This is a genomic window from Virgibacillus ndiopensis, from assembly GCF_900187325.1.
In the GTDB taxonomy this organism is placed as follows: Bacteria; Bacillota; Bacilli; order Bacillales; family Amphibacillaceae; genus Virgibacillus_E; species Virgibacillus_E ndiopensis.
This window is the reverse complement of the sequence record NZ_FZMZ01000005.1, coordinates 115,344-173,014: the sequence shown is the minus strand read 5'-3', so window position 1 is coordinate 173,014 and position 57,671 is coordinate 115,344. Positions and strand designations below refer to the sequence as shown.

Genomic DNA, 57,671 nt, shown 5'->3' with positions numbered 1-57,671 from the left:
ATGGGGATGGTTAGCGGATACCCAACTGGTGCTAAAATTTCCTCACATTTACGTGAAGAACATCAGCTTACGCAAATTGAAGCAGAACGCCTTGTATCGTTTAGCAATGCGTCAAGTCCATTGTTTATTATCGGGGTAGTTGCAGGTGGTCTTTTCAATGATAAAAAACTTGGGCTACTGCTTATTACATGTCATTATGTTGGTAACGCATTAGTAGGATTTTGTATGCGATTTTATGGAAGAACCAAGGAAAAAGGAAAAAAAACGGAAAAACAAAAAGTATCTCTAATCAGGGCCTTTAAAGAGATGCACCGAACAAGGTTAAACGACCCACGTCCATTTGGACAGGTCATGGGTGATGCCGTCCTGAACTCTGTAAAAACATTAGTTATGGTTGGAGGATTCATCATACTTTTTTCTGTCTTTACGAAATTATTATATATTCTCAATGTTTCTCCAGCAATTGCTAGTGTTGTTAAACATATATTTCAAATACTTTCACTTCCTGAAGACTTAACCCTTCCGTTTTTGTCAGGATTATTTGAAATAACTCTAGGATCTCAAATGCTATCAAATATCTCTATTGATAATTTATTGGCCCAAATGATTATTGTTAGCTTCATTCTTGGTTTTCATGGTTTCTCTGTTCAAGCACAGGTAGCTAGTATAATATCAAAATCAGATATCCGCTTTGCTCCATATTTTTTCGCGAGATTTTTACATGCAGTATTTGCAAGTATACTAACGGTTATCTTATTTAAACCACTTTATGTAAATCGACAAGTATTTGACATGGAAGATGTTCCAATTTCAACAGATGTAGAACAAAATATTTGGTTCACTATCACGGATTTAATAAATCATCTTGGACCAATCATAACAATAGTCTTTTTAGGAATTGCAGTGTTTCTTTTGTATCGAAGAAGAACTACAAATTAATTGAAAAAGAGGTATTCCAAAAAAATGTTGTTTCTTCAAATGCTGCATCTTATTTAATAGTTGACCTAAAAAGCGATGAAGATTTAAATGGTAGTTAGATTGCCGTTCCGGAAATACACTTCGCTTTCCGCGGGCAACACTTCAGCCTCCTCGGAAGAAATCCACTTCCTACGGGGTCTTCAGCTGTTGCTTTTCCCGCAGGAGTCTACGTGTGTTTCCTCCACTGGTATGACGCTGAATAATCCCATTTTATTTATGAGGAAATAGATTAAGCATGAAAATAAGATTATATTTTCTTATAAGCAGCCCGTATACATGGAGACTCCTGGGGGATTAGAGGCATCGGTGAGACCCCGGAGTGCGTAGCACGAGGAGACTCTCCAGCCGCCATGGATGCGTGAAGTGTATACGGTCTGCGGGATAGAAAGCAAAAAAGTACGAAATTACCTAAGCACTAATGTCGCATTTTCTACAAATAGCGACAAACTATGCAAAAAGGGCTATTAAAAAAGATGTTACCCCAGTTTTAGCAGGCAACATCTTTTATATTTTATTTGTATTTCTGTTTTAATGCTTTCTCCACTACCTCAGGAACTAGATCAGAAACATTTGCTTTATATTTAGCTACTTCTTTTACGATACTTGAGCTTAAGAAAGAATATTGATTATTTGTCATCATAAACAACGTTTCAATGTTTTCATCAAGCTTTTTGTTCATCGAAGTAATTTGCATTTCATATTCGAAATCACTCACTGCTCTTAGTCCACGTAATACAGCATGAGCATTTCGTTCTCTTGCATAGTCAATCAATAGCCCATTACTAGAATCTACTGAAACATTTGGAATATCTTTTGTTGTTTCTTGTAATAGAGCCATTCGTTCCTCAACCGTAAATAATGGAGCCTTTGATTGATTGTTGAAAACAGTAACAATTACCTGGTCAAATATTTTGGCACCCCTACGAATAATATCTAAATGCCCATATGTAACCGGGTCAAAGCTTCCCGGACAAATCGCTAGTCTGTTCAATGGAAAGCCCCCTTTCTAGTTCTTTTTATAGATGGTTATTCCAATTGTTCCACCATAGTTGTCCTGTTTAATTAACACAAAATTGTCATGCTCTTCCGGTAAATTTTCACTACTATCATGCTCACAATAAATAATCCCATTCGGGTGAAGCAATTTTAACGCTACAATTGAATCCAGAAATTTCATGTAGTCTACCTTACCATAAGGTGGATCAAGGAAAATCAGCTCAAATTGTAATCCACGTTTAGCAGCAGCATGAAGTGCACGGTGAGCATCAGCACGAAAAACCTCTGCCTTCTGTTCGATTTTGAATGATTTTAAATTCTGATGAATGGTATGTATAGCTTTAGGATGCTTATCAACAAATACGCATTTTTCCATTCCTCTACTTATCGCTTCAATTCCAAGTGAGCCACTTCCTGCAAATAAGTCTAAACATAATCCCTCTTGAAAAAAAGGACCAATTATTTGAAAAACCGCTTCTTTGACTTTGTCAGTAGTTGGTCTTGTTGATTTTCCCGGAACTGCTTTTAGTTGTCGACCTTTTAAATCTCCTGCAATCACTCGCATACTATGAACCACCTTAATTTGGCACTATTCGACATATATCCTAACATAAAACGAATATAATGGCGACTGGAAAAGCATTTACTTTTGTCAATCGAAAGAGATAAATACCTTGATATAAAAAGATAATTAAGCTAAAAATTTTATGTAAACGTATATAATTGTTCGCCGCGTACATACTAACATAATGAGACAGCTAACATTTTGCTTGGTTGTTTCAAAACACGGAGAAGACTTACATTTCCCCATAAGTTCTTCCTCCGGTTTCTCCTCTCCCTTTGCCTTTTTGTTTTCAATACATGAGAACAAAAAGACCTGCAGAAGTATTTCTGCAGGTTTTTCTTTTGGGGAAAAAATTTCTACTATAGAAGATACTATAGAAGCCTTTTTAAATTATGTACTAACCTACAAGGCTTTTAGATTCCCATTTTATAATCATATTGCTTCGCCTTATCGGGCTTGGCATTCTCAAAATCAGTTTGAATAAAAGGTTTGTACGATCTATCTATTTTAGACACAAAAGACAGTTTTAATAAACGCTTTTCAATGTCTTCAATATCAGCTTGGTCTACATAAAGTATCGCATACCTTAAACGCTTGGATGTGTAAACCAAGTGTCCATAGCGTTTAATTTGCTTCAAATTTTTCATATGCTGAAACCAAACAACAATCCCCTGACGATTTGTTCTCATTTTATTTCCTCACTAACTGACAACTTATTTTAAGATAGTGTATCAGAATAGAGCAATTACATCAACACACTTAAGAAGCTTGGCAACCACAGCCACCACCGCTTCCGCAACCACAACCACCATCACTTAAGGCAGCGCCATCCTTAGGTGCTTTAATTTGTTCACTAACACTTACAGCGACATATTGACTTATTTCATCTAGAAGCTTTTGTAAATTACGTTCTGCAATTTTGAACGCTGCCACTTTATCATTCATATCCATTTCACGTTTTGTGGAACGAACCTCTTTCATTATCTGATTATAATCAGGATGGTATCTACCGAAGCGTTGTACATCCTCATACTGATCTTTTATATCTATAAAAGCTTTAATTAGCTGTTGTGCTTTCTCGTCCTCATTAAGGGCCTTACGGGAATTTTCATAGGATTCCATTACCTCTGAATGTAAAATCATTCTTCCAAGTTCCTCCGAATGATCAAGAATATCTACATATTCCATTGAAGCTATCACATAAACCACCTCCACCTTTATCTTATCACGTTATTACGGTCATGAAAATGGTGAAGGTGGGAATTAATCTTTCATTTCATCTGCAAGCTGAATAAACATTCCTATCATTTGAGCCTGATTACTAATTTTCTCTAGCTGCTGCGGAAATGTTTTTCCATAAAACTTTTTAGCCTCACGGGGAAGCTCATGTATTTTATTCGGGTCCCGTGTAATGTAACGATACCAGATTGGATTATAACGGACAAAATTCGCCAATTCGGGATGAGACTGTAAATAGTGATAACTGGATGACTGCATACTTCCCCCCCTTAATCTCTAAACCAATTAAATCTTTGGTTTTGGTTCATTGATGCTTTGGGTAACCCCTTTGTATCTTTGAATTGCCCCAACACCTCTTGAACCGTTGATAATGTTGTACTTAATTGTTCTGCTTGCTTTTGTACTTTATTTAGGTCAATATTTTCCGTGAGCTTTAATAATTGACCAACTATTTCTGACTGTTTCTGACCACCTTTTTTCTTATTTTTTTCCGTGTTATTTTCTTCCTTATATGGTTCCCAGAATGGATCTTCTTCACCGAGTAAAACCCATTTTTCATAATAATCCTGCCATGATTGACCACTTTTCCTCACTTCTTCAATAAGCTTTGGATGTTTTTGCAAGAAAGCTTTGAACTCTCTCACAGTAGGATGTAAATTATCTTCGTTCATTTGTTTCACCTCGGGTATAATTTCTATTACCAATATTTTATGATGAACACCTATATACTGTGAGAGTATGCAAAGAAAAAAGACTCCTATTGAGCCTTTAATTATGGTTGCTGGATAAAATTTTGCGTGTAATATAGATGATATACCCCTATACCTATTTCCGTATAATCATTATTTAACAATGCCTTCCGGTGACCTTTACTATTTAACCAGCCTTCCATCGCAGCTGGTGCATCTGGATATTGTGCAGCGATATTTTCACCTGCAGAAAAGTAATACACATTTTTTTCCGCTAAACGTTCCTTTAAACCATCCCCATTTTGACTATAATGAGAAAAATAATTATGTTCCGCCATATCTTCACTGTGCAGGAATGCGACCTCACTTACATGGTCATTCCATTTCAGTATTGACTTATCAAATTGATTTCGAATTACATTTGTAATATTAAATATTTGTTGCTCCATTCCACTTTCAACCTTGTCCCATTGCTCAGCTGTAAGATCAGGCTGTTCTGGCAAGTCACCACGGTATTCAACTGCATATGGTCGATGCTGCAGTAGTACGTCTCCAGTTAATACACGTATTGAAGACAATTTATTAGTGAATGTATCAAAATAGCATTGTACAAAAACATTTTCTCCGACTTTTGTCAAAGGTCTCATCTTCATTTCGTCGTTATCTAAGCGGAATGTATAAGACGATAAATCTTTACTATACGTAACTGTATTTTTAAACTCAAAACGTTTATTTATTTCGTCATACGATTGTCCAATTTGAATAGGTTCGGTAGACAAATTAGATCCTGTTGCATAAACTGTTTGGATTGTATCGTCCTTAACACCAAATTGAATATACTGTTCATGTTTGTCAGTGTAAACCCACCACACATATCCATATGCACTCGTATCTTTCCGTATTGGTTCACCATAACTCTCGATTAGTTCAGCCGTTGAATTCCCTATCCATTGAAATAATTTCCCGTCCAAATCAACCTTATACAAACGATTCTTAGGAACAGTTTTCTGTGTTAGTTCATTTTTCTTCTGATTTAAAGCTTTACTTATACCTGTAATAGCTTCTTCAGGCGAAACATTATTTTTTTCCAATATAAACGACACGGCTAAAACTAGTAAAATTAGTATAACGATCACTCGAATATATCGCATAAATGCTATCCCCCTTTATTTTGTAGTAATATTATTATATATATATGTACATGAAGTCTATTCCATTCTATTTTCTCTATTATCCATTTTTATATTTTCAGAAACAACACGAAGCGTATTTCTCTCTACCTAATTTGATATAACTAGTATATATATCGATTTACAGTAATATGAATTAATTCTCTTTTCGATTGCAACTTAGGTTATTTAGTACTATTATAGTTATAGTGAGGATAATTTTGTGAGGTGGAAAAAATGAGATTAAAAAATACAGGAATAGAAGATGCAGTTGTCGACCTAAAACCTTTAGATCACTTAATGGGTAAACATGCTTTTATTCGTGCAGGTCAATGGGATTACGAACGAGTAACCTATGACTATAAAATTGGTTCAAAAGAAAAAAATATTACATACTATATTCGTATTCAAGGCTACGCACTTGAAGGTGATGTAGATCGCGGGAATGCAGTAATCAAACTATCAACACCACTTTTAGGGAAACATTATTACCCACATGGAGTTGAATATGGCGAAGAAGAAAACTTCCCCGAAAATCTAATCGAGCGAGCAAATAGTCTTGTAACAAAAATTCAAGAAGAAATTAAACAGTATAAAAAGTAATTTGAGAAAAAACAACTGCTAAGAAATTTAGCGGTTGTTTTTATATACAAATTTGTCTGTTCAAATCCTCTATAAAATGCTATATTTCTTATATAAGACAGTTTTATTGAAAGGAGTACTCCCATCAAATTGTTTCGAAATATTTCAAAGCGTCAATGGACACTTATTTTTTTATCTATTTTACTAATCGTAGCATTGTATTTTATTTTACCAATTTCTATCCCATTAATAGCAGCATTAATTACAGCACTTGTGCTTAATCCAGCGATTAGACTGATTCAGAACAAAACGAGAACAAGCAGAAAGACTTCTGTCATAATAGTATTTATGCTATTTTTGCTGTTAATAGGTGTTGCTGGAACATTTGTAGTTACAAAAGCAATAACAGAGGTAGTTAATTTTGTTGAAGATGTTCCCGAATATTTTAGCGAATTAAATCATGTCTATAAAGAATGGGAAAAAGATTTTACGCAGTACTCCAAAAGTTTACCTCCTGAGTTTGTAAATGAGGTATCAAAAAGCTTAGAGGAAAATTTAACGGCATTGACTACAACTGCAAAAGAAAAAATCACCATCGATAACATAACTAAAATATTTGCTAAAATACCACAATACTTAATAAGTTTTCTTGTTTATTTAATTGCGTTATTCTTATTTATGCTCGAATTACCACTTGTAAAGGCAAATACATATAAATTGATGAAAAAAGAAACTGCCGAAAAAGTCACTTTTATGAACAAACGATTATCAAGCGTAATATTAGGGTTTTTGAAAGCACAATTTCTAGTTAGTATCATTATCTTTATTGTTTCTTTAATTGGTTTGTTTGTCATTGTACCTGAAGTCGCAATTGTTATGTCTCTGATCATATGGATAATTGATTTCATTCCTATTATTGGATCGATAGTTATTCTTGGTCCATGGTCATTATTTATGTTTTTATACGGTGATATTGCGATGGGCGTAAAGCTTGCAATACTTGCAATTATCCTATTAGGAATTAGACGTACAGTAGAGCCTAAAGTGATGGGAAAACATATCGGGTTATCCCCACTAGCAACACTTATTGCTATGTTCTTAGGTCTTCAGCTTATGGGCATTATCGGGTTTATCCTAGGACCATTATTGTTAATCATGTTTAATTCCGCTACAGAAGCCGGAATTATAAAATTTAATGTTAAACTTTAAAATAAGAAAGGTGTGAAAGCAGAATGCTCTCACACCTTTCTTATTTTATATCGCTTTTAGTAAAATTAGTTGCCTTTTTATATTAGGATCCTAATATCGCTTTCAACATACTTGTCGTTTCGCCACCGTCATAAATGATGTATAAAAGTAAATAAACCATAACACCAGTTATTGCACTAAAAAACCATACAACACTCGTTATTGGCCCAATTTTTCTGTGGATTGTTATTTTACGCTTAAACGCTAAAGTCAAGGTAACAATTCCAAATATCGCACCTGTCGTAGCTAAAAATATGTGAAAGATTAAAAAAATCGTGTAATACATTTCAATACTCTCTGGACCACCGAAACTTGTGTTACCAATAAATGCAGTTCGTGAAGCATAAATTATAAAGAAAATAAGCGCGCTGATAGCAGCAAATATCATAGTTCGTTTATGCGCTTTCGCTCTTCCTTTTACAATTAGACGCCAGCCGATTGCTATTAAAATAGCACTTAAAACAATGAAAAATGTACTGATTGTCGGTAATAATGGCATATCAAACATTAATTCCTTTCATCAAAAAATTAGTTATGTATGTGATTGCTGTAATCCTTTGTATATAGTACAGAGGATTACAGCAATCGACAAATCACATATTATGATTTGCTTCTGGAATAGGGTCGACCTTGAGACTTTCTTTAGTGAACCAGGAAAAGAAGATTTTAGCTAAAATAACACCATAAGTTATTTCTTGCATTAACTTCATAATAATTCCACCAAGTTGCTGATCCTCCATCGTACCCATTGGTGAAAACATTTCTGGGCCAGATATGGTCACAGCTAAACCTTGTAGCACATCATTCGGAACGCATAAGGAAAGCGCTTGAAGCCATGCACCATCTTGACTGTACGCCGCATATAATGGCACGTCCGAAAAGATAATCAATACACATGCTGGGGTAATTAACACACCGTTAGCAAATATATAGGCAATCTTCAACAGTGGTGGAATCGTATCCTGTTCCTTAATTGGTGTTAAAATTGGGAACCACACAATAAACGCTGCAATTAAAACAATCGTTGATATTGTAGAATGAGCGATTGGTGATGCCTTTGTAAAATCAAAAACGGCCGGAATATGATAAATAGAAAATAATGAATTAAAAAGTAACAGTGAGATTAATGGCTTTGTTAACAATTTAAATACAGGTTTAATAAATGGTAAATTAATAACCTTTTTCCATATCCAGCTTGGAATCCCCTTTAACATTAAGATCGGAAATATCAAGAAATATATAGCTAACTGAATCATATGAGCCGTCAGCATAATATGTGATAATAAATCTATCGGAGATCCTTTAACAGTATAAAGTAAAAACATTCCCAGGAAGAAATAGAATTGTTGTTTTCCTGTTGGCTTTTCTTTAATACCAAACTTATGCCTGTACCGTATTGTTACCAAATAATAAGCAAGACACAGTCCCAATACAAATATCAAATAATATGGACTCCACAATGCTCGAAACCCAAAAATTTGTAGTTCTAACCACATCAGAATTCACTCCATAAAAACAGCTTATACATTATAGTATAACGTATTATATCTAGATGTACGCATGACATTGTGACAAAATTAGTAAAAAAACAAAAGACTAGGACAATATCCTAGCCTTTTGTTTTTATTTTACCACCAAACAATAGTGCTTAATCCTGCTACAGCTAATATCGCTGCCCAGATACCTCCGTAAATCATAGCCGAAGCCATTTCATGTCCTTCATGCTTCATATGCATAAAATAATAAAATTGGAAGGCAACTTGCACAATTGCTAGAACAAGCAATACAGGAATAACTAACATTTTATCCATCATTCCAGTTGCTACAACTACGAAAGCAAGGATAGTAAATACTATCATAAGCGCAAAACTAATTAATTGTTTTTGCATTTCTTCTTTGTTCTTTTTCTTGTGAAAAGAATCAATTTTGTTGGAACCGGTGTTTTCAGTCATGGATTAGCCCACCTTTCCCATTAGATATACTACTGTGAATATGAATACCCAAACAACGTCAATAAAGTGCCAATATAGACTCCAAATATAAAACTTCGGTGCGTTGTAAAGGTTTAAACCTCTTCTCGCATTGCGGATTAATAAAGCAATCATCCAGAATAAACCAAATGTTACGTGTCCACCATGAAATCCAAGAAGTGCATAAAAAGCAGATCCAAAGGCTGATGATCGGAATGTAAATCCGTATTCTGTAATATAATGATGGAACTCATAAAGTTCACATCCAACAAAACCAAATCCAAGAATGATCGTTATGATAAACCATAGTGTCATCTTACCAAAATCATTATTCTTCATGTGATAAATTGCATACACACTTGTTAAAGAACTTGTTAACAATAATATAGTCATAACAAACACAAGCTCTAAACCAAACAATTCATTACCTGCAGGTCCACCAGCAGTAGAATTATGAAGTGCAAGATATGTTCCAAATAAACTAGCAAAGAGAACTGTTTCGCCGCCTAAGAAGAACCAAAATCCAATAAATTTATTTTTACCTTCAAGGGTAGCCTTTTCTGGTTCGTGTGGCATTGTTTCTGGATTTAAGGAATGATCGTGACTCATATTAGTCAGCCTCCCTTTCTAGTTCTTCTTTTGAAATATGATAACCTAGGTCATCTTTCATTGATCTTACTACCATCGTGCCTAATGAGAATGCCATACCACCAATTAAGACAGCTAACCAAGCTTTATTGTCTGTTTGGTAAATAAAACCAAATCCAGCAACGAATAGTCCTAATGAAAATAAGAATGGCAAGAAAGAAGAGTTTGGCATGTGAATTTCACCTAATGGTTCTGCTGGTGTCATTTTGCCTTTTCCTTCTGATTTCTCAATCCATAATGGATCAAGTCCACGTACAAGTGGTGTTTGTTTAAAATTGTAATGTGCTGGTGGTGATGCTGTAGCCCATTCAAGGGTACGACCATCCCATGGATCAGCAGGTGCTTTTGCATCTCTAGCAGTGAGAATAGCATTAATAATAAACACAATAACCCCAAACGCCATAAAGAAAGCACCAATTGTACTAATTAAGTTACCTAAATCCAATCCATCGCCTGAATGGAATACCCAATAACGACGAGGCATACCCATTAACCCTAGAAAATGTTGGATAAAGAAAGTTAAATGGAATCCAATGAAAAATGTCCAAAAAGTAAGTTTACCCAATCCTTCACGTAAAATTCTACCAAACATTTTTGGCCACCAATAATGTAGTGCAGAAAAGATACCAAAAATAGTTCCTCCCACAATTACATAGTGGAAATGTGCAACAACAAAGTATGAATCATGATACTGATAGTCAGCAGCAACAGATGCAACCATTACACCAGTCATACCACCAATTGTAAACGTAGGTATAAATGCTAACGCCCACAGCATTGCAGAATTAATGGTAATATTACCACCCCACAGCGTTGCAAGCCAGTTAAATATTTTAATACCTGTAGGAACAGCAATCGCCATTGTTGCAATTGAGAAGATTGAGTTAGCTACAGGACCTAAACCAACTGTAAACATATGGTGAGCCCATACCATAAATCCTAAAAATGCAATTAACATTGTTGCAAATACCATTGCAGTATATCCAAATAGTCTCTTCTTAGCGAATGTAGAAAATACATCACTAAATACACCAAATAAAGGTAAAATCAAAATATAAACTTCCGGGTGCCCGAATATCCAGAAAATATGTTCCCAAATGATCGTATTACCACCCAATGATACATCAAAAAACGCTGTTCCGAACATGCGATCAAACATTAATAAGAATAAACCAACTGTTAAAGCTGGAAAAGCAAATAAAATTAATACACTTGCAATAAATGATGCCCATGTAAATAATGGCATACGCATGTAAGTCATGCCCGGCGCACGCATGTTTACAACTGTAACTAAAAAGTTAATACCACCGATTAACGTCCCGGCACCAGCTATCTGCAGACCCATAACGTAGAAGTCAACCCCATGTCCTGGTGAGGTCGTTGATAATGGTGCATAGGCAGTCCATCCTGCATCAGGTGCTCCACCTAAAAACCAACTACAGTTAAGTAAAATACCACCAAACATAAATAACCAAAAACCCAATGAATTTAAATACGGAAATGCAACGTCGCGCGCACCAATTTGCAGTGGTAGCACCGCATTCATTAATGCAAATATTAATGGCATAGCTGCTAAAAATATCATTGTAGTTCCATGCATTGTAATTACTTCGTTGTACAAACCAGCACTCAAGAAGTCGTTGTCTGGTTTGGCAAGTTGAATACGAATTAACATTGCTTCTAATCCGCCGATTAGGAAGAACAAACCGCCTGCAAACAAATACAAATGTGCAATTTTTTTATGATCGACAGTTGTCACATAATCCCATAATACAGCGCCGAAGCCTCTTTTCTGAGTAGCTGCAATACTCACTACTTTAACCTCCCTTATACATCTTCCATCCCAAAATAGTTATATATTTTATCTTTACTAAATTAATTTCCAGCGCTCTCAGGAGTTATCTCAGATGGCTGTAATTGTAATAAGTAGTCAGCAATTTTACTTGCCTCTTCTTCTGACAATGTCGGATAATTACCTGTCATTTTATTTCCTGGTTTAACTGATTCTGGATTCATAATCCACTTCATAACATTTTCCTTATTATGATCTAAAACCCCAGCCACTTTTGAACGATCACCAAAGTTAGTTAAATTTGGACCAACTTGAACTGGAGATGACCCGATTGCATGGCATCCCATACAATTATTTTCTTGGAATAATGCCTGACCTTCTTGTGCAGTTTCTCCTTCAGCTACAGCTTTAGGATCTACGTTTTGCATATCCGATACCCATTGTTCAAACTCTTCAGGACTAACAGCAATTACTTTAAAGTCCATTAATGAGTGTGAAGGACCGCATAATTCAGCACATTTACCCCAGTAAACGCCTTCTTCATATGCCTCAATATACATCGTATTTTCATTTTCCGGGTTTACGTCCATTTTACCTGAAATAGATGGTACCCAGAATGAGTGAATCACATCAGAAGACTTCATGTTGAGATATACTTTTTCTCCAGTTGGGATATATAAATCCTGACTAGTTTGAATTTCTTGACCATTATAGTTAAAGTGCCACCAATATTGGTTACCTGTAACATCTACATTCAATTCATCTTTAGCACCTTTTGTATCCGCTAAATCAAATGTAGCAATTACCGTTGGTACAGCAATAATAATCAATAAAATAATTGGAATGACTGTCCAAACTGTCTCCAGTGTTTTATTCCCTTCAACCTGTTTCGGAACGAAATCCTCTTTTCCTTTTTTCTTACGGAAACGGATTAACACTGTAACATATAAAATCATTACGATAACTAGGACAAACAACATAACAATTGCTGTTAAGATAATTAAATCTAGTGATGTTTCAGCACCATATCCTTTAGGTATTAAAGCAGATAAATTTTCTCTACCACACCCCGACAGAACGAGCGCAATCGAGCCTAACAAAGTTAAAACCCGAAGTTTTCCCATCCAACCTTTCATGTAATCATACCTCTCTTTCTCTTTTGTTTCTTCCTTATATTATAGTTATTAAGGACAATTACAAAACACATTTTTCTATAGGGGGAGCTCAAATGTTACGATAACCATCAATAAGCACATAATGGTTAAATAATTTAATGAATAAATAAACATTAGATTTGCCCATTTAAGATCATTTTTCATAAAAAATCCACCAATACCCAAAGCAAGCCATCCAACATTAAGTAGTGTTGCTATTACAACAAATGTTGTACCTAATGATACTAAATAAAAAGGTAATGGCAATAAACATGCCGTGTATACAACTATTTGGCGTTTCGTAAATGCAAAACCATGGACAACCGGAAGCATTGGGATACCAGCTGCTTTATATTCTTTGCACTTTTTCATAGCTAATGCGAGAAAATGTGGTGTTTGCCATATAAACATTATTAGAAAAAACACAATAGCTACTATGTGAAGATCGGGGTCAATAGCTGCCCAGCCAATTAATGGCGGTACTGCTCCAGAAAAACTTCCAACAACAGTATTTAAAGTATACTTACGTTTTGTCCACATTGTGTATAAAACAACATATGTAAACCAACCTAAAAAACCAAAGACAGCAGCTTCAATCGTTGTTAGAAGTAATAATATAAGACCAACTCCCGTTGAAGCTATACCTAATAAAAGTACTTGATTTAAGGGTATGGAACCTGTAACAGTTGGTCGTTTCATTGTACGCGTCATTACTGGGTCAATATCTGCATCATACCAGTTATTCATTATACAACCACCAGCAATTACCAGGCCACTTCCAGCCATCGTTAACAAAAAGGTGCTCCAGTTTGCTAAAAATGATGCATCTGTAAAATATAGCGCTAACCAAAAACCAGCAAATGTAGTAATTAAATTTGAATTAACTATACCAATTTTGACAAGAGCTTTTAGATCGCTAATTATTGTGGTGTTTATTTTCTCTGATGTTGCAACATTACCGATCACTTGCGTGGAAGTTGTTTCCACCTTATTCATTTCAATTATCCCCCCTTCAAATCCCCAACAAAAAGGCACACAATAAAAGAGCATACTAGAAAACAGTAACTTACTATTACTATTCCCAAAAGTATCCTGACTATAATCCTAATTGTATCATGGAATTGTATTACATTCTATTTAACCACATAGTGTTATTTTACTTTTTTTAGCATCATTAAAATGTGACAAATTTGTGAAATAGAGACTAAAAATAAAATAAAAGGCACTTTAGCCTTCCTAAGTAAAACAAATATATGTAGTTAAACCCATTAAACTGGGCACAATGGTGGAAAGCTTATCAAATATCCCCTACATTATTTCTAGCAAACAACGTACTACTTTGCAAGAGTTTTTTATTTTTTTATAGTGAAAATAGTAATAAATAGTGATAAGATGACAATTGTGTGATTTTAGAGCAGATTGTATTGCTCTCTTCTCTATAAAAGTATTACTATAAAGCTATTGTATATTTAATTGCATAAAAGTGAGGCCTTATTTATGATCAAAACATTAAAATGGCTATCAGTTGTAGCTACTATTGGTATGGTTTTTGTTTTAATTGGAGGTGCACTCGTTACTAAGACAGACTCTGGTGCAGGATGTGGAGCAAGCTGGCCCTTATGCCACGGAAAATTTGTGCCATTACCATCTGATATAACACCAGAGCTGGTTATTGAGCTTAGCCATAGACTTGTCTCTGGAATAATGGGTATTGTAGTATTAGCACTATCATTCTTATCTTGGAAGTACTTAGGACATATTCGTGAAATGAAATTCCTATCATTTTTATCTGCATTCTTTTTAATTTTACAAGCCTTAATTGGAGCTGCTGCAGTAAAATGGGGACAATCTGACTTTGTCCTTGCTTCTCATTTTGGTATTTCGCTAATATCTTTTGTAGCTGTTTTTCTATTAATGCTATTAATTTTTGAGATCGATAAGAAATTTGATGCTACTTCATTAACGATTCAAAAGAGACACCGAATAGAAATTTACGCCCTAACTATTTATACATTAATGGTTGTCTATACTGGTGCATTTGTACGCCACGCAAATGCAAGCATGGTTTGTGGCGATTGGCCGTTTTGTACAAATGAATCCCCATTATCATTTTCAACATTTAGGTTCGATCAGTGGATACAAATGGGTCACCGGCTGGCTGCAGGTATACTCTTTATATGGACTATTGTATTTTTTATAAAAGTTATGAAAAACTACAGAACAAACAGAGTCATGTATTGGGGATGGATAACAACACTATCGCTCATTGTTTTACAAGTTTTCTTCGGTGCCATGATTATTTTTTCTATGTTGAATTTAGGCATAGCATTATTACACGCTCTAGTAATATCCTGTTACTTTGCGATGTTAAGCTATTTCATTTTACTTTGTTCAAGAAGTGCAAAATATGAAAAAGAACTGGTTGATACAAATAAAAATGCTAATACAAAATAAAAAGCAGGTAGCTGGAAATGTCCACTACCTGCTTTTTATTTTATTCAAATTCAATAAGTAAATCGTTTACCGCTATTGCATCACTGTTGTTCACGAATATATCCTTTATAACACCTGCATATGGCGCTTGAACTGTTGTTTCCATTTTCATGGCTTCAGTGATTAGTAAATAATCACCCTTATTCACTTTATCCCCTTTGTCACATAAAACTTTTACCACAGTACCAGGCATTGTTGCACCAATATGTTTATCGTTACTTTGATCCACTTTAGGCCGAGTAACTATTTGTGATTTTACACTCTCGTCTCTAATTACTACTTCTCTTGATTGACCATTTAATTCAAAATAGATGACACGTGTTCCATCAGATCTAGCCTCTGAGATCGATACTAGTTTTACGATTAACGTTTTTCCCTGCTCGATTTCAACTTCAATTTCTTCTCCTAGCTTCATTCCATAGAAAAATGTTGGGGTATCTAGTACGGACATGTCTCCATATGTTTCATAAAATTTATGATAATCCATAAACACTTTTGGATACAAAGCATATGAAATCATATCAAAACTTGTAACCGGTCTGTCCAACGATTTATATAACGATTCCTTTAACTGAATAAAATCGATTGGGTCCAATAACTCCCCTGGTCTAACGCTTATTGGCTTTTTCCCTTTTAAGATAATCCGTTGTAATTCTTGCGGGAACCCTTGATATGGCTGCCCAATATAACCTTGGGCAAATTCTATTACCGAATCAGGAAAATCAATTGATTCCCCTTGTTCATAAATATCATCTTCCGTTAAATTATTTTGTACCATGAACAGTGTCATATCACCAACAACTTTGGATGATGGGGTAACTTTTACTAAATCGCCAAACATATCGTTTACTTGACGAAACATAGTTTTCACTTCATTCCATCGGTCTTCTAATCCAACTGCCTTTGCCTGTTGTTTTAAATTACTGTACTGTCCACCAGGCATTTCGTGGAAGTATATTTCTGTATGAGGTGATTTCATGCCACTTTCAAAATCCTGATAATAGTTGCGGACATCCTCCCAATAATAAGATAACTTCTCATAAGACCCCACATTAACTTTAGGCTGACGTTTTGTCCCCTCTAACGCATGATATAACGTCTGTGCACTTGGTTGAGATGTTAACCCTGACATCGGTCCGCAAGCAACATCTACTGCATCAACTCCGGCATCAATTGCACGTGCATACATATGAATCCCGTTACCACTAGTATCGTGTGTATGCAAATGGATTGGCAGGTCAATTGTTTCTTTTAACGTTGAAATTAACTGATATGCTGCTTCTGGTTTTAACAATCCTGCCATATCTTTAATCCCTAAAATATGAGCTCCTGACTGTTCAAGTTCTCGTGCTAAGTTTTTATAGTAGTCTAAATCATATTTAGTACGCCCAGTATCTAAAATATCACCTGTATAGCACATGGATGCTTCAGCTATTTTATTATTGTCTCTTACAGCCTGAATTGCAGGAGTCATACCTTCTAGCCAGTTTAAACTATCAAAAATTCGAAATACATCTATACCAGCTGTCGCACTCTTTTCAACAAATTCTTTTATAAGATTGTCCGGATAGTTTTTATATCCAACAGCATTACTTGCACGTAGCAACATTTGGAACAGAACATTCGGAATTTTTTCTCTGAGTTTTAACAATCGTTCCCATGGATCTTCCTTTAGGAAACGATAGGAGACGTCAAATGTCGCCCCTCCCCACATCTCAACGGAGAACAATTCTGGTAATAACCTAGCAGTAGGTTCTGCAATTTGTAATAAATCTTTCGTACGTACTCTCGTTGCAAGTAACGACTGATGAGCATCACGGAAAGTCGTATCCGTAAGTTTCACATCATCTTGTTCTTTAAGCCATTTCGCTAATCCTTCAGGTCCATGCTTTTCTAATATTTGTTTGGTACCGTCTGGATAGTCTTGTATCTGATTAATCTTTGGAATCTTTGGTGTTTGGAATATTGGCTTTGTCCCTTTAATCATTCCTTCAAATCCATTCACCGTTGTATTCCCAATATACGTTAGCATTTTTGTACCGCGATCTTTACGTTTTGGAAAAACAAATAATTCTGGTGATTTATCAATAAAGGTTGTGTTATATTCACCTGATAAAAATTGTTTGTGAAGAAAAACATTCTCCAAAAATGGAATATTTGTTTTAATTCCGCGAATACGGAACTCTTTTAAATTCCGGACCATCTTGTTTGCAGCACGTTCAAACGTTAATGCCCATGTCGATACTTTAACAAGTAACGAGTCATAATGCGGTGATATTATAGCACCCTGGAACCCATTTCCTGCATCAAGTCTTACACCAAAACCACCACCAGTACGGTACGCCATTATTTTGCCAGTATCTGGCATGAAGTTATTTAACGGATCTTCCGTAGTAACACGAGATTGAATAGCATAGCCATTAGTTGTTAAACTATCTTGTTCCGGAATCCCAATAGAATCAGCATGAATGGATTGACCCTCTGCCACTTTAAGTTGAGTTTGCACAATATCGATGCCAGTTACAAGTTCTGTGATTGTATGTTCAACTTGAACACGTGGATTAACCTCAATAAAATAAAATTCGTTACCAGTCACCAAAAACTCTACTGTACCAGCATTTACATATTTTACTTTTTGCATCAATTTAACTGCAGCATCACATATTTTTAACCTTAATGTATCCGGTAATGCTACACTTGGCGCAACTTCAACCACTTTCTGATGTCTACGTTGAACAGAACAATCCCGTTCAAATAAATGCACAATATTGCCATGCTTGTCACCGATTATTTGTACTTCGATATGTTTTGGGGTTTCGATTAGTTTTTCAACATAGATCTCATCACTTCCAAATGCAGCCTTTGCCTCTGATTTTGCCCGATCATACGCTTCTCTGAGACCATTCGCATTACGTACAATCCGCATTCCTCGTCCGCCACCACCAAGTGATGCTTTTATAATAATTGGAAAACCAAATTCCTCACCAAAAGCTTCTACATCTTCAATGGTTGATACAGGACCATCACTACCAGGAATTACAGGTAAGCCTGCATTAACTGCCTGTGTTCTTGCTTTAACCTTGTCACCAAACATGTTTAAATGTTCACTACTAGGTCCAATAAAGATAATGCCCTCTTCTTCACATCGTTTAGCAAAGCGAATATTTTCTGATAAAAATCCATAGCCCGGGTGAATTGCATCAACACCCACTTTTTTTGCTACTTCTATGATACCTTCAATATCTAAATAGGCATCAATTGGCTTTTTCCCCTCACCTATCAAATATGCTTCGTCCGCTTTATAACGGTGATAGGATCCTGTATCTTCCTTAGAATAAACGGCAACTGTACGGATGTTTAATTCCGTACATGCACGAAAAACCCGAATTGCAATTTCCCCGCGATTAGCAACTAAGACTTTTTGAATTTGATTTATACTAGCCATGATTTTCCTCCTCTATTATTAGAAGCCATTTTTTCTGGCATATCTTTTGCATTTACTGCTACCGGTTGTCGTTCTCGCTTTTTCACTGATTTTGCAATATTATTTAATATCCCCATGGAGATCATCATCACTAACAACGAAGATCCACCATAACTCACAAATGGAAGCGGCACACCTGTAATCGGTAATAAACCACTAATTGCTCCAAGGTTGATAAAAGCTTGTATCCCTACCATTGATGAAATACCTATGGCTAATAGAGCGCCGAAACTATCCTCACACTTTCTAGCAATAAAGATCCCCCGCAAAACAAGCATTGCCAGCATCCCTATAACAATGATTACTCCAACAAACCCTAATTCTTCTGCAATAACTGCCATTATAAAGTCAGTATGTGCTTCTTGAAGGTAGCCGAGTTTTTGTACACTATGACCTAATCCTTCACCAGTCAAACCTCCAACACCTATCGCCAAATAAGATTGAATCAAATGGTACCCATCTGAATCGGGTGTTTCAAACGGCTGGTATGCTCCTGTAAATCGCGCTATTCTTTCATCTGTAACCATACTTGGAATAGCAATCGCTACAACTACTAAGCCTATAAAAATAAGAATAGATAAATGTTTGAAGCGTATACCAGAACTAAAGATTACAGAACATGCTATCAGAAAGATAATAGCCGCGGAACCAATATCCGGTTGCATTACAATCAATCCTAAAACAATACCTGTTAACACTAACGGTGGCAAGACACCCCTGTTAAAATCATTTATATAGGATTGTTTTTTAGAGTAGATAGATGCTAGATACATGATTAATCCTAATTTAGCAAATTCAGCAGGTTGCAAGCTACCAAAACCAAAATTAAACCATGATTTGGCATTATTTACTTCATTACCAAATAATAGCACGCCCACCAATAATCCAATTACAATTAACATAACTAGTTTCATCAGTTTTTGATAGTATTTATAATTAAACAGACTACAAAAAGCAAAACCAATAAAACTAAGGGCAAACCATTGAACCTGCTTAACTAAATAATGTGTACTTTCGTATCCCTCCACAACAGCAACCACCATACTTGCGCTGTAGATCATGACAATTCCAAAACCTGCTAATAAGATAGGTGTAATCATTAGTGTAAAATCATAATCTTTTAATTTCTTTATCATCTTACTTCTCCCCAAAATATGTAGTAAACAGGTAAAGATGAAATAGAAATTTCAAATAGTATAACACAAACTATCAAGTGTAACCTATTCCGCACAACTAACCTGCGTTTCATCATCTACCAATATTATTTATATTTTATAATAGTACCATCAATCGTAAATAGAAAAAATAAGAATTTAAAATAAAAAAACCTTGCCATTTTATTTGTCGGCAAAGTTTTCACTCTAAGTTGCAGGTTTATACAGAATTCTGGGCTGCTTCATGCAGCACATTGAGTTGTCTTTCCAAATTCTCGAGAAGTGCTTTACCTTCATTCTCGCTGATTAAGTTCAAACGCACAGCAAAATCAATCTCTCTTGAAAGACCAAACATTTGTGTATCTAAAACCTCTTCATATAAAGGACATTGAGGCATCGTTAAGTTCTCAATTTGAACTTCTATTAGTTTCAATATTTTGTCAGCATCAGCCTTAAGAAGGGCATAAGCTTTTTCACGATGATTAACTGTCATCTCGGGTATCAAATATATCCCCTCCACTCTTAAAGACTTTCTTCTATATTATCTTATCGTTAGCAACAATAAATTGCAAATAAAATTACTATAAAATTATAGTAATTAAAGAATTTTTAGTTCTAATATCGTGAAATATATCCGCATGTCTGCTATTCTTGTAAAAGATGAATTTGAAAGGTGGCACAAAAATGATTGTACCAATTATAGGAAATGTTACATATAGTATTACACTTGATCCAACAGTATGGATCTTTGACGATCGCAAAATTTTACTTGAAGAGGCGTTTTCTGGTGTAACTGAGAAGAATGAAGAAGCTGATGAAGAATTAGAAAAGGCTTCACAGCGTTGGGATAGAGCCGTTTATCAACAAAAGATTAATCCGCCGGTAAACAGAAGTATTTCTCGTTTAGAAGGAGAAAAAATATTAACTAATTCATATGTTATGCCAATAAACGATTTTATTAACCACGCTGAAATTAACAAGGTTGCCCAAAAGGCTACGCTAGTGACTGAACATGGAGATGTGGACATTTCATTGGAAGAACTTAAAAATTCATATTTTCTGTTTGCAATCGAAGGTAAACCTATAAAAGATAATGGACCTGTACATGTATATTATAAAGACGGATCTAATAAAGATAATCCTATTACAGGGGTTCATAAGATAGTTATTGTATAATACTCATTTTCCTAGGAAAAGCTGATTGGAATTTTACTCCAATCAGCTTTTTGTATAATTTGACACTAAAAACGAAAAATAAAGAGCAAAAGTGAAAGTGCTAAGATTAGACGATTAGAATGGACTGTTTCATATGACACGAGGAGTGAAGCAAACCAATGTTGACTTATATATAGAAGAAGTCAGACAGTCCAATAGTCGCTGGGTACTGGATCTGGATGTGGCTGTTACTAATTTAAAAAGTATCCACTATCATATTTTTCTAAAGGAGGAGTGCCAAATGTATACACGATTAGCAATAGTACTTTTAGGTTGTTTACTATTTGCAGTTGGTTGCCAGCAGGAAAATCAAGATAATGCATTACCAGATGAAGGTACAAACAATCGATTTTTACAGGTAGAGAATTCTGATCCAACACAACAACAAAATTTAACGAATAGACAATTGGCAGACCATTTAGCAAAAATCGCTAGTGACGTACCAAACGTCCATGATTCTGCAGCAGTCGTTGCAGGACCATATGCTGTAGTTGCTATTGATGTAGATAAAGATTTAGATCGTTCCCGTGTAGGTACAATTAAATATTCTGTGCTAGAGGCATTACAACATGATCCCTATGGTAAAACTGCCGTAGTTGTCGCTGATGCAGATGTGATGGAAAGAATTCGTGGTATGAGTAATAAAATTAACCAGGGACACCCTGTTCAAGGAGTCGTCGATGAATTATCAGCAATAGTAGGTAGATACATGCCTGACTTTCCGATCAGTGAAGATCAACCTGACGAACCTGATCAAAATAAAGAAGTTATTCCGAAAAAAGATGAGAAGAAGCTAGACGACATTCAGGAAGATCAATCAAATCAGAAAAACCAGGAATAGCTGATGTTACGGCTCTCGGGATGAAACCCCTCCCCCATTTATAGGGGGGAGGGGTTTCATTATTAATTATTTTGTGCAGTGACTTCATTATAATAATTTACACCAAACTGCGAACCCTCTGATACCATTTTTGCATTTTCTAATTGTGCGAGATCTTTATTATCCGTTTGGTCTGGTCTTCCGGCATCTTCAAGAGTTGTACTTTTGTCTTTAAAACTTTTTACCTTTTGTGTTAAAAATTTTGTTTTATTTTTTAGTTTGTCCCTATTTTCCTTATCTTTTAATACGTATCCGGCAACACCTGCACCTACAGCCCCTATTGCGGAAAACACATAACGTTTTTTCATCAAATCGTCCTTTCAACTTTATTTTACAATTACTATTCCCCACCTATTTTTTTATAAAACATCAATAATATACTTCTTTAATGCGCTATCATCCTATGTTATAGTAATTGTAAATAGCCTAATTTGAGGTGAAACAATGCAAGTTAAATGTGTTATATGTGACAATGTAGAGGATATTAATGACGATTCATTACAAGCAAAACGGTTAAGAAATCGTCGAATCCATATGTATTTATGTGAATCATGTTACGAACGAATTGATGATAAAACAAAAGCACGACATGCGTCAGGAAATTTCCGCCTATACCGGGAAAAGAAAGAAAAAAACGATTTATTGTAAAACAAACTCCCTACTCTGTTACAGAGAGGGAGTTTTATTTATTGTGCACTATTTCGTTCATTACGCTGTTTATGTAAACGTAGTCTGTAGATACCTAAAACGATTGAAATAATAATTAAACTTTCCGTCATCGGCATTTTGAAAATGCTAAAAATAGTAATGATATAAGTTCCTATTGCCAGCATGAAATAAACAAAAATTGATTTTAACAATGGTAACTGCCGGGCAAATCCCAATTTAAATGCGATTGCTCCAAAAATCAGATTAAGTACGTATAGAATCAAAAAAATATTATCTGTTCCATAATTTTCAACAATATAATCAAAAATAAACATTACTCTCCCCCATATACATTAAAACTCTTTTACTATCATACTAAATCTTTCTATCTCATGCTAGTTCTAACTTACAAATTATTTATGATGAAGTCCTTCGTTTTTGAAAATGCTCCTATAATCCTTTATACTATTTCTTGTAGTTGAGGTGAAAATGATGAAAAATTTTAATATTCCCATGTTTTTGTTAGCTATGCTAGTAATTCTAATGTTTGTAGCGGTGGGGGTTGCCATTGCTTTTCGTAATATTTGGTTTGTTATATTATTTATTTTATTAGGATTTGCATTTATGGGATTTGGTTTATCTATCAAACGTAGGAAAAGTGACTCGAATTAACCCGAGTCACTTTTTACCTTTTTTAAGAAAATCGTTAATAATGCTTTTTTTAATTGCAGGATGACACGTTAGAATTGAATTCCTTTCAAGCATATTAACTTCTTCTCCCATTATATTCGATGTTACTCCACCGACTTCATTAACAATAATAATGCCGGCTGCTACATCCCACGGAGCTAAGCTCATTGTCAGATAACCATCCATTATCCCTTCTGCGACATAAGCAAACTCCAATGCTGCAGATCCGTATGTTCTAGTACCACGAACTTCTCTTACAAGCCTTTGCATCTGTTTTTCATCCACTAAGCGATTTTCACAAAGCCAAAAATGATTTAAACCGAGCAACGATTCGTCTAGTTTTACATTATCTTTAAGTCGAGGTAATTGAATGTCATTTTTAAAAGCACCCTCACCTCGTTTGGCACTATATAAAATATCATCCATTACGTTATATATAAAACCAATTTCCCCGATTCCGTGATGGTAAATACCAACTGAAATAGCGAAATTTCGTTTTTGTTGAACAAAATTCATTGTCCCATCAATTGGATCAACTATCCAAACCGTACCATCCAGTGATTGCAGATCATCGCCAAATCCTTCCTCACTCAACAATAAATGATCACGGTATGTTGATTTTATTTGCTTTACAAAAAACTGTTCTGTTTCTTTGTCCATATGCGTCACTAAATCTTTTGGATTTGATTTCGTGTCAATGGTTAAAGGGTCATCTATTTTTTCTCTAATTGTAGCGCCTGCTTCACGTATCCATTTTTTAGCTTGGTTAAAAATATCATTGCGAATTTCTAAGTCCATTTAAATGCCTCCAATATTCTCATTGCTACAATAGTATCAGATTGAAGCCAGCTAGTCATATGATTGGAACTATACTTAAAAAAATGACCGCCATATGTATCCACAATTCTCATCAGTTGTGATACTGGGGTCAGTTAAACTTTCCAATTATTCATTTTCTATTTTCATTAGTTGGATACGTAAGTGTTCTAACCGTTCTTTTGTCTTTATAATTTGAACAGTATCATTTGCTTGTAATGCGTCATAAAGGGTTACAAGTTCATAATCAATTTCCATGCGAATGACAGGTAATTTTTCTTGTGCTTCCTTTCTTCTAAGAGCTTCCATTACATACTTCATAACACCTACATCCTTTCAGATGACTTTTATTATATATATGAAAAAACGACAAGAACGGTTCATATTTTTTTAGTTCTGTTACAACATTTCCCATTTCTCATTATTTTTAAACGTTAGTATTGTGTAAATAGCTTGACTACATGCTGTTAATACTTAATAATAATTATTATAAATAAGCATCTATATAGAGAAAGGAAGATTTACATGCGTTTTAATGGATTTTCAAAAAATGATTTTGATACCTTTCAAATTGAAGGTTTAGATAATCGAATGGAAGCAATACAAAGCCGCATCCAACCTAAATTCCAACAGATAGGCATCGAACTTGTGGATCATTTATCTACGCAATTAGGTAATGAGATGTTTTTGCACATTGCTAGACATGCAAGAAGAACTGTTAACCCACCTAAGGATACCTGGCTTGCAATTGCAGACAACAAAAGAGGGTACAAGCAACATCCCCATTTTCAAGTAGGTTTATTTGATGATCATGTGTTTATCTGGTTTGCATTAATTTATGAATTACCTCATAAAACGGAAATTGCTAAAGCCTTCCTAAAAAACATGGATGATATAAAAAAATCAATTCCTTCTGACTATGTTGTTTCAATGGATCACACGAAAAAAGATGCTCAAAAAATAAAAGACTTAGATCTGAAAGCAGCACTTGAACGCTTTCGTGATGTTAAAAAAGCTGAGTTTCTAATTGGACGACATTTATATGCAGATGATATACGATTAAAAAATGGGCAGGAATTTATCAAAATCGCAAAAGAAACTTTTGACACCGTACTACCTTTATATTCTAAAGCTATGGAATCCAGATAAACTAAAAGGGCAGCTCACATTTATGAGTTGCCCTTTTGCATTGCTATAACACCATTCTTTTGTGCTTTCGCATGTTGAACCACATGATAGCTGGAATATCCAGATGCTTGCTGAAATTCAGCGAAAATTTGTTTTTCTTCACTTTTTGATGGAACAATTTGTTTAAAATTTCTATATGCAAGCATTACTTCTTCACATGTAGAATTTTTTTCATATACTTTTTCAATCGTACTGAAAAAATTGACTACATCAACTATTTCCTGCTTAGACCATGTCTCATCGATTGGATAATGATAGTTCATTTTGTTGTCACCTCACTTGGTCCATTTACTTCTAATAGATTCTGCTTCATTAAGCATTTTTGAAAATAACCCCTGAACCGTTGGGATATTGTGAATACGGGCAGCAGCTTGGCCCGCCCAACCAAATCCTTCATTTTCTTTTCCTTTGTGTATGTACTGCTTATTTGCTTCCCCACCAATAAACGGCTTTAAAGTATCAAAATTAGCTTGTGTTGATTCCAACTCCATTATTCTATCAGTCCATGTGTTTTTTAATGCACGAGCAGGTGCACCTAAAGAGCGCTTGATGACAACTGTTGAATTTTCTTCAGCATCGAGCAATGCTTGTTGATAGATTGGATGGGCATCTACACATTCTTTTGTTGCAATAAATCTAGTACCCATTTCAACCCCTTCAGCACCTAACGCAAAAGCCGCCATCATTCCCCGGCCATCCGCTATCCCGCCAGATGCAATAACAGGTATCGACACACTGTCAACTACTTGTGGGGTCAACACAATCGTTCCAATGTCACCACGCCCTAAATGCCCCCCACCCTCTTGACCGACAACCATAACAGCATCTGCGCCCAATTCCTCTGCTTTTTCAGCTTGACGACGAGCTGCTACCAGTACGAGTTTTTTTATTGGATAACCATCAACCATGTCCAATACACCTTTTGGATTACCACCAGTAACAGAGATAACTGGAACTTGTTCATCAATTGCGACTTCTACCATATGTTCAAAAGGTCTACCATGTTGTCCAATTGCAAAATTAACGCCAAATGGATTTTCTGTCATTGTTTTAACACGACGGATTTCTTCTCGTAAATTATCTGGTCCATCCAAACTCATTGCAGTAATTTGACCAAGTCCACCAGCATTTGATACAGACGCAGCTAAATCAGCATACGCTAAATGCGCTAAACCACCTTGAATAATTGGATAATCAATGTTTAGTAATTCAGTTACTCGCGTTTGCCATTCCACAAAAAATCTCCCCTACCATGAAAAGTTAGTCTTAATATACCAATCGTACCACGAGCCATTTATGTCTGGCTAACCATAAATTACGAACTAGCTATTACTATAAGAATCTGATATAATACCTTGGTTATTTAGAATCGAGGTATCTATCATGAACAAACAATTACAAACACCATTATTTGATGGCTTGTTAAAACATATAGAAAAAAAACCTACACAATTTCATATACCTGGACATAAGCAAGGAAATGCAGTTGATCCAGATTTTCGTGAATTTATTGGTGATAATGCATTTGCGATTGATCTAATCAACATTGAACCGTTGGATGATCTTCACCATCCAAATGGAATTATTAAGGATGCACAGGAACTTGCAGCAGCTGCTTTTGATGCAGACTACACGTATTTTTCCGTACAAGGAACTAGTGGCGCCATTATGACGATGGTTATGAGCATCTGTAATCCTGGTGATAAAATTATTGTACCAAGAAATGTCCATAAATCTGTAACTTCAGCAATTATTTTTTCTGGAGCAATTCCAATTTTTATTCATCCTGAAATTGATACAACCCTTGGAATTTCACATGGAATTACCCCAAGGGCTGTTAAACACGCATTGAAAGCACATCCAGATGCAAAGGCTGTTTTAGTTATTAACCCAACCTATTTTGGAATCGCTGCTGATTTAAAAGAAATCGTTTCAATATCACACCGATACGATATTCCCGTTTTAGTTGATGAAGCTCATGGCGTTCATATTCACTTTCATGACGAATTGCCACTGTCTGCAATGCAGGCAGGTGCTGACCTTGCTGCAACGAGTGTGCATAAACTTGGCGGATCGCTCACACAAAGCTCGGTACTGAATATTAAAGGGAATCGGGTTTCTCATGAACGTGTACAGACTATCATGTCCATGCTTACAACAACTTCTACTTCGTATATTTTGTTAGCATCTTTAGATGTTGCACGAAGACGACTTGCTACACTCGGCTTTGCATTAGCTGATCAAGCAATTAAACTTGCAGAATTAGCAAGAGCGGAAATTAATAAAATTGATCATATATACTGCGTTGGGAAAGAAATCATTGGCAGTGAAGCCATTTTTGACATAGATCCTACAAAATTAATCATTTCAGTTAAGGATTTAGGAATTACAGGCTATGATGCAGAGGTATGGTTGCGGGAGAATTTTGCAATAGAAGTTGAGTTATCGGACTTATACAATCTGTTATGTATCATTACACCTGGTGACTCAGAAGAAATGGTTTACTTGTTAATATCGGCATTAAAAAAACTTGCCATGGATAAAGGAAAATATGTAACAAAAAAAGAAATTCAAGTAACGATTCCAGATATCCCTCTTTTGTCATTGACACCAAGAGATGCATTTTATTCAGAAACGGAAATAATCAAATTAGAGGAATCTGTTGGCAGGATTAGTGCAGAATCTATAATGGTTTACCCACCCGGGATTCCGATTTTTATACCTGGTGAAATAATTACAGATGATAATATAGCATATATCCATAAAAATATTAATGCCGGTTTACCAGTACAAGGACTTCAAGACGAAACCCTAAAAACTATTCATGTTATTAAGGAACATAAACCATTTACGTAAAAAAGAGCTGCCCCCACAGCTCTTTTTTACGTTATATCTATTTATTTTTCACAATTGGGACAAGTACCATAAAGGGTTGTTACTTTTTCATCATCAAAATGCTCAATCACCTGCTGACAATCTTGACAAATGATAGTGCCCATTTGGTCCAACTCCTTATTAATTAATTGTAACACTGTATTCATATTATAATATGACACAATTAAAGTATCAACCCCAAATAGTATAACATAATTAAAAATGTGTTTTATATAAAGGATCTTTTCGAATAGTATGTTGCAATTTATAGGAAATGCGACATAACTTAAAATCTAATTTGACGTCCTGCGATCGCTACAGGAAAACACTACACTTTCCGCGGGCTCGCGCTGAGCCTCCTCGCTCGTAAAGACGCTCCCTGTGGGGTCTCATCGTCTTCGCTTTCCCGTTGGAGTCTCTGTATATTTCCATCATTGGTGTGGTGTTTTTTTAATCCAATTTTAATGAGTGTGGGGCAAAAATTAACCAAAAGTGTGAAATCAACATAGCCCTTACGTAGCATTTTATGTCACTATGCATAAAAAAATCTTATAGAAAACGCCTATAGAAAAAAGCCAGCAAAAGCTGACTTTTTAATTTGCTGTTTGTATTAATTTGGGATTAACAAGTTCATATCCCTTATCGCGCAGTCCATTTACAATATCTTCCAAGGCAGCCGCGGTCCATTCCCGGTCATGCATTAATAAATTAGCTCCACTACCAAGAAGATTCGTATTAAGCATAATATTCGTTAATGCTTCTTTAGACATATATTCCTTATGCCAATCATAACCGTATGACCAATTCATTAACGTCATATCTTCATCCTTTGCGACTTGTCTCGTATAATCCGTATTCGCTCCATTTGGTGCTCGAAAGAACTTAGGTCGTTCTCCTATTACTTTTTCTACCATGTCATTTACACGAACAATTTCTTCTTTTTGTTTTTCTTCACTTAAATCAGGCAAGTAGGCATGACTGTATGTATGGTTACCTATAATAAAACCCATATCATAAATTTGTTTGAGCATGTCCTTCTTTTCAGGTGTTTCAAGTAAATGTCCATTAACGAAAAAAATGGCATTAACATGTAAACGTTTTAAGGTGTGAGCCATTTCTAAAGCATATTTATCCGGTGCATCATCAATCGTAATTAATGCAACCTTTTCATTTGTTTGGTCATCTATTGGAACGATTGACCATACATCAGATACTTTATACTTCGCCTCAACTTTCTCCATTTTTTTATTACTATTTTTTATCTCAATTTTATCACTGTCACCTTTTTCGTTAATACGCTCGTTCTGATTGTTTTGTTTTTGTTCAACACTTTCTTGCTTTTCTTTGTTAGTTGGTGTATCAGACTCTTTAGCCGTATTTGCTTTCTCAGCATTGTTACAAGCAGTTGCAATTACACAACACAACACAAATACCATCAATACTACAATTTTTTTCAAAGTTGTCTACCCCCAGTTGTTAAAAAAATGTCATAACTAGTATAACTAACATAAGAGAGACTTGCTATACAATACATGAAATTGTTTATACACATTAGCTTAAGGGTAATGAATAAAAGTGTTTTATAAAAATCCTAGAATTATATCGATCAATAAAGGAAATAGTAAGTACATCACATTATTTGAATCATTTACAAACTTATGTTTTAATACATAAATGTGTGTGTTTATGAAAAATTTCACATGGAAAGGAATTGTGAATATGGAAAAAGTTACGCGAGTTTTTTATATTTCTGCAATTGTTGCAATCCTATTTATCATATGGGGAGTTATTCCAAAAGATGTATTGCCTAATGGTAACTTAGATGATGTTACATCAACCATTCAAACATTTTTGGTAGATAAATTTGGTTGGTTCTATCTACTTAGTACAACAGCATTTCTAATATTTGCGATCTACCTTATATTTTCAAAATACGGCAATATAAAACTTGGGAAACCTGGTGACAAACCGGAGTATTCATACTTATCTTGGTTTGCCATGCTTTTCAGTGCAGGAATGGGGATAGGGTTAGTTTTTTGGGGTGCAGCCGAACCTTTATCCCACTTTCATAATCCGCCATTTGGTGAGGCAGGAACAAACGATACGGCAAAAGTAGCAATGCGGTATAGCTTCTTTCACTGGGGACTACATCCCTGGGCCGTATATGCGACCATTGCTTTAGCATTAGCTTATTTTAAGTTCCGCAAACAAGCTCCTGGTGTTGTTAGTGCCATATTACAACCAGTGTTAGGTGACAGAGTCAAGGGACCTCTAGGTACACTAATTGACTTCATAGTTGTATTTGCTACTGTTTTTGGTGTAGCAACTTCATTAGGTTTTGGAGCTATTCAAATAAGCGGTGGATTATCCTATGTATTCGGCTTGGATAAAACGACAACATTGCAATTTGTAATTATTGGTATTGTAACGGTACTCTATTTAATTTCAGCAATGACAGGATTAAACAAAGGAATCAAATATTTAAGTAATGCGAATATATTCCTTGCAATTGCGCTTATGATTTTCTTACTTTTTGCCGGTCCAACTAACTTTATCATGAACTTTTTTACAACAACGTTCGGTAGTTATGTTCAAAACTTGCCCGGTATGAGTTTTCGAATGACACCATTTGAACAAGAAAACACTTGGATTAAAGATTGGACAATATTTTATTGGGCTTGGTGGATTGCTTGGGCACCATTTGTCGGTACATTTATTGCAAGAGTTTCACGAGGAAGAACGATTAGAGAGTTTGTTTTAGGAGTTTTATTAGTTCCAACAATATTCGGGGCATTATGGTTCTCCGTATTTGGTGGATCAGCCATCAATTTGGAATTCTTCCAAGGCGCAGACATTTCCCAACTCTTGAATAACCCTGATTATGGTGAAGAAGTAATCTTATTTGCTGTATTAGATCACTTCCCGCTTGGTACCTTCATGTCAATCTTAGCAATATTATTAATTAGTACATTCTTTATCACATCTGCCGATTCAGCAACATTTGTGTTAGGAATGCAAACGACTGGCGGTAGTTTATATCCACCAAACCTTGTTAAACTTATTTGGGGGCTTATTCAATCAGGTGCTGCTGCAATTTTATTGTGGCAAGGTGGTTTAAATGCATTACAAACCGCTTCAATTATTGTGGCATTCCCATTTGCTATAATTATGATATTAATTGTCTTCTCACTTATAAAATCATTTAAAGAAGAAGCTAAACAATTTGATTTAAAACGGAAAAAATAATTAACATAAAAAGGTCGTATCTTCATTTGATACGACCTTTTTAATAGTTTAGAGTAATACATATAGAAAGAGAGAGCTGACATAATGAAAAGTTCAGCTCTCTCTTTCATTCTATTTTAAACTTATAGTGTGTGAATTGGCATTCCTATAGCTTTTTCCGCTGCTTCGGCTGTAATTTCACCTAAGCTTGGATGGTTATGGATTGTAAGTGCAATATCTTCCGCAGTCATACCAGCTTCAATTGCTAATCCAACCTCTGCAATCATATCACTAGCACCTGGACCCGCGATTTGTGCACCGATAACTAAACCGTCTTCTTCACGTGTAATTAGTTTCATAAAACCATCACTATCGTTTAACGACAATGCACGACCATTTGCAGCGAATGGGAATTTAGCAGCTTTTGCTTTATAGCCAGCTTCTTTTGCCTCTTTTTCTGTATATCCAACAATTGCAAGTTCTGGATCAGAGAAAACAACAGTAGGAATACTGATATAATCGATTTCCGCCTTCTCCCCACTAATAGCTTCTGCAGCAACTTTTCCTTCGTATGAAGCTTTATGTGCAAGTGGTGGTCCCGCAACAATATCTCCAATTGCATAAATGTTGTCTATGTTTGTACGGCATTGTTTATCAATTTTGATAAGACCTTTATCATCTACATCAATACCAACCTGTTCAAGGCCGATATCTTGTGTATTTGGACGGCGGCCTACTGTTACTAATACGTAGTCTGCGTCAACCGTTTCTTCTTTTCCTTTAGCTTCATACGTAACTTTCACACCATCTTTAGATTCTTCTACGCCTTTTGCCATTGCTTCAGTGATGATTGTTACATCTTTTTTCTTGAAACGTTTTTTAACAACTTGTGTCAATTGTTTTTCAAATCCGCCAAGAATATCTTTCGTACCCTCTAAAACAACGATTTCAGTTCCAAAGTTAGCATATGCTGAACCTAGCTCTGTACCAATGTAACCGCCACCGATAACAACCATTTTTTTAGGAATTTCTTTTAAGTTCAATGCTCCAGTTGAATCTAATACACGATCTGAATATTTAAAACTTGGAATCTCAATCGGTGTTGATCCTGTTGCAATAATACAGTTATTAAATGTATAAGTTTGTGAATTTTTCTCATCCATTACTTTAACTGTATTTTTATCAACGAAGTATACTTCACCTTTTACGATATCTACTTTATTTCCTTTTAAAAGTCCTTCAACACCAGACGTTAGTTTATTAACAACTTTACCTTTCCATTCTTGAACTTTAGTAAAATCTACAGAAACGTTTTCAGTTTTAATTCCTAATTCTTCGTTTCCATGTGCATGTTCAGTTAAGTGGCCAGCTTGAATCATTGCTTTTGAAGGAATACAACCAACGTTTAAGCAAACTCCACCTAACTCGCCTTTTTCAACGATGGTTACTTTTTGTCCCATTTGTGCAGCGCGAATAGCAGCAACATAACCACCAGGGCCAGCACCTACGACTAGTGTGTCTAATTCAATTGGAAAATCTCCTACTACCATAATTTACGCCTCCATCATGATTAATTGTGGATCGTTCAATAATCGTTTGATTTGATTTAGTGCTAGTTGAGCTGTTGCACCATCAACAATTCGATGGTCAAAGCTTAAACTTAAAGCAAGTACTGGTGCAATAACGATTTCGCCATCACGGACAACCGGTTTTTCAGCAATACGACCAATTCCTAATATAGCCGCTTCCGGATAATTAAGAACAGGTGTAAACCATTGCCCACCAGCAGAACCAATATTAGTAATTGTACTTGATGCACCTTTCATTTCATCCGATGTTAGTTTACCACTTCTAGCTTTATCTGCCAATTCATTAATTTCTGCAGATATTGCAAAAATTGATTTACGATCAGCATCTTTTACAACTGGTACGAGTAGACCTTTATCAGTGTCAGCTGCAATACCAACATTGTAATAATGCTTATAAACGATCTCATCTGTTTCATCATCAACAGCAGCATTTAAAATTGGGTATTTCTTCAATGCTGAGACAAGCGCTTTCGCAACATATGGTAAGTAAGTTAATTTAATTTCTTGCTCTAATGCTGCAGCTTTAAATTTCTTACGATGTGCTACAAGTTCTGTAACATCAATATCATCCATGAGTGTAACATGAGGAGCTTTTGTTTTTGAATTTACCATTGCTTTTGCAATAGATTTACGAATTCCACTCATTTTTTCACGTGTTTCTGGATATTGACCTTCTGTAACTACTTGTTTTGTTTGTTTTTCTTCTGTTTGACCTGAAGCTGTTTCTTTTGTTTCCACTGGCTGATCACCATTGACGTAACGATCAATATCCTCTTTTAATACACGACCATTTTTCCCAGATCCCGTTACTTGTTGAATGGTTACATCGTTATCACGCGCATATTTACGAACAGATGGCATTGCAATAACACGCTTACCATCTTCTTGTGAAGCGTCAGTGTTTGCTTTCTTGTCTGTTTGATTATCTTCTATTTTAGGCTCTTCAGTTTTTATTTCTTCTTTTTTAGGTTCCTCTTTTTCAGCCTCTTCAGAACTACCTTCATCTTCATAACCTTCAGCATCGATTGTAATAATTGTATCTCCTACTACAACGACAGTACCTTCTTCAACATGAATCTTTGTAACAGGTCCGTCTACTGGAGATGGGATTTCAACAACAGCTTTATCATTTTGTACTTCACAAAGCACATCATCTTCTTTTACTTCGTCGCCTTCTTTAACAAACCATTTTACAATTTCGCCTTCATGAATACCTTCACCAATATCCGGCAATTTGAAATTATATGCCATAATTACTACCTCCCATCTATTATTTAAAAGTTGATTACTTGATTAACCTTCTCTACGATGTCTTTATGATCTGGCAGCCATAAATCTTCAGCTTGTGGAAATGCATAAACTGTATCTGGTGCCGCCACACGTAAAATAGGTGCTTCAAGATGTAAAATCGCACGTTCTTGAATTTCCGAAATAACATGTGATGCTATACCAGCTTGACGCTGTGCTTCTTGAACAAAAACCACACGATTTGTTTTTTGCACAGATTCAATAATTGTATCAATATCGATTGGTGATACTGTACGTAAATCGATAACCTCTGCATCAATATTATTTTTTTCAAGTTCTTCTGCTGCCTTAAGTGATGCATGAACCATTGCACCATAAGAAATAATTGTTACGTCTTTACCTTCTCGTTTCACATCTGCTTTCCCAAGTTCAATTGTATATTCCTCTTCAGAAACCTCTTCACGGAATGAACGGTATAGCTTCAAATGCTCTAAAAACAACACTGGATCATTATCACGGATAGATGCAATTAACAATCCTTTTGCGTCATGTGGTGTTGATGGAATAACAACTTTGATACCTGGTTGTTGTGCAATTAATCCTTCTAAAGAGTCTGCATGCAATTCTGGTGTATGAACCCCACCACCAAACGGTGAACGAATTGTAACTGGTGCTGTATGTGCTCCACCTGAACGGTAGCGTGTACGTGCAATTTGTCCGCTAATTGCATCCATAGCTTCATAAACGAAGCCGAAGAACTGAATTTCCGGTACTGGGCGAAAACCTTGTAGTGCTAATCCAAGGGAAAGTCCACCAATTCCTGATTCAGCTAGTGGCGTATCAAAAACACGATCTTCACCGAATTCATCCTGCAATCCTTCTGTCACACGAAAGACGCCACCATTTTGTCCGACATCTTCACCAAATACAAGCACATTCTCATCTTTTTTTAATTCAGTACGGAGTGCGTCGGTGATTGCTTGAACCATTGTCATTTGTGCCATGATTTACTTCGACTCCTTTTCTTTATATTCTTCCATTTGTTCTTGTAGATTCTTTGGAAGTTCTTCAAACATATTAGAAATTAGGTCTGTTACCTTCTGTTTTGGATATTCATCCGCTTTTTTAATAGCTTTTTTAATTTCATCTTTTGCTTCTTCGATGACCTTATTTTCTTCTTCTTCAGACCATAATTTCTTGCTTTCTAAGAATTTACGGAAACGAATAATTGGGTCTTTTTTCTCCCATTCGTTGTCAAGGTCATCTGTACGATAACGTGTTGGATCGTCACCAGCCATGGTATGTGGTCCATAACGATATGTTAGTGTTTCAATCAATGTTGGTCCCGCGCCTTCAACTGCACGATCACGAGCATCTTTTGTTGCAGCATAAACAGCAAGAACGTCCATTCCATCAACTTGAATTCCTTCAATTCCTGCAGCTACAGATTTTTGAGCTAACGTTTTGGCTGCAGTTTGTTTCTCAACAGGAACGGAAATTGCAAAATAGTTATTTTGTACAAAGAAAATAGCTGGGGCACCATATGCACCTGCAAAGTTAATTCCTTCATAGAAATCACCCTGTGAAGTACCACCATCACCTGTATACGTAACTGCTACAGATTTTTTCCCACGTTTCTTCATACCTAATGCAACACCAGCAGTTTGTGTATACTGTGCACCAATAATGATTTGTGGGCTCATTGCATTTAATCCTTCTGGCATTTGGTTTCCATGAAAATGTCCTCTAGAGAACAAGAATGCTTGATATAACGGAAGACCATGCCAAACAAGCTGAGGCACATCACGGTAGCCTGGTAAAATAAAGTCTTCTTTTTCTAATGCAAACTGACTACCAAGTTGTGAAGCTTCCTGCCCTGCTGTTGGCGCATAAAATCCAAGACGACCTTGGCGATTTAATGCAATTGAACGTTGATCTAATATACGAGTATAAACCATTCTACGCATAAGCTCTTTCAAATCATCATCTGAAAGATCAGGCATTGCATCTTTATTTACAATCTTCCCATCTTCATTTAGAATTTGGAACATTTCGAACTGACTTTCAACACTATCAAGTACGTGTTTCAAAATAGTTCACCTCTTCCTTTCTTTATATCCGTTTTGGTATTTTCCTTTCTAGCCTTCCCAAAATATGAAAAAATCTGTACCCTTTTTGCTCTTAATCTTGTACCCTGTTTTGATTTGTATAAATCATATCATTATCATTTTCAAAAACTGTTACATTCATTTCGCAAAAATAATTGGTACAATTCATAATCTAATTAGAGTTTAGCTCAACATAACATATTGGTCAATTACTTTGTTTGTATTTCTTTTAATTAATTTTCTATTAGTAACAGAAAATGCATCTAAACTACAAATCTGTTATAGTATATTAATTCAACTGTATTAGTGCATCATCAAAAGGACCAGTCCCCATAAACACAACGATCCCAATGACGTTGTGTTTATGGGGACTGGTCCCACAATAGCAGAATTTTAATTATTCTCCGCTTTTTCCACCTTTACTATCTGGTACATCTTCCTCATACTTCACTTCTATACCAGCCAGGTCATAGAATTCCTTCTTTAGTGCGTTATAATCGGTGGTATATGCATTAAATTTTTCATTAGCATTTAATACCTTTTGATAACTTTCGTTTATTTTAGAAATATGTTCAGTTAATTTTTCTTGTTTCATATCTTTATCCTGAAGCATGGTATAAAGTTCTTTTTCTAGCTTTAGTGAATCGATGTATGACTTATTTAAATTGTCATATGCATCATAACGTTTCATCATTACATCATACATTTCATTCGCTTTTTTCTTAACCGTTTTATCTTCAAGATCTGCAATTAAATCCTTGATCTCTGTAAATTCATCCTTGGACGCATCGATACTATCTTTTTCCAAGTTGATTTTATCTGTCCGTTTTTCAATTGATTCAATAGCTTGTTTAGAAAGCTCTTTTATTTTATCAAATTCTTCCATTCCCAAATCAATTATTTGACTGTACAGCTGTTGTTCTTCTTTTTCTAATTTAACAATGGAATCCTGTTGTTTTTCAAAAGCATCTTCCAATGTGACTGCTTTCTCTAAGTGATCATAGATTTCATCCTTCGTTGATGCACCAGTACAAGCTGATAATAGTACAATGCTTAAAAAAGCCATAATTACGATTGCTTTTCTTGGTATCACTACATATTCCTCCTTCATTCAATGCTGCAACTTCTAGTTCCATTTTTGATATGTAATAGTATAACATAATGTGAAAGTCGCTTGTTTTAGGACAATAGATTAGCTCGTCCTATACTAATTTTATGAATTAATAGGTTCAAATATGATAAAATCATTGATATTGGAACGTACAAAATCATATATGATAAACTATTACTATAATGCACAGATGAGGAGTGGAGTTGCGTGTTAACGATGAAAGATATTGTGCGTGAAGGACATACATCACTACGTGAGGTAGCCAAAGACGTGAGCCTTCCACCAACAAAGGAAGAAAAAAATCTATTAAACGATATGCTTGAATTTCTTAAAAATAGCCAGGACGACAAGATCGCTTGCGATTATGATCTTAGACCAGGTGTAGGATTAGCTGCACCCCAGCTTGGAATTAACAAACGAATGGTGGCAGTACATTTTGAAGATTTTAAAGGTAAACAGTACTCATATGGGTTAATCAACCCACGTATTGTTAGTCACTCCGTTGAAAAAGCCTATTTATCCAGTGGGGAAGGATGTTTATCAGTTGACCGTAATGTCGAAGGATACGTGCCTCGATATGCACGAATTACAGTAACTGCAACTGATGTAGAAGGAAATAGTCTAAAACTGCGCTTACGAGATTATGCAGCTATTGTCTTTCAACACGAAATCGATCACTTAAATGGGATTATGTTTTATGATCATATAAACAAAGAAAACCCATATCAAATACCAGAAAATTCTAAGGCAATAGAATAACACATATTAAAAACAGCTACCTTTTCACGATAGCTGTTTTTTTCTTAAACTAAATGATAAAACTGTAATCCCTTTAAAATACCATCTTTATCAACGTCGTCAGTAACATGATCAGCTATTTCTTTTAATTCTTTTACTGCATTCCCCATTGCGATGCCAGTTCCAATTTCCTTGATCATTTCGATATCATTCAATCCATCACCAAAAGCATATGTATCACTAACATTCAATCCACTTGCCTCAATCAACTTTTGTACGCCAATTGCTTTTGATCCCCCTGTTGGCAACACATCACAAGAAAAATCATGCCACCTGAGAAATCGGAATGCATTGTGTTCATCCTGCAACGGCTTTTCCTCATTTCGTTCACAAAAAAGCAGTGCTTGATATATTGCTTTATTGTCATAATAATTCGGGTCTACATCCGGATAATGGAATTTTAAGCTATTGAAACTTTCTTTAATATACGTACTATCTCCCTTTGTTGCACGCATTTCTTCAGCACCCATAAATATCATAGGAAAATCATTATCCGAAGCATCACACAATCGTTTCAATGCACCTTGCCCTAAGGGGTTATCATAAACAAGTTCCCCTTCAAACACGACATATTGCCCATTAAAGCTAACAAACGATTCGATCTCCAGCTCTTTTCGGATATTTTCAAACATATATGGCGCCCTACCAGTTGCAATCGCAACATACACACCACTATTTTTCAACTGTTGTATAGCATTTTTGGTTGATAGAGGAATTTCCTTGTTAAAATCAACCAGCGTTCCATCAATATCAAAAAAAACTATTTTTTTGTTCATAACCATACTCCCTTTTTAATATTACTTTTCAAAATACCACTATAGTTTACTGCATAATAATTTGTACTAAGTAAAAAATAGTAGTAATGAAAAGTTTCAAGTCAACAAGCATATATTATAGTAAAAAATAATCTTTTTTCACATAAATATAGCATTTTTATTTCAAATTTCCTCAAACAGTACTATACTATAAATAAGAGGGATTGGATCGGTAGAACGTTTTTGCTTTTCTTAAACTTAGAAAGGAGATGCAAATACCCATGTTAAAACGCCTAAAAGAAAAGCTGAAAAAACGCTGGAAGGATTTTTTAGGCCAAGGACGTGTACCTACTACTTGTAAAAAAGACTACCATTAATGTCACCAATCACACAGTAAAACGATACCATACGAAGATTAACCATGCTACGGAATAAAGCGTAAGTGAATTATAAGTCGGGTAGAGAAAATCCACTAATCACTGGACGCTTAAGCTGGATAATTGAAGTGATGATGACTGAAGAGTGGATTTACAATAACTTACCTTACAGAAGAATATCTTTTCGTAAAAGCTGTTCGTCTTATTGTCAGCTCTATTCAGTAATCAAAAAAGAATATAGAAGAAGTTAGGAGAGATGGAATGATTTTTAAAGTATTATATCAGGAATTAAAACAAGAAATTCCTGTTAGAGAACGCACAAAAAGTCTCTATGTAGAGGCAGAATCCGAAAAAGAAGTACGTACCAAACTCTTAGATCGCGACCTTAATATCGAGTTTATCCAAGTATTAGATGAGGCACATTTAGCCTACGAAAAGCAATCTGAACATTTTATGTTGGAGTCTGTGTAATCATATGAAATTTGTAAAAAATGACCAGACAGCAGTTTTTGCACTAGGCGGACTGGGAGAAATTGGAAAAAACACATATGGTGTACAGTTTCAAGATGAAATAATTCTAATCGATGCGGGAATTAAATTTCCTGAAGATGAATTACTTGGCATCGATTATGTGATTCCTGATTATACCTACCTAGTACAAAACCAAGATAAAATTAAAGGATTAATTGTTACTCATGGTCATGAAGATCATATAGGAGGTATCCCTTACCTACTACGTGAAATTAATGTACCAATTTATGCTGGAAAACTCGCGATCGGCTTAATCAGAAACAAATTAGACGAGCATGGACTATTAAGAAATGCTAAGTTAAATATTATTGGAGAAGACGATGTTATTAAATTCCGTAAAACATCTGTCGCTTTTTTCCGAACAACACACAGTATCCCGGATTCATATGGTATCGTTGTGAAAACCCCTCCAGGAAATATCGTTCATACTGGAGATTTTAAATTTGATTTTACACCTGTCGGAGAACCAGCTAATTTAACCAAAATGGCTGAAATAGGTAAAGAAGGCGTACTTTGCTTACTTTCCGATAGCACAAATAGTGAAGTACCTGGATTTACTATGTCTGAACGCGTTGTTGGTGGTAGTATCAATGACATTTTTAGTAAAACGAATGGAAGAATAATTTTTGCAACTTTCGCTTCCAACATTTTTCGTCTGCAACAAGTAGTAGAAGCTGCCGTAAAACATAATCGTAAAATTGCTGTTTTCGGCCGTAGTATGGAGTCATCCATTACAATTGGACGAGAATTAGGTTACATTAATGCTCCAAAAGAGACATTTATTGATGCAAATCAAATAAACCGTCTCCCTGCACAAGACGTAACCATTCTTTGTACTGGATCACAAGGAGAACCGATGGCTGCATTATCACGAATTGCAAATGGTACACATAGACAAATCCAAATAATCCCTGGTGACACGGTTGTATTTTCTTCTTCTCCAATCCCTGGAAATACAATCAGTGTAAGTCGTACAATTAATAAATTATACCGCGCTGGAGCTGACGTAATTCATGGCAAACTTAGCGATATTCATACGTCAGGACATGGAAGTCAAGAAGAGCAAAAATTAATGCTCAGACTGATTAAACCAACATTTTTCATGCCTATCCATGGAGAATACCGCATGCAAAAAGAGCATACAAAGCTTGCAAAATTATGTGGTATCGATCCAGCAAATTCTTTCATTATGGATAATGGCGATGTCCTTGCATTAGGAAAAGACAATGCAACCATTGCAGGAAAAATACCTTCTGGGTCTGTCTATGTTGATGGTAGCGGTATTGGCGACATTGGTAACATTGTATTACGTGACAGACGAATACTTTCTGAAGAAGGACTTGTCATTGTGGTGGTTAGTATTAATATGAAAGAGTTTAAAGTTTCTTCTGGACCAGATATTATTTCACGTGGTTTTGTCTACATGAGAGAATCTGAGGATTTAATTAATGAAGCACAAAAGCTCGTTGCGGCACATTTGAATAAAGTGATGGAACGCAAAACAACACAATGGTCAGAGATTAAAAATGAAATAACAGATACAATTGCACCATTCCTCTATGAAAAAACAAAACGTAGACCAATGGTATTGCCAATTATTATGGAAATTTAATACAGAAGTTAGAGGCAAGTGGTCAAAAGCTAGAAAATAATGACTAGCTAATATTCTTGCTGCTATAATTACCAACAACTTAAGGATGACATCGTTATAGAAGTACTCACATAAACTAATTATGATGATACCTATAATAACGATGTCATCCTTTGTTACTTATACAGGAGGTGATTTCGGTGACCTGGCTTTATATTGTTGTTCCAATTGTTATCATATTTATTGTTGCACTTCTTTATGATCGCAGGGCTAAAAAAAGTGGACAGTCCTTTGATAACTCCTATGATGGTACTAAAAATCAACGGGAACAGAATCCTCAAGCACAAAATGATACACACCAAATGTACGAAAATAACGATTCGTTTTTTAATTTTTAATTATGCACGTTTTACGTAAATTCTATTGCTTATTAACCTCGTAGTTTCAGGTAAAATGCGACGTACGTTAAAATCATGTTCGGTACTCTGAGACACGCTGCGGGAAAATACTACGCTTTCCGCGGGCTCGCGCTGAGCCTCCTCGCTCGCAAAGACCGCTCCCTGTGGGGTCTCACCGTCTTCGCTTTCCCGCAGGAGTCTCCGTATTTTCCCTTCGCTAGGATTGAGCGCCACCTGCGATTTCATAACATTCACCACTAAATGTCGGTGGTTGGAGCGGAGAGCAGTCGACTCCTGCGGGAGGAAAGGCATAGGTGAGACCCCGCGACGAGGCTCACCAGCCGCCCGCGGAAAGTGAGTGCCCGGAGCGAAAATCACGTTACTGTTATGTCGCATTCTATGACTTTTGTATAAAAGCAACAATTTTTTTATAAAATAGCCTTAATCATTATATCAGCCTTCTAATCGATTTTTTCACATCTGGAAACTCAACCTTATTATTTGTAAAAAATTCCTTAATTAAATATTGACCGTATGTGATGGCTTGGTCATATGTTATTTTTCCTGGCAAAGGTGCCTGTTCTTCTATTATAACATCAATAATGGTTGGTTTATTTGATGTGAAAGCTTGTTGCAATACATTTCTCATATCTTCTTGATTGTCAACACGATAGCCCTCACCACCACAACTTTTAGCAAATGCAGCAAAATCAATATCTCCTAACTCTGTCTGGTAATGAAGGTGTCCCATTTCTTCTTGCTCATATTTAATCATGCCTATCTTACTGTTGTTTAATATAACTATTTTAATTGGTAAATTATATTTGACCGCTGTAACAAAATCGTGCATTACCATTGTAAAACCACCGTCGCCACAAATCCCAATTACTTGTTTCTCCGGAAAAGCTATTTGAGATGCTATTGCTCCAGGTAACCCAGACCCCATTGTAGCTAAACGACCAGAAATAAGAAATTTTTGGTTTTTAAACGGGAAAAAGCGCGTTGTCCATACGGTGACATTTCCAACATCACAGGAAATGATGGCATCATTCTCTATTACCTGTTCCAGTTGATACATAAGCTGTGGTGCTTGGATTGGATTTGTTTTATCTATTTTCTCTTCTTGCATATGGACATGCCATTTTTTCATTTTTTCCTGGTATTTTTCTAAAAATGAACAATCGGTTTCCTCAGGAATCATTGACGTAAGCATTGGCAGAATATTTTTTACATCCCCGCAAAGACCTTGTGTAATAGGATAGTAATTACCGATTTTTTCCGATTTTAATTCTATTTGAATAGCTTTAGCATCGGAAGGCAAAAAGTCACGGTATGGAAAGGAAGTTCCAATAAGCAGCAACAAATCGGTATTCATAATAGCTTCATAGGCAGGCTTAGTTCCAATTTGCCCATGTTGACCTAGGTTTAGCTCATGGTAATCAGGGATAATCCCTTTACCTAACAAACTTAACACAATAGGGGATTTGATCGTATGAGCAAATTCAACTAATTCATTTCTTGCACCTCGTGCACCTCTGCCAGCTAAAATAACCGGTTTTTTTGCATTATTTAATAAGTCTACTGCGTAATGTAATGAATCTTGATCAGGAATTTTAGTAGGTTCAATATATTCTGATGCCGCTAATTGACTTGTTTGTTTTTGTTTGACTGCAAATAGATCATCTGGAACGATTAAAACGGCAACACCTTTTTTAGCGTAAGCAGTCCTAATAGCCATATTTAATAGGTCAGGCAATTGTTCAGCAGATTCGGCCCGTTTATTAAACGCAGCTACATCATCAAACAACGTCTCTAAATTTATTTCTTGAAAAGCATCTGTTCCAACCTGAGAACTTGATACTTGTCCAACAAGTGCCAAAACAGGCACCGAGTCTTGTTTTGCATCATATAAGCCATTAAGCAAGTGAATTGCACCTGGCCCAGCTATCGATAAGCATACACCAAGCTTTCCTGTCAATTTTGCATAAGAACTCGCAGCTAATGCCCCAACCTCTTCATGACGAATTTGGATAAAATCAATATTCTCCTGTTTTTTGCGCAAATCATCAATTAATTCATTAATTGAATCACCAGGCATCCCATAAATATGATTTACCTTCCATTGAACTAGAAGATCAGTAAGTATTTCTCCAGTTCTTTTTTCAAACATATAAGCACACCCTTTCTTCATTCACGTCCTTTCTATTCCATTACCTTTAAATAAATAAAAAAAACCTGCTTTACACAGGTTTTTTTAATCATTCTCCACTACTAGGTGTTTTTCAAATCGGGAAATATCCTTATCTGACCCGATAACAATTAATATATCGTCTTCTCTTAGAGCATCCTCGGCACTTGGGGAAACATTAATCTCTTTGCCGCGTTTAATGGCCACGACGTTACATCCGTAATTTGCCCGGATATCTAATTCAATTAATGTTTTTCCAATCATTTTTTCTCCAACTTTAACTTCAACTATACTATGGTCATCCGATAGTTCCAAATAATCAAGAATATTATTGGAAATAATATTATGTGCAATCCGTTTCCCCATATCACGCTCCGGATGAACAACCTGGTTTGCACCTATTTTATTTAAAATCTTTTCATGGTAATCGTTTTGTGCCTTAACAGTAATTTTTTCAATACCCAAATCCGTTAAAACAACCGTTGTTAAGATACTTGCCTGAATGTTATCCCCTATCGCCACAATAACATGGTCGATATTTTTAATACCTAACTCTTTTAACGTTGCTTCATCTGTGGAATCTGCTATAACAGCATGAGATGCAATATTTTTAAACTCATTAATTTTGTCTTCATCATTATCAATTGCTAATACTTCCATACCTTCCATACTTAATTCACGGCAGATACTTCCACCGAAACGACCTAATCCTATTACCGCAAATTCTCGTTTCATCCCTTTTCCTCCATCATCCAAATTACTTCTATTTAGTCTATCATATTCTGTTAGATAATTGTATTACGATTTTTCTCCTTTCACATAATCTGCGTCAAATAGAAACATCTTCATTAACAGCAGTAAGGAAGGCACCAACAAACATAAACCTGCGATAAAGGCGATAATTAAGGCTATTCCCATTGACTCATGTGTCGCATTTTCATAAATTGTGATATATGGATCAAGTAAATACGGTAAATGCGCCCATCCATAGCCAAAAAAGGCAAAGAAAAACTGTAGCATTACAGAAATAAAAGCTAGACCATAATATTTACCTTGAAAAATTAACCACATAGCAATCATGAAAAATCCGACTGACAAGCCGAACATCGACCATAATTCCATCATCTCGTTATAGTGTCTTGGATTGTGCTGACTTAATGCAATGAATGTAGTTAGACTGGCAATAATCGTTGGAACACTCCAAAACAAGGCATAGTTTTTCACTAATTTTAATGCCGGCTTGTCATCTGCACGTGCAGCATAAAATGTCAAAAATGTAGAGCTAATATAGAGTACAGACACAATAGCTAAAAATACAACACTCCAGGAATATGGGCTAGTTAGCAACGCATTCAATAAAAGGGATACTTCCCCATTTTTTTCTACGATAAAACCACCTTCCGATAACGTTAAGGCGATTGAAAGTGACGCAGGTATTAATAAGCCTGTGGCACCGTATAAAAACATGTAAAGATTACTTTTCTTAGATCCATAATTCTCAAATGCATAAAACGAACCACGAATAGCTAATAGAACTATTGCTATCGACCCTGGTACCAATAATGCACTGCCATAATAATAGGCGGCATCAGGGAAAAAACCAACCAATCCTACAAAAAAGAAAACAAAAAATACATTCGTCACCTCCCATACAGGTGATAAATACCTCGAAATTAACTGATTGATAATATGATCTTTTTTCGTCATCTTTGCATAAAAGGCAAAAAAACCTGCACCAAAATCGATTGATGCCACGATTAGATAGCCGTATAAAAATATCCAAAGTACCGTTATTCCGATGATTTCATAACTCATTATTCATCACCCTTTTTTATGTTTGGATATCGTTCTTCAAGCTCAATTTCAACTGGACTATCTCGGAACAACTTTCGTAAAACAATCACACATAATGTCCCTAATATAATATACAAGGCTAAAAATAAGAAAAACATGGAATCAACATGTGGAGACGTTGTAGCAGCATGATCCACCTTCATATATCCACGCAAAATCCACGGTTGTCTTCCCACCTCTGCATATATCCAACCAAACTCTAATGCAATCATTGCTAGCGGACCATTGATGATCAATAAAATTAGTAACCACTTATTATGTTCGTTCCATTTTTTTACTTTGTAGAATACTAAATAAAAAAGTGAAACGGTTAAAGCAAACATCCCTAGAATAACCATTAGATCAAACATGTAATGGACCCAAAATGGTGCAATTTCATCCTTTGGGAAATGATCTAAACCAGTTACCTTACTATTAAAATCACCATGTGCCAAAAAACTTAAAAAGTTTGGTATTCGGATTTCATTTTCTACTTCATGGTTTTCATTTAAATTACCGAATAAGATTAAATCTGCTCCATTCTCTGTTTGAAAGTGCCATTCCGCAACTGCTAATTTCTCTGGTTGATAATCCGCTAAAAATTTAGCTGATAAATCACCAGCAATCGCCGTTAATAAAGCAAAAATGAAAGTAGCTGAAACCGTTAGTTTTAAGGCTTTTTTATGATAAGTTGATGATTTTTTCTTTAATATAATAAACGCTGTAATCGCAGCAAGTATCGCTGCCGATGTTAAATAAGATGAACTAAGTACATGAAATACCTTAGTTGGTGTGGCTGGATTCAACATTGCTGCAATTGGATCAATTGTTGTTATTTTTCCGTCCTCCATTGTAAATCCTTGTGGTGTGTTCATAAATGCATTAACAGAAGTAATAAATACCGCTGAAAAACTTGATCCAATTACAATCGGTAATGACAAGAGCCAATGGATGACAGGGTTTTTAAATCGATCCCATGTATAAAGATAGGCTCCTAGAAAAATAGCTTCAAAGAAAAACGCAAATGTTTCCAGGAACAAAGGTAAACTAATCACATTTCCAGCTACTTGCATAAAATTTGGCCACAGTAATGATAATTGCAAGCCGATTGCTGTACCAGTTACTACACCAACTGCAACTGTTATCACAAATCCCCTTGTCCAACGACGTGCCAGCAATGTATAATGGGGATCCTTTTTCTTAATACCTAAAAACTCCGCAATGGAGATCATTACTGGGACCCCGACACCTATTGTTGCAAAAATGATGTGAAATCCAAGCGTCATTGCTGTAAGCATTCTACTCATCAAAACACTGTCAAATTCCATTATTGCTTTACCTCCCCCATTCCGTTCCGTATGATTAAATTGAAGAATTGAACTCCATATTAATATGCTCATCATGCATCAAATTTAATTAACTTCCACCTTTTTTAATATACCCATAGTGAATTCCCAGTACACATCATTAACTTTCTATACAAAAAAGCAACCCCTTTACAAAAGAGGCTGCTACTACTAACTACATTTACATTGCATCTAACATTTGAAATTGTGATTTTACTAAATCAAAATATTCTCCACGATAGTCCATTAATTGTTGATGATTACCATGTTCCAATACCTTTCCGTGTTGCAATACAAATATTTCATCAGCTTCACGAATGGTGGAAAGCCTGTGAGCAATAATGATTGCAGTTCTTCCCTTTAATAACTTGCCTAAAGCAGTTTGTATTTTTACTTCTGTTTCCGTATCAATACTTGCAGTAGCTTCATCTAGAATCAATATTCGCGGATCAGCAAGAAGCGCTCTCGCAAATGACAACAATTGCCTCTCACCTGCTGACAATACATTCCCCCGTTCTTCTACTTCAGTTTCATATCCATTTGCTAAACGACCAATAAATTCGTCAGCTCCAACAACTTTGGCAGCATTGATTACTTCTTCATCAGTAGCATTTGGACGTCCAAAGCGGATATTCTCCATGATAGTTCCAGAAAAAATAAATGTATCTTGCAATACAACACTAATTTGCTGACGCAAACTATCTAATTTCACTTCGCGTAGATCATGCCCATCAATATGAACGGTTCCTTTTGTTGGGTCATAAAATCGACTTATTAAATTTGCGATAGTTGATTTTCCACTACCAGTATGACCAACAAGCGCAATGGTTTGACCCTGTTCTATGTCTAGAGATATTTCATGCAATGCAATACGATCCTTCTCATAGGAGAATTGAACACGGTCAAATTCAATCTTCCCTTTCATGTCCGTAAATTCAAATCCATTTTCTTTCTCTTCAACGTTTGGCTTTTCATCCAAGAATTCAAATATCCTCTCAGAGGCTGACATCGCCATTAAAAGCTGATTATACATTTGACCAAGCCTTGAAATAGGTTCCCAAAACATTCCTAAGAAGAACGCAAATACTACAAAAGTACCTATTTCAATACCACCATTCGCTTCTCCTAAAAGAATCAAATATGCACCATATGTGATTAGAATAATTGTTCCAACTGCATTACTCATCTCAACGAATGGACGAAACATTGCACTCTTTTTCGAGGCAATTCGCCAGCTTTCAAAATTATCCTCATTAACACCATTGAAATATTCCGCATTTTCTTGTTCCTGTGAAAAGGATTGGGTAATTCGGATTCCTTGAATACCTTCATTTAAATGAGAATTCAAGCGTGATTGTTGGATTCTTACGTTTTGCCATGATCGGCGAATGTTACGTCTTAGTTTAGTTGAAATGTAAAACATGATTGGTAATACAATCATGATAGCTAAAGCTAACTTTGGACTTAGAACCAATAAAATGACGATAATTCCCGTAAGTGTAACGACATCCATCAGTAAATTAATGATTCCATTTGTAAACAGTTCTTGTAGTGATGTGATATCATTCATAATTCGTACTAGTATAGATCCTGCTGACCTAGAATCGAAAAAACGATGAGAAAGTCGCTGTACATGGGAAAATAAATGTTGTCGAATATCAAAAATAACATTTTGGCCTAAAATATTTACCCATTTGATCCTTAAAATATTACTAATATAGTTTAATAAATATAAAAAACCAATTCCAATAACCAAATAAGTTAGTAGTGTTGTATCTTTGTTATGAATTGCAACATCCAATGCAACTTTACCAATTATTATAGGAACAACCAATCTTACAATGGTTGAAATAAACATAGCAATAATAGCACCTGGTAGATAGGTCTTAGAATATGGTTTTACATATCCTAATAATCGCCACATTTGCTTCCAGTTAAACGGTTTCTCAACTGCCTGATCGACTGTATAATAAAACCTTTTGAGATGACGGCTTTTTGCTTGTATATTTTTTGTTTTAGCCAATTTGGATCCCCCTTAGCTGACACCATTCATAATAGCTTCACGATCCTGATACTGGATATCATAAATTCGTTGATATGGTCCATTGTTGTTCAGCAGTTTGTCATGTGTACCGCGTTCAACAATTTCACCATCTTCAAGTACTAAAATTTCATCTGCGTGTTTCAACGATGATATCCGATGGGCAATAATAAACGACGTTCTTCCAACCATAACTTCTTTTAATGCCTTTTGTATTTTGAATTCCGTTTCCATATCAACTGCTGATGTAGCATCATCCAAAACTAAAATACTTGGATTAATGCAAATGGCTCTAGCAATTGCTATCCGCTGCTTTTGTCCACCTGACAATCCCATACCACGTTCACCTAACATCGTGTCGTATCCTTTTGGCATCTCCATTATAAAATCATGTGCCTGGGCTCTTTTAGCAGCATCAACAATTTGCTCATCAGACATGTCAGGATTTCCGTATGAAATGTTTTCTCGAATGGACGTAGAAAATAAAAACGGCTCTTGTAAAACAAAACCAATATTTTTTCTTAAAGCCTTTAATTGATAATCGGAAACCGGTCTTCCATCAACTAATACATCTCCCTTTTCAGGTTCATAAAAACGAGTGATCAATTGTGTAATGCTTGTTTTACCGGAACCGGTCGCTCCAATTAAGCCAATTACCTTTCCGGGTGGTGCATCAAATGAAATATCCTTTAAAGCTGAATCGTCATTTTCTGTATAGGTTAGTGTAACGTCATTAAATGTTACATGGCCCTTAATTGCTATATCAACTGCATTCTTCTTCTCAACAATATCTTCATTAGCATCTAAAATCTCAATTAATCTCTCACCTGATGCTTTCGCTTGAGAAAATAAATTTATAACAAATCCTAAGTTCATTAGTGGTCCCAGGATATACCACACTAAACTAAAGAATGCCACTAATTCCCCTGGTGTAACCCTTCCTTCAATTACTAAATATCCACCGAACGCAAGAAGGGCTACCGCACAAACATTACCAATGAACTCCATTAACGGAAAGAATTTAGCCCAGATTTCTGAGGTTTTAATATAATTTTGCTTATACGTATCATTACTAGTTGAAAATCGATCTATTTCAAAACCTTCTCTGGATAATGACTTTACTGTATTCATCCCACTTATGTTTTCTTGCACTCTTGTATTTAAGTTTCCGAACGATTTCCGAATACTTCTAAATGCAGGGTGTACCCGTTTATCAAATCGAAAAACAACAATAGCTAGAAAAGGCATAGCGGCCATCGTTACTAATGTTAGTGGTACAGAAAAATAAAACATGACACTTAAACTAAACAGTATTAATAACGTTATTCGGACAACTTCAGCAAAGCCGACCGAAAGAAAAAAACGAAACCCTTCAACATCTGCAGTTAGTCGCGACATTAAATCCCCGGTTTTAGCATTATCATAATATTTAAAGGATAATACTTGTAGCTTTTCATATATGGCATTTCGCATTGTATAGACCGATTTAATACCGAATAAGTCTCCTAAATATTGATGAAAATACGTAGCAAATCCTTTTACAATCATAACAATTAAAAAGGCAAGGGCAATATAAGGTATTATGTTATATCTGTCCTTCAACACAACCTCATCAATTGTTTGTTGTAAAATGATTGGATACACTACAGTAATCGCCGTTACAAAAACTAAAAAAAACAACGAACTGAAAAAATATTTTTTAAATGGCCAATAAAATTGCTTCAACCTTTTAAATGTATCCAAATTCATCCCACCTCCTGATGTTTTTACGTAATTACTAATATAACGGCTTCCGAAATAAATTGCTACACTTTTTGCTTAATTTTTTAAAAAATTTTTAAAAGGGTGAAATCTAAGTAAACTGGTAGGATAAATGATATTAACTTATTGTACGGCGTTAAAGGACGTTCTTCACGCTATAGCGTTGGAACTGGATGTAATTCGTACAGTGGTTAAGTATCTGCAGCATTATAATTGTTTTCCTAGACAAAAAAACTGCACCATTATTTTGAAATGGTACAGCTTCATATAAAAATCTATATTTTTATTTTTTCTCCGTATTGCCTAACACACGATTTACACGTTTACGCAGCATTTTCATACCGCCACCACCAGCTTGAAAATGTCTTAATTTACCTTCCTCATCAAACACATAGTAAGCAGGTACATACTGATTATTAAACGCATCCGTCAATGTATGTTTATTATCTACGAATATCGGTTGTGTAATATCATGTTCAGCTGCAACGCTTTTAATTTGATCAAGGTCAAGATCCTTTTCAGAACGAGGCATGTGAACAGCAATCACATTAAGCTCATCCTTATATTCATCTCTGAATTCATTTACATTCGGCATAGCTTCTTTGCAAAGTCCGCAACTCACTGACCAAAAATGAATTAATGTAGGTTTGTTACCAATTAAATCACCTTTTTGAATCGGATTACTATTAAACCATTCTGTTGCGCCATCAAGTTCCGGCATTTGGTCTCTTAATTTCATTGTCCTTACCTCCTGCTGTATCACTTACTATCATCAGCTCTAGTGGGCTAACTACTGGAAACACAAGTAAAGAACACTGTGAATGCTAGAATGCCATGCCTTTGTGGTCCCTTACTTACGCTTATCACAGTTGAAAAGCCCATGCCACCTTTGATCCAAAAAGAAGCCAACCCACAATGAAATTCTTTTCTAATTTAATGGAAAAATATCTTAAGTGGAGTCAGCTCCTTCTTACCTATTAATATGTCAATAATTTTTAAAGTGTTTCTTGTCCAGGTTTCCAGTTAGCTGGACACAAGCCACCTGTTTGAAGTGCTTGTAATACACGTAATGTTTCATCAACATCACGACCAATGTTGTTATGAAAAACTGTTTGATATTGTAATTCACCTTCAGGGTTAATGATGAATAATCCGCGTAATGCAATACCTTCTTCTTCAATTAATACGCCATAATCACGAGAAACTGCATGATTGTGATCAGCAGCTAATGGATACTGTAATTCACCTAATCCGTTATCGTCACGGCTTGTATTAATCCATGCTTTATGTGTATGTATCGTATCTGTTGATACACCAATTACCTCTGCATCTAAGTCTTCAAATTCATCATAACGATCTGACATTGCAGTAATTTCTGTTGGACAAACGAATGTGAAGTCCATTGGATAGAAGAACAATACTGTCCATTTATCTTCTTTCATGATTTCTTCCAAACTTACCTTGCCAAATTCTTTGTTTGGCATAACTGCTTCCATCTCAAAACGTGGTGCTTGTTTTGCTACCATTCTTTCTGCCATATGTAATCCCTCCAACGTAATAATTTGATGTCCATAGAAGATTATAGACAATCACTTCTTTTGGGTCAATATTAAATGATATACATTTAATAAAAGGACATTTAGTCTTCACAATATCGTCAATTACTTGAAACAATTGTCATTTATTATGCCCTAATCGCTTCACTTTAAACAGATAATTTAGAAAACCTAAGTCTGTAATCAAAAACACTATATTACCCTAACACTCCCTCTAGTTAATTGTCTACTATTTGTTTAGGACTCAATAGAAAAGGGTATCTATTGATGTGAAGCAACAATTTCGCTATTATAGAAAAATGAACATGGAAAGGAGATTACATATGGATATTTTTAAGGATGGATTGAACTTTAATATCGGTGGGCTTTTAAACGATGTATTACCGGTAGCTCTAAAGATTGTTTTGCTTATTCTTGCCTTTATCATTTTTGTTCCAATTGGAAAGAAAATTATTGAAAGGACTATCCAAAGGGCAGGTAACAATGAAAAGTTATCACCTGGTCGAGTAAAGACATTAGAAAAATTATTAATTAATTTATTTTCGTATGTAATGATTTTTGTCTTCATTATAATGTTGTTTGCTATTTTTTCAATTCCAATCGGACCACTTCTTGCCGGTGCTGGAATAATCGGTTTAGCGATTGGGTTCGGTGCCCAGGGGCTTGTTAGTGATATAGTTACAGGATTCTTTATTCTATTAGAGCGACAAATTGAAGTGGATGACTATGTAACTGCTGGCGGATTTGATGGGATTTGTGAAGAAGTTGGTCTACGTACGACGAAAATCCGCAGTTTTGATGGGACATTGAACTTTGTACCTAACAGACAAATAGCAGGTGTTGCTAATCATTCACGTGGAAACATGCGTGCTCTTGTTGATATTGGAATTAGCTATGATGACAATATTGATGAAGCAATCGTTGTACTTGAGCAAATATGTACGGAGTTTCAAACTGACGATCGCTTTAAAGATGGTCCGAATGTTTTAGGTGTACAAAGTCTTGGCTCTTCTGATGTTGTCTTACGTGTTGTTGGACAAACCGAGAATGGAGAGCAATTTGGATGTGAACGTGATATGCGCAAACGAATTAAAGAAGCCTTTGACATAAATAATATTGAGATCCCTTTTCCACATCAAGTATTTGTACAAAAAGAAATGAAGTAAATAAAAGTGGAACGATCAGCTAGCTGTTGTCTAGATACCAACAGCTATAAGAAATTTTTGTCGACGACATAAAACCCAGCTCAAATTAAAAGAGCTGGGTTTTTATCATTTTTACATTACTATCTTAATTTTTGTTCTACCATCTGACAGACTTCTTCTGCATTATATCCACTGGCGTCAATTACAGGTCCAGCAATACTAGTCTCCTGCATTCCCATCACATTTTCGTCTTGTCCCGAAATAACACAGCAGTCGCAATAAGCCGTGTCCTCTTCAGAACCAAGATTTACTACCTCATATCCTTTTTCCATAAGTGCATCCTTTACATCTGTAAGCGTTTCTTCTACACCGATTCGTGCCATACTTCTTACCTCCTCTACATACATTAAAATTCTCATATGTAGTTTTTCCTAAAAGTAAAAAGGTATGCAAATCGAGTGTCCGATGATGTAGTCGGATAAATACTTATAACGAATGGAGAATTTTTGTGACTACCTTCAAACCGGTTTCAAGTGCTTTTTCTTTTGGCTGAAGTTTTGAATTGTGTAACCCGTATGGTGATTCAACACCGAGCCAAAACATGAACCCAGGAATTTCTTTTAACATATAACCAAAATCTTCACCTGTCATTGCTGCATTAGCTTCTTGAAAGGATACACCAATTTCCTTGACCGACTTTTCAAACATATTGACGTATTCCTTTGTGTTATAGACTTGATAATAATTTGATCCATAATCAATTGAAATGGAACAATCATGAATCATTTCAAACCCACCAACCAGCGATTCTAATTTATTCTTTATCGTATCAATTGAGTTTGGATCACCGGTTCTAATTGTACCTTCCAGTCGAGCTGTTTCGGCAATTGCATTTTGTACAAATCCACTTTCCATTTTCCCTATTGTTATTACCGCACTCTCTAATGGATTTAATCCTCGTGAAACAATTTGTTGTAACTGGACGACAAAATTACTTGCCGCAACCGTCATATCCTTTGTCAAATGGGGATAGGCAGCATGTCCACCTCTTCCAACAAAATCAAGAAATAATTCACTTGTATTCGCAAAAAGCAAGCCAGTTCTACTGGAAACCGTACCAACTGGAAGCTCCGGCGCAATGTGTAAAGCAAAAATCACATCTGGCTTCCATTTAAAAAATTCAGCTGACTGCATCAATGGTAACGCGCCACCTGGACCCTCTTCAGCAGGCTGAAACAGGAACACAACATCATCATTAATAGGGTGCTCACTCATGTATTGCAATGCTCCAAGTGCAATCGTCATATGAAAATCATGTCCACATGCATGCATGTTTCCTTCATGTAACGATTGAAACGAATAATTTGTTTCTTCCGTTATCGGTAAACCATCGATATCTGTACGGAATCCAATCGTTTTCGTCGGATTCGTACCAGCAACTCGAACCAAAATACCTGTACGCCAAATTTGTATGTCCACTCGTTCTGTCTGCATTGCTCTGATGTGACTGAGTAAATAAGCTTGTGTTTTTACCTCCTGAAACCCTAATTCAGGAATTTGATGGAGTTCTCTTCTAATTTTTTGTAAAGCGGATAAATTCATATTAATCCCCTGCTTTAATCATCTAATTTACGTAATTCTTGTTTGATTTCCGTTTTTGATTTTGTATTTTCATCAATTTCTTTAAGAACTTTCGCTGGTGTACCTGCTACCAATGTATTTGGAGCAACATCCTTTGTTACAATAGCTCCAGCGGCTACAATTGCCCCCTTCCCTACTGTAACACCTTCTAGTACAACAACATTTGCACCAATGACAACATCGTCTTCAATTACAACTGGTTTTGCCGAAGGAGGCTCGATAACACCGGCAAGAACTGTTCCTGCACCAATATGACAGTTTTTCCCTACTGTAGCACGTCCTCCAAGAACAGCATTCATATCAATCATCGTTCCCTCACCAACTACTGAACCGATATTAATCATAGCACCCATCATAATAACAGCCCCATCACCAATTGAAACTTGATCACGAATGACTGCACCAGGTTCAATACGTGCATTTACATCTTTTAAATCAAGTAAGGGAATTGCTGAATTGCGGCGATCATTTTCCACCACAAAATCAGTAATAGCGTCCTCATTACCTACTAAAAAAGCTTGAAGCTCTTTCCATTCGCCAAACAAAACCCCGCTGCTATTCTCAACAAAAGCTTGAACCGAATCAGGGTAATTCAATGTGTCAAGCTGCAAGCCTTTTATGTATACCTTTACAGGTGTACTCTTTTTACTATTTGAGATAAAGCTAATAATTTCATTTGCATCCATCATTTTCATTTAGTTATTCCCCCTAAAAGTTATATTGAACTTACTTTAGCAGACAGAAGGCTTGCTCGCAACAACTATTCATCAGATTTTTTAGGCATAAAGCAAATAAAAATGAAACTGATGACTGTCAAAACAAATAATCCGGTGTATACAACATGCAATCCAGATGTCAGTCCTTCCTGTAACACTGTTTTTGTTTCATTAGGTAACGATACCGTTTGCTTAGGGTCTAACAGATTATTTGCGGAATCAACCGAAACACGATTCTCTAGACCTTTATGTTCAATAAATGTTTTCAATTGGTTATTTAATAGGCCACCAAGAAATGCAGCGCCCAATGCACTTCCAAGTGAACGCATGAACATATTTGCCGCGGTCGCTATTCCTCGTTTTTTCCAACCTACAGAGCTTTGGATTGCAACAATAAATGACGTGTTTGTTAACCCCATTCCAACGCCAATAAAAAACGAGCCAGTTCCAGCCCAAATTGGTCCTTTATCTGGTGATAAAAGAAAAAATAATACCCCTCCTACAACTAATGAAATACCACCTAATAATGAAGTTGCTCGGTAACCAATGACTAATAATAACCTACCAGCAATTGTTGAAGCAATTGGCCATCCGATTGACATGGTGGTTAAAGTAAAACCAGCTACTGTCGCAGAATAGCCCATAACACCTTGCACAAAAGCCGGTAAATAGCTTGACACACCAATTAATATCATGCCTATCGTTAATGAAGTTACATTTGCCACACTAATAATCTGATGCTTCCAAATTTCAAATGGCATCATCGGATCACTTGTCCGGCGTTCTTGAATAATAAACAGCGTAAAGCCAAATAAAGTAATTCCAATTAGTCCATACATTAGTGGAGTATCCCAGGCAATACCTACTCCCCCTTCGACTAAAATAAGCATGAGTGAGCTTACAGCAATTACAATCCATAACGCTCCTGGATAATCAATGGACCGAGTTTGTTTTTCAATATCTTCATGTAAAAAGAAAACAATACCGAGCATTGCAAGAATACCTAGAGGGATATTCATCCAAAATATAAATTGCCAACTTAGTACATCAACAAAAAAACCACCCAATAGTGGTCCCGTTACAGCTGAAATACCCCACACACTAGCTAAATAACCCTGAATTTTTGCCCGTTCTTGTTTATCATAAATATCACCAACGATTGTTGTTGCAATTGGCATCAAAGCTCCAGCACCAATACCTTGAATGAAACGGAAACATATTAGCATCAAGATCGAGGTACT

General features: G+C 35.7%; 59 protein-coding genes (2 of these 59 cut by a window edge). 16 read left to right on the top strand and 43 right to left on the bottom strand.

Annotation, left to right across the window (positions count from 1 at the left end):
* On the top strand, positions 1 to 939 hold the 3' portion of the coding sequence (ylbJ, locus tag CS937_RS08145; protein WP_099157975.1) for a sporulation integral membrane protein YlbJ. It extends 270 nt beyond the left edge of the window; the window shows 939 of its 1,209 coding nt (coding positions 271-1,209); its start codon lies beyond the left edge, outside the window; the stop codon is at positions 937 to 939.
* Between the two features lie 550 nt (positions 940 to 1,489).
* Here the strand turns inward: ylbJ and coaD are convergent.
* From coaD to CS937_RS08110, 7 genes are all read right to left on the bottom strand, one after another.
* Positions 1,490 to 1,969 carry a pantetheine-phosphate adenylyltransferase gene (coaD, locus tag CS937_RS08140; protein ID WP_099157974.1) on the bottom strand — a complete coding sequence of 160 codons (480 nt, stop codon included), beginning with the start codon at positions 1,967 to 1,969 and terminating at the stop codon, positions 1,490 to 1,492.
* Positions 1,970 to 1,984: 15 nt separating this feature from the next.
* Positions 1,985 to 2,551: a 16S rRNA (guanine(966)-N(2))-methyltransferase RsmD gene (gene rsmD / locus CS937_RS08135; RefSeq protein ID WP_281251890.1), complete on the bottom strand. Its 567-nt coding sequence runs from the start codon at positions 2,549 to 2,551 to the stop codon at positions 1,985 to 1,987.
* A gap of 401 nt (positions 2,552 to 2,952) precedes the next feature.
* Positions 2,953 to 3,228: a YlbG family protein gene (locus tag CS937_RS08130; RefSeq protein ID WP_099157972.1), complete on the bottom strand. Its 276-nt coding sequence runs from the start codon at positions 3,226 to 3,228 to the stop codon at positions 2,953 to 2,955.
* Between the two features lie 70 nt (positions 3,229 to 3,298).
* Positions 3,299 to 3,739, bottom strand: coding sequence for a YlbF/YmcA family competence regulator (locus tag CS937_RS08125; RefSeq protein WP_099157971.1), 441 nt, complete (start codon positions 3,737 to 3,739; stop codon positions 3,299 to 3,301).
* Between the two features lie 63 nt (positions 3,740 to 3,802).
* Positions 3,803 to 4,036 carry a YlbE-like family protein gene (locus CS937_RS08120; protein ID WP_099157970.1) on the bottom strand — a complete coding sequence of 78 codons (234 nt, stop codon included), beginning with the start codon at positions 4,034 to 4,036 and terminating at the stop codon, positions 3,803 to 3,805.
* Positions 4,037 to 4,047: 11 nt separating this feature from the next.
* On the bottom strand, positions 4,048 to 4,449 hold the full coding sequence (ylbD, locus tag CS937_RS08115; RefSeq protein WP_099157969.1) for a YlbD family protein: 402 nt from the start codon (positions 4,447 to 4,449) through the stop codon (positions 4,048 to 4,050).
* A 101-nt stretch (positions 4,450 to 4,550) separates the two neighbouring features.
* A complete protein-coding gene (locus CS937_RS08110) occupies positions 4,551 to 5,618 on the bottom strand; it encodes a CAP domain-containing protein (RefSeq protein ID WP_099157968.1) in 1,068 nt (355 codons plus the stop codon).
* A 255-nt stretch (positions 5,619 to 5,873) separates the two neighbouring features.
* On the opposite strand from CS937_RS08110, the gene CS937_RS08105 reads away from it, so the two are divergent.
* A complete protein-coding gene (locus tag CS937_RS08105; protein WP_099157967.1) occupies positions 5,874 to 6,239 on the top strand; it encodes a YugN family protein in 366 nt (121 codons plus the stop codon).
* Between the two features lie 129 nt (positions 6,240 to 6,368).
* Entirely contained in the window at positions 6,369 to 7,427 is a 1,059-nt protein-coding gene (gene ytvI / locus CS937_RS08100) for a sporulation integral membrane protein YtvI (protein ID WP_099157966.1), read from the top strand.
* Positions 7,428 to 7,509: 82 nt separating this feature from the next.
* Here ytvI and CS937_RS08095 read toward each other — a convergent pair whose 3' ends face one another.
* From CS937_RS08095 to cyoE, 7 genes are all read right to left on the bottom strand, one after another.
* Positions 7,510 to 7,965, bottom strand: coding sequence for a DUF420 domain-containing protein (locus tag CS937_RS08095; protein ID WP_099158839.1), 456 nt, complete (start codon positions 7,963 to 7,965; stop codon positions 7,510 to 7,512).
* A gap of 94 nt (positions 7,966 to 8,059) precedes the next feature.
* Positions 8,060 to 8,962, bottom strand: coding sequence for a cytochrome c oxidase assembly factor CtaG (gene ctaG, locus CS937_RS08090; protein ID WP_099157965.1), 903 nt, complete (start codon positions 8,960 to 8,962; stop codon positions 8,060 to 8,062).
* A gap of 132 nt (positions 8,963 to 9,094) precedes the next feature.
* Positions 9,095 to 9,418 (bottom strand): cytochrome c oxidase subunit IVB, encoded by a 324-nt coding sequence (gene ctaF / locus CS937_RS08085; RefSeq protein ID WP_099157964.1) that lies wholly within the window; start codon positions 9,416 to 9,418, stop codon positions 9,095 to 9,097.
* A 3-nt stretch (positions 9,419 to 9,421) separates the two neighbouring features.
* On the bottom strand, positions 9,422 to 10,045 hold the full coding sequence (locus CS937_RS08080) for a cytochrome (ubi)quinol oxidase subunit III (RefSeq protein WP_099157963.1): 624 nt from the start codon (positions 10,043 to 10,045) through the stop codon (positions 9,422 to 9,424).
* Between the two features lies 1 nt (position 10,046).
* Positions 10,047 to 11,897, bottom strand: coding sequence for a cytochrome c oxidase subunit I (gene ctaD / locus CS937_RS08075; RefSeq protein WP_099157962.1), 1,851 nt, complete (start codon positions 11,895 to 11,897; stop codon positions 10,047 to 10,049).
* 62 nt (positions 11,898 to 11,959) lie between these two features.
* Entirely contained in the window at positions 11,960 to 13,012 is a 1,053-nt protein-coding gene (gene coxB, locus CS937_RS08070; RefSeq protein WP_099157961.1) for a cytochrome c oxidase subunit II, read from the bottom strand.
* A 75-nt stretch (positions 13,013 to 13,087) separates the two neighbouring features.
* A complete protein-coding gene (cyoE, locus tag CS937_RS08065; RefSeq protein ID WP_099157960.1) occupies positions 13,088 to 14,026 on the bottom strand; it encodes a heme o synthase in 939 nt (312 codons plus the stop codon).
* 501 nt (positions 14,027 to 14,527) lie between these two features.
* Here cyoE and CS937_RS08060 point away from each other — a divergent pair.
* On the top strand, positions 14,528 to 15,484 hold the full coding sequence (locus CS937_RS08060) for a COX15/CtaA family protein (protein WP_099157959.1): 957 nt from the start codon (positions 14,528 to 14,530) through the stop codon (positions 15,482 to 15,484).
* A 40-nt stretch (positions 15,485 to 15,524) separates the two neighbouring features.
* Here CS937_RS08060 and pyc read toward each other — a convergent pair whose 3' ends face one another.
* The 3 genes from pyc to CS937_RS08045 all read right to left on the bottom strand — a co-directional run bounded on the left by pyc (position 15,525) and on the right by CS937_RS08045 (position 20,654).
* Positions 15,525 to 18,968: a pyruvate carboxylase gene (pyc, locus tag CS937_RS08055; RefSeq protein ID WP_099157958.1), complete on the bottom strand. Its 3,444-nt coding sequence runs from the start codon at positions 18,966 to 18,968 to the stop codon at positions 15,525 to 15,527.
* Positions 18,956 to 20,143, bottom strand: a complete 1,188-nt coding sequence (gene ftsW / locus CS937_RS08050; RefSeq protein WP_099157957.1) for a putative lipid II flippase FtsW — start codon at positions 20,141 to 20,143, stop codon at positions 18,956 to 18,958. The genes pyc and ftsW overlap by 13 nt, the downstream gene beginning before the upstream one ends.
* A 238-nt stretch (positions 20,144 to 20,381) precedes the next feature.
* Positions 20,382 to 20,654, bottom strand: coding sequence for an Fpa/YlaN family protein (locus CS937_RS08045; RefSeq protein ID WP_425445468.1), 273 nt, complete (start codon positions 20,652 to 20,654; stop codon positions 20,382 to 20,384).
* 191 nt (positions 20,655 to 20,845) lie between these two features.
* Between CS937_RS08045 and CS937_RS08040 the strand changes: the two genes are divergently transcribed.
* Together CS937_RS08040 and CS937_RS08035 are read left to right on the top strand one after the other, a co-directional pair.
* On the top strand, positions 20,846 to 21,337 hold the full coding sequence (locus CS937_RS08040; protein WP_099157956.1) for a hypothetical protein: 492 nt from the start codon (positions 20,846 to 20,848) through the stop codon (positions 21,335 to 21,337).
* A 280-nt stretch (positions 21,338 to 21,617) separates the two neighbouring features.
* The gene (locus CS937_RS08035) at positions 21,618 to 22,217 is read left to right on the top strand and encodes a YhcN/YlaJ family sporulation lipoprotein (RefSeq protein ID WP_099157955.1); all 600 of its coding nucleotides are present in this window, start codon (positions 21,618 to 21,620) and stop codon (positions 22,215 to 22,217) included.
* Positions 22,218 to 22,279: 62 nt separating this feature from the next.
* Here the strand turns inward: CS937_RS08035 and CS937_RS08030 are convergent, their stop codons facing one another.
* Positions 22,280 to 22,564 carry a hypothetical protein gene (locus CS937_RS08030; protein ID WP_099157954.1) on the bottom strand — a complete coding sequence of 95 codons (285 nt, stop codon included), beginning with the start codon at positions 22,562 to 22,564 and terminating at the stop codon, positions 22,280 to 22,282.
* 136 nt (positions 22,565 to 22,700) lie between these two features.
* On the opposite strand from CS937_RS08030, the gene CS937_RS08025 reads away from it, so the two are divergent.
* A complete protein-coding gene (locus CS937_RS08025; RefSeq protein WP_099157953.1) occupies positions 22,701 to 22,904 on the top strand; it encodes a YlaI family protein in 204 nt (67 codons plus the stop codon).
* Positions 22,905 to 22,942: 38 nt separating this feature from the next.
* Here the strand turns inward: CS937_RS08025 and CS937_RS08020 are convergent, their stop codons facing one another.
* On the bottom strand, positions 22,943 to 23,239 hold the full coding sequence (locus CS937_RS08020; RefSeq protein WP_099157952.1) for a YlaH-like family protein: 297 nt from the start codon (positions 23,237 to 23,239) through the stop codon (positions 22,943 to 22,945).
* 157 nt (positions 23,240 to 23,396) lie between these two features.
* Here CS937_RS08020 and CS937_RS08015 point away from each other — a divergent pair, with 157 nt between their 5' ends.
* Entirely contained in the window at positions 23,397 to 23,576 is a 180-nt protein-coding gene (locus tag CS937_RS08015; RefSeq protein WP_099157951.1) for a DUF5325 family protein, read from the top strand.
* A gap of 6 nt (positions 23,577 to 23,582) precedes the next feature.
* On the opposite strand, the gene CS937_RS08010 is transcribed toward CS937_RS08015, so the two are convergent.
* Together CS937_RS08010 and CS937_RS08005 are read right to left on the bottom strand one after the other, a co-directional pair.
* Positions 23,583 to 24,392 carry an inositol monophosphatase family protein gene (locus tag CS937_RS08010; RefSeq protein ID WP_099157950.1) on the bottom strand — a complete coding sequence of 270 codons (810 nt, stop codon included), beginning with the start codon at positions 24,390 to 24,392 and terminating at the stop codon, positions 23,583 to 23,585.
* 147 nt (positions 24,393 to 24,539) lie between these two features.
* On the bottom strand, positions 24,540 to 24,731 hold the full coding sequence (locus tag CS937_RS08005) for a hypothetical protein (RefSeq protein ID WP_099157949.1): 192 nt from the start codon (positions 24,729 to 24,731) through the stop codon (positions 24,540 to 24,542).
* A 204-nt stretch (positions 24,732 to 24,935) separates the two neighbouring features.
* On the opposite strand from CS937_RS08005, the gene CS937_RS08000 reads away from it, so the two are divergent.
* Positions 24,936 to 25,559 (top strand): YktB family protein, encoded by a 624-nt coding sequence (locus CS937_RS08000; protein ID WP_099157948.1) that lies wholly within the window; start codon positions 24,936 to 24,938, stop codon positions 25,557 to 25,559.
* A gap of 20 nt (positions 25,560 to 25,579) precedes the next feature.
* On the opposite strand, the gene CS937_RS07995 is transcribed toward CS937_RS08000, so the two are convergent.
* Positions 25,580 to 25,861, bottom strand: coding sequence for a UPF0223 family protein (locus tag CS937_RS07995; RefSeq protein WP_099157947.1), 282 nt, complete (start codon positions 25,859 to 25,861; stop codon positions 25,580 to 25,582).
* Positions 25,862 to 25,873: 12 nt separating this feature from the next.
* Positions 25,874 to 26,833, bottom strand: coding sequence for an NAD(P)H-dependent flavin oxidoreductase (locus tag CS937_RS07990; RefSeq protein WP_099157946.1), 960 nt, complete (start codon positions 26,831 to 26,833; stop codon positions 25,874 to 25,876).
* A gap of 148 nt (positions 26,834 to 26,981) precedes the next feature.
* On the opposite strand from CS937_RS07990, the gene CS937_RS07985 reads away from it, so the two are divergent.
* On the top strand, positions 26,982 to 28,454 hold the full coding sequence (locus CS937_RS07985) for an aminotransferase class I/II-fold pyridoxal phosphate-dependent enzyme (protein ID WP_099157945.1): 1,473 nt from the start codon (positions 26,982 to 26,984) through the stop codon (positions 28,452 to 28,454).
* A gap of 41 nt (positions 28,455 to 28,495) precedes the next feature.
* On the opposite strand, the gene CS937_RS07980 is transcribed toward CS937_RS07985, so the two are convergent.
* Together CS937_RS07980 and CS937_RS07975 are read right to left on the bottom strand one after the other, a co-directional pair.
* Positions 28,496 to 28,597 carry a GapA-binding peptide SR1P gene (locus tag CS937_RS07980; protein WP_099157944.1) on the bottom strand — a complete coding sequence of 34 codons (102 nt, stop codon included), beginning with the start codon at positions 28,595 to 28,597 and terminating at the stop codon, positions 28,496 to 28,498.
* A 468-nt stretch (positions 28,598 to 29,065) separates the two neighbouring features.
* The gene (locus CS937_RS07975) at positions 29,066 to 29,929 is read right to left on the bottom strand and encodes a polysaccharide deacetylase family protein (protein WP_245835725.1); all 864 of its coding nucleotides are present in this window, start codon (positions 29,927 to 29,929) and stop codon (positions 29,066 to 29,068) included.
* A 262-nt stretch (positions 29,930 to 30,191) separates the two neighbouring features.
* On the opposite strand from CS937_RS07975, the gene CS937_RS07970 reads away from it, so the two are divergent.
* Positions 30,192 to 31,718 carry a glycine betaine uptake BCCT transporter gene (locus CS937_RS07970; RefSeq protein ID WP_099157943.1) on the top strand — a complete coding sequence of 509 codons (1,527 nt, stop codon included), beginning with the start codon at positions 30,192 to 30,194 and terminating at the stop codon, positions 31,716 to 31,718.
* Between the two features lie 122 nt (positions 31,719 to 31,840).
* Here CS937_RS07970 and lpdA read toward each other — a convergent pair whose 3' ends face one another.
* The 5 genes from lpdA to CS937_RS07945 form a co-directional block, all read right to left on the bottom strand.
* Entirely contained in the window at positions 31,841 to 33,247 is a 1,407-nt protein-coding gene (gene lpdA, locus CS937_RS07965; RefSeq protein WP_099157942.1) for a dihydrolipoyl dehydrogenase, read from the bottom strand.
* Between the two features lie 3 nt (positions 33,248 to 33,250).
* A complete protein-coding gene (locus CS937_RS07960; protein ID WP_099157941.1) occupies positions 33,251 to 34,537 on the bottom strand; it encodes a dihydrolipoamide acetyltransferase family protein in 1,287 nt (428 codons plus the stop codon).
* A 23-nt stretch (positions 34,538 to 34,560) separates the two neighbouring features.
* On the bottom strand, positions 34,561 to 35,538 hold the full coding sequence (locus CS937_RS07955) for an alpha-ketoacid dehydrogenase subunit beta (RefSeq protein WP_099157940.1): 978 nt from the start codon (positions 35,536 to 35,538) through the stop codon (positions 34,561 to 34,563).
* 3 nt (positions 35,539 to 35,541) lie between these two features.
* Positions 35,542 to 36,585: a pyruvate dehydrogenase (acetyl-transferring) E1 component subunit alpha gene (pdhA, locus tag CS937_RS07950; protein ID WP_245835738.1), complete on the bottom strand. Its 1,044-nt coding sequence runs from the start codon at positions 36,583 to 36,585 to the stop codon at positions 35,542 to 35,544.
* Positions 36,586 to 37,039: 454 nt separating this feature from the next.
* Entirely contained in the window at positions 37,040 to 37,735 is a 696-nt protein-coding gene (locus CS937_RS07945; protein WP_245835724.1) for a YkyA family protein, read from the bottom strand.
* 225 nt (positions 37,736 to 37,960) lie between these two features.
* On the opposite strand from CS937_RS07945, the gene def reads away from it, so the two are divergent.
* Positions 37,961 to 38,512 (top strand): peptide deformylase, encoded by a 552-nt coding sequence (def, locus tag CS937_RS07940; protein WP_099157938.1) that lies wholly within the window; start codon positions 37,961 to 37,963, stop codon positions 38,510 to 38,512.
* Between the two features lie 44 nt (positions 38,513 to 38,556).
* On the opposite strand, the gene CS937_RS07935 is transcribed toward def, so the two are convergent.
* A complete protein-coding gene (locus CS937_RS07935) occupies positions 38,557 to 39,327 on the bottom strand; it encodes a Cof-type HAD-IIB family hydrolase (protein WP_099157937.1) in 771 nt (256 codons plus the stop codon).
* A 617-nt stretch (positions 39,328 to 39,944) separates the two neighbouring features.
* Between CS937_RS07935 and CS937_RS07930 the strand changes: the two genes are divergently transcribed.
* From CS937_RS07930 to CS937_RS07920, 3 genes are all read left to right on the top strand, one after another.
* Positions 39,945 to 40,154: a DNA-dependent RNA polymerase subunit epsilon gene (locus tag CS937_RS07930; RefSeq protein ID WP_099157936.1), complete on the top strand. Its 210-nt coding sequence runs from the start codon at positions 39,945 to 39,947 to the stop codon at positions 40,152 to 40,154.
* Positions 40,155 to 40,158: 4 nt separating this feature from the next.
* Positions 40,159 to 41,826, top strand: a complete 1,668-nt coding sequence (gene rnjA / locus CS937_RS07925; protein ID WP_099157935.1) for a ribonuclease J1 — start codon at positions 40,159 to 40,161, stop codon at positions 41,824 to 41,826.
* Between the two features lie 179 nt (positions 41,827 to 42,005).
* The gene (locus CS937_RS07920) at positions 42,006 to 42,203 is read left to right on the top strand and encodes a hypothetical protein (RefSeq protein ID WP_099157934.1); all 198 of its coding nucleotides are present in this window, start codon (positions 42,006 to 42,008) and stop codon (positions 42,201 to 42,203) included.
* Between the two features lie 448 nt (positions 42,204 to 42,651).
* Here CS937_RS07920 and CS937_RS07910 read toward each other — a convergent pair whose 3' ends face one another.
* The 8 genes from CS937_RS07910 to CS937_RS07875 form a co-directional block, all read right to left on the bottom strand.
* Positions 42,652 to 44,373 (bottom strand): pyruvate oxidase, encoded by a 1,722-nt coding sequence (locus tag CS937_RS07910; RefSeq protein WP_099157932.1) that lies wholly within the window; start codon positions 44,371 to 44,373, stop codon positions 42,652 to 42,654.
* Positions 44,374 to 44,457: 84 nt separating this feature from the next.
* Positions 44,458 to 45,126 (bottom strand): potassium channel family protein, encoded by a 669-nt coding sequence (locus tag CS937_RS07905; protein ID WP_099157931.1) that lies wholly within the window; start codon positions 45,124 to 45,126, stop codon positions 44,458 to 44,460.
* A 63-nt stretch (positions 45,127 to 45,189) separates the two neighbouring features.
* The gene (locus CS937_RS07900) at positions 45,190 to 46,206 is read right to left on the bottom strand and encodes a cytochrome d ubiquinol oxidase subunit II (RefSeq protein WP_176555792.1); all 1,017 of its coding nucleotides are present in this window, start codon (positions 46,204 to 46,206) and stop codon (positions 45,190 to 45,192) included.
* Complete coding sequence (locus CS937_RS07895) at positions 46,206 to 47,552, bottom strand: cytochrome ubiquinol oxidase subunit I (protein ID WP_099157929.1); 1,347 nt, start codon at positions 47,550 to 47,552, stop codon at positions 46,206 to 46,208. The genes CS937_RS07900 and CS937_RS07895 overlap by 1 nt, the downstream gene beginning before the upstream one ends.
* Before the next feature lie 199 nt (positions 47,553 to 47,751).
* Positions 47,752 to 49,593 carry an ABC transporter ATP-binding protein gene (locus CS937_RS07890; RefSeq protein ID WP_099157928.1) on the bottom strand — a complete coding sequence of 614 codons (1,842 nt, stop codon included), beginning with the start codon at positions 49,591 to 49,593 and terminating at the stop codon, positions 47,752 to 47,754.
* A gap of 12 nt (positions 49,594 to 49,605) precedes the next feature.
* A complete protein-coding gene (locus tag CS937_RS07885; protein WP_099158835.1) occupies positions 49,606 to 51,354 on the bottom strand; it encodes an ABC transporter ATP-binding protein in 1,749 nt (582 codons plus the stop codon).
* Positions 51,355 to 51,655: 301 nt separating this feature from the next.
* Positions 51,656 to 52,111, bottom strand: a complete 456-nt coding sequence (locus CS937_RS07880; RefSeq protein WP_099157927.1) for a redoxin domain-containing protein — start codon at positions 52,109 to 52,111, stop codon at positions 51,656 to 51,658.
* 256 nt (positions 52,112 to 52,367) lie between these two features.
* Positions 52,368 to 52,910, bottom strand: a complete 543-nt coding sequence (locus tag CS937_RS07875) for a peroxiredoxin (RefSeq protein ID WP_099157926.1) — start codon at positions 52,908 to 52,910, stop codon at positions 52,368 to 52,370.
* Between the two features lie 341 nt (positions 52,911 to 53,251).
* On the opposite strand from CS937_RS07875, the gene CS937_RS07870 reads away from it, so the two are divergent.
* The gene (locus tag CS937_RS07870) at positions 53,252 to 54,094 is read left to right on the top strand and encodes a mechanosensitive ion channel family protein (protein ID WP_099157925.1); all 843 of its coding nucleotides are present in this window, start codon (positions 53,252 to 53,254) and stop codon (positions 54,092 to 54,094) included.
* 119 nt (positions 54,095 to 54,213) lie between these two features.
* Here CS937_RS07870 and CS937_RS07865 read toward each other — a convergent pair whose 3' ends face one another.
* The 4 genes from CS937_RS07865 to CS937_RS07850 form a co-directional block, all read right to left on the bottom strand.
* Complete coding sequence (locus CS937_RS07865) at positions 54,214 to 54,456, bottom strand: YkuS family protein (RefSeq protein ID WP_099157924.1); 243 nt, start codon at positions 54,454 to 54,456, stop codon at positions 54,214 to 54,216.
* Positions 54,457 to 54,559: 103 nt separating this feature from the next.
* Positions 54,560 to 55,675: an N-acetyldiaminopimelate deacetylase gene (locus CS937_RS07860; RefSeq protein WP_099157923.1), complete on the bottom strand. Its 1,116-nt coding sequence runs from the start codon at positions 55,673 to 55,675 to the stop codon at positions 54,560 to 54,562.
* A gap of 14 nt (positions 55,676 to 55,689) precedes the next feature.
* On the bottom strand, positions 55,690 to 56,409 hold the full coding sequence (gene dapD / locus CS937_RS07855) for a 2,3,4,5-tetrahydropyridine-2,6-dicarboxylate N-acetyltransferase (RefSeq protein WP_176555791.1): 720 nt from the start codon (positions 56,407 to 56,409) through the stop codon (positions 55,690 to 55,692).
* 65 nt (positions 56,410 to 56,474) lie between these two features.
* Positions 56,475 to 57,671: the 3' portion of an MDR family MFS transporter gene (locus tag CS937_RS07850; protein WP_099157922.1), read on the bottom strand. 291 nt of this gene lie beyond the right edge of the window; only the last 1,197 of its 1,488 coding nucleotides appear in the window; its start codon lies off the right edge, out of view; its stop codon occupies positions 56,475 to 56,477.

What these genes read in the sequence shown, in the direction of transcription:
- CS937_RS08095 (WP_099158839.1), bottom strand. Translation starts at nt 7,965, where the DNA reads ATGCCATTATTACCGACAATCAGTACATTTTTCATTGTTTTAAGTGCT.
- CS937_RS07980 (WP_099157944.1), bottom strand. Translation starts at nt 28,597, where the DNA reads ATGGGCACTATCATTTGTCAAGATTGTCAGCAGGTGATTGAGCATTTT.
- dapD (WP_176555791.1), bottom strand. Translation starts at nt 56,409, where the DNA reads ATGAAAATGATGGATGCAAATGAAATTATTAGCTTTATCTCAAATAGT.
- CS937_RS08080 (WP_099157963.1), bottom strand. Translation starts at nt 10,045, where the DNA reads ATGAGTCACGATCATTCCTTAAATCCAGAAACAATGCCACACGAACCA.
- CS937_RS08045 (WP_425445468.1), bottom strand. Translation starts at nt 20,654, where the DNA reads ATGACAGTTAATCATCGTGAAAAAGCTTATGCCCTTCTTAAGGCTGAT.
- CS937_RS08000 (WP_099157948.1), top strand. Translation starts at nt 24,936, where the DNA reads ATGCGTTTTAATGGATTTTCAAAAAATGATTTTGATACCTTTCAAATT.
- CS937_RS08035 (WP_099157955.1), top strand. Translation starts at nt 21,618, where the DNA reads ATGTATACACGATTAGCAATAGTACTTTTAGGTTGTTTACTATTTGCA.
- CS937_RS08020 (WP_099157952.1), bottom strand. Translation starts at nt 23,239, where the DNA reads ATGTTTATTTTTGATTATATTGTTGAAAATTATGGAACAGATAATATT.
- CS937_RS08005 (WP_099157949.1), bottom strand. Translation starts at nt 24,731, where the DNA reads ATGAAGTATGTAATGGAAGCTCTTAGAAGAAAGGAAGCACAAGAAAAA.
- pyc (WP_099157958.1), bottom strand. Translation starts at nt 18,968, where the DNA reads ATGGCTAGTATAAATCAAATTCAAAAAGTCTTAGTTGCTAATCGCGGG.
- rnjA (WP_099157935.1), top strand. Translation starts at nt 40,159, where the DNA reads ATGAAATTTGTAAAAAATGACCAGACAGCAGTTTTTGCACTAGGCGGA.
- CS937_RS07910 (WP_099157932.1), bottom strand. Translation starts at nt 44,373, where the DNA reads ATGTTTGAAAAAAGAACTGGAGAAATACTTACTGATCTTCTAGTTCAA.
- CS937_RS07960 (WP_099157941.1), bottom strand. Translation starts at nt 34,537, where the DNA reads ATGGCATATAATTTCAAATTGCCGGATATTGGTGAAGGTATTCATGAA.
- CS937_RS07880 (WP_099157927.1), bottom strand. Translation starts at nt 52,111, where the DNA reads ATGAAATTAAGAGACCAAATGCCGGAACTTGATGGCGCAACAGAATGG.
- lpdA (WP_099157942.1), bottom strand. Translation starts at nt 33,247, where the DNA reads ATGGTAGTAGGAGATTTTCCAATTGAATTAGACACACTAGTCGTAGGT.
- CS937_RS08030 (WP_099157954.1), bottom strand. Translation starts at nt 22,564, where the DNA reads ATGAAAAAACGTTATGTGTTTTCCGCAATAGGGGCTGTAGGTGCAGGT.
- CS937_RS07995 (WP_099157947.1), bottom strand. Translation starts at nt 25,861, where the DNA reads ATGAACTATCATTATCCAATCGATGAGACATGGTCTAAGCAGGAAATA.
- cyoE (WP_099157960.1), bottom strand. Translation starts at nt 14,026, where the DNA reads ATGAATAAGGTGGAAACAACTTCCACGCAAGTGATCGGTAATGTTGCA.
- CS937_RS08025 (WP_099157953.1), top strand. Translation starts at nt 22,701, where the DNA reads ATGCAAGTTAAATGTGTTATATGTGACAATGTAGAGGATATTAATGAC.
- CS937_RS07860 (WP_099157923.1), bottom strand. Translation starts at nt 55,675, where the DNA reads ATGAATTTATCCGCTTTACAAAAAATTAGAAGAGAACTCCATCAAATT.
- ylbD (WP_099157969.1), bottom strand. Translation starts at nt 4,449, where the DNA reads ATGAACGAAGATAATTTACATCCTACTGTGAGAGAGTTCAAAGCTTTC.
- CS937_RS07875 (WP_099157926.1), bottom strand. Translation starts at nt 52,910, where the DNA reads ATGGCAGAAAGAATGGTAGCAAAACAAGCACCACGTTTTGAGATGGAA.
- CS937_RS08105 (WP_099157967.1), top strand. Translation starts at nt 5,874, where the DNA reads ATGAGATTAAAAAATACAGGAATAGAAGATGCAGTTGTCGACCTAAAA.
- CS937_RS07905 (WP_099157931.1), bottom strand. Translation starts at nt 45,126, where the DNA reads ATGAAACGAGAATTTGCGGTAATAGGATTAGGTCGTTTCGGTGGAAGT.
- CS937_RS07900 (WP_176555792.1), bottom strand. Translation starts at nt 46,206, where the DNA reads ATGAGTTATGAAATCATCGGAATAACGGTACTTTGGATATTTTTATAC.
- CS937_RS08015 (WP_099157951.1), top strand. Translation starts at nt 23,397, where the DNA reads ATGAAAAATTTTAATATTCCCATGTTTTTGTTAGCTATGCTAGTAATT.
- CS937_RS08060 (WP_099157959.1), top strand. Translation starts at nt 14,528, where the DNA reads ATGATCAAAACATTAAAATGGCTATCAGTTGTAGCTACTATTGGTATG.
- CS937_RS07895 (WP_099157929.1), bottom strand. Translation starts at nt 47,552, where the DNA reads ATGGAATTTGACAGTGTTTTGATGAGTAGAATGCTTACAGCAATGACG.
- ctaG (WP_099157965.1), bottom strand. Translation starts at nt 8,962, where the DNA reads ATGTGGTTAGAACTACAAATTTTTGGGTTTCGAGCATTGTGGAGTCCA.
- CS937_RS07985 (WP_099157945.1), top strand. Translation starts at nt 26,982, where the DNA reads ATGAACAAACAATTACAAACACCATTATTTGATGGCTTGTTAAAACAT.
- pdhA (WP_245835738.1), bottom strand. Translation starts at nt 36,585, where the DNA reads ATGTTCCAAATTCTAAATGAAGATGGGAAGATTGTAAATAAAGATGCA.
- CS937_RS07870 (WP_099157925.1), top strand. Translation starts at nt 53,252, where the DNA reads ATGGATATTTTTAAGGATGGATTGAACTTTAATATCGGTGGGCTTTTA.
- ftsW (WP_099157957.1), bottom strand. Translation starts at nt 20,143, where the DNA reads ATGATAAAGAAATTAAAAGATTATGATTTTACACTAATGATTACACCT.
- CS937_RS08010 (WP_099157950.1), bottom strand. Translation starts at nt 24,392, where the DNA reads ATGGACTTAGAAATTCGCAATGATATTTTTAACCAAGCTAAAAAATGG.
- CS937_RS07970 (WP_099157943.1), top strand. Translation starts at nt 30,192, where the DNA reads ATGGAAAAAGTTACGCGAGTTTTTTATATTTCTGCAATTGTTGCAATC.
- CS937_RS08040 (WP_099157956.1), top strand. Translation starts at nt 20,846, where the DNA reads ATGATTGTACCAATTATAGGAAATGTTACATATAGTATTACACTTGAT.
- CS937_RS08110 (WP_099157968.1), bottom strand. Translation starts at nt 5,618, where the DNA reads ATGCGATATATTCGAGTGATCGTTATACTAATTTTACTAGTTTTAGCC.
- CS937_RS08120 (WP_099157970.1), bottom strand. Translation starts at nt 4,036, where the DNA reads ATGCAGTCATCCAGTTATCACTATTTACAGTCTCATCCCGAATTGGCG.
- CS937_RS07955 (WP_099157940.1), bottom strand. Translation starts at nt 35,538, where the DNA reads ATGGCACAAATGACAATGGTTCAAGCAATCACCGACGCACTCCGTACT.
- CS937_RS07935 (WP_099157937.1), bottom strand. Translation starts at nt 39,327, where the DNA reads ATGAACAAAAAAATAGTTTTTTTTGATATTGATGGAACGCTGGTTGAT.
- CS937_RS07930 (WP_099157936.1), top strand. Translation starts at nt 39,945, where the DNA reads ATGATTTTTAAAGTATTATATCAGGAATTAAAACAAGAAATTCCTGTT.
- ctaF (WP_099157964.1), bottom strand. Translation starts at nt 9,418, where the DNA reads ATGACTGAAAACACCGGTTCCAACAAAATTGATTCTTTTCACAAGAAA.
- CS937_RS08130 (WP_099157972.1), bottom strand. Translation starts at nt 3,228, where the DNA reads ATGAGAACAAATCGTCAGGGGATTGTTGTTTGGTTTCAGCATATGAAA.
- CS937_RS07865 (WP_099157924.1), bottom strand. Translation starts at nt 54,456, where the DNA reads ATGGCACGAATCGGTGTAGAAGAAACGCTTACAGATGTAAAGGATGCA.
- coxB (WP_099157961.1), bottom strand. Translation starts at nt 13,012, where the DNA reads ATGAAAGGTTGGATGGGAAAACTTCGGGTTTTAACTTTGTTAGGCTCG.